The organism is Shewanella sp. NKUCC01_JLK (assembly GCF_019345615.1).
In the GTDB taxonomy this organism is placed as follows: Bacteria; Pseudomonadota; Gammaproteobacteria; order Enterobacterales; family Shewanellaceae; genus Shewanella; species Shewanella oncorhynchi.
Genome location: NZ_JAHKRD010000018.1, coordinates 57,672 through 115,342, shown reverse-complemented (window position 1 = coordinate 115,342; position 57,671 = coordinate 57,672). Strand labels below are relative to the sequence as shown.

Genomic DNA, 57,671 nt, shown 5'->3' with positions numbered 1-57,671 from the left:
TAAGAAAGCATAACCCTTACCGTCTCTACGGTGGAATTGATAAATATTACCGGCAGCAAAACTGCCCACTAAAGCACGCACTCGGTTTGGATTGCTCATACTAAAGCACTTGTGTTGCTGCAACTGACGCAAACACTCAATCACATCATCTGCATCACGGGTCGCTTGCAACATAAACCATTTATCCATCACTAATGGCGTATCCTGCCAACGTAGCTCAAATGTCGTCATCAGTTCATCACGACAAGGTAAATTCCCAACATTGGCAGCAGTCAACGCACCAAGAGAATCCGTCATATTACTGGCGTTATCGAACTGAGAAATCACTAACCCCTCGGCCTCATCCGACACCCGAGCTAACCAAGTTAAACACTGATTTTTAAGGGCTCTTGCCTGCGTACTCTCTACTGCGACTAAAGAACGATATAGCGCAATCAATTCATCTTCACTATGTGAAGCGAGCTCTATTAGTACAAATTCACGTGCTAAAGCTAACGCATCTAGATCAACATTCTCTGTTTGCTCAATCAAAGCCGAAGCCGTAGGTATCGCTAATATTTCGGCGATCAATGCCGGATCAAGCTCAGTGTCTAACAACACACCTTTAAAACTATCGCGCACACGGGGATCGAGAGCCATAGCTTGTTGCTGTTGTAAACTCGCCACATTTTGCCAAATAGCTTGGCTCACTAAGGTCACAGAAGCTTCCCAACGCGCCACTTCGCTGCTAGCAAAACGCATCAAGTGAACGAGTTGATCCACATTGAATCGATATTGTAATTTGACGGGAGCGGAAAAGTTTTGCAGTAACGAAGCGACGGGTTTATGAGTGAGTCCATCAAAGCTAAACACTTGTTCAGTTTGAGTAAAATCGAGAATCTCATTCACTAAAGAATGGCCCTTCGCATCTAAGAGCTCTAAGCTAAACGGAATATGCAGCGGTGATGCACAGTTCACTAGACTTTGTTTAAGGGTCAATTGATAAACGCCCGTTTGCGCATCAAAACTGTCCATCGCAGTCACAATCGGCGTACCGGCTTGGCTATACCATAAACGGAATTGGGTTAAATCCACTCCGCTGGCATCTTCCATTGCCGCCACAAAATCATCACAGGTGACAGCTTGGCCGTCGTGGCGTTTAAAATACAGTTTCATTCCCGCCTGAAACTTTTCTTCGCCGAGCAAAGTGTGCATCATGCGGATGACTTCAGCGCCCTTGTTATACACAGTCACAGTGTAGAAATTATTCATCTCAATGACAGATTCTGGACGAATAGGATGGGACATAGGGCCAGAATCTTCTGCAAATTGCTGATTTTTTATCACTTTAATTGCGTGAATTCGATTCACAGCACGAGAGCCTAAATCTGAGCTAAATTCTTGATCGCGAAAAACCGTTAAGCCTTCTTTTAAACTTAATTGGAACCAATCGCGGCACGTTACGCGGTTTCCTGTCCAATTATGAAAATACTCATGGCCTACAACCGATTCAATGCCGTGATAATCCTCGTCGGTGGCCGTTAAGGTATCTGCAAGCACATATTTAGTGTTAAAGATATTTAAGCCTTTGTTTTCCATCGCACCCATATTGAAAAAGTCGACGGCCACTATCATGTAAATATCTAAATCATACTCAAGATCAAAACGGCTCTCATCCCATGCCATGGATTTCTTAAGTGATGCCATCGCATGGTGTGCTTTATGTAAATTACCTTTATCAACGAACACTTGCAGGATCACTTTACGGCGACTGCGAGTAATGAACTCATCTTGCAATAGATCAAAATCGCCAGCGACTAAGGCAAATAAATACGCTGGTTTTGGAAATGGATCTTGCCAGCAAACATAATGGCGTCCACCATCTAACTCACCTTGATCAATCAAATTACCGTTACTTAGTAAAAACGGGAATGCGGCGCTATCGGCTTCGATACGAACTGTGTATTTAGCTAATACATCAGGGCGATCAAGGAAATAAGTGATACGTCGAAAGCCCTCTGCCTCGCATTGCGTGCAGTAGGCACCATCGGACATATAGAGCCCTTCAAGGCTCGAATTAGCTTCAGGATCGAGCTTAGTGATAATGTTCAGCTCAAACTCATCAAGCTCAGTTTCTAGAACTAATTGACCTGCACTAACATGGTAAGGCACAGCATCACCATTGACTGTCAGTGAAACAATGGTCAAATCTTCGCCATCCAACACTAAGGCTTGTGCATGTTTTGAACTGCGTTTTATACGACTGATCGCCTGCACTTGGGTTTCATTGCCAGCCAAATTAAACGCTAAATCGATAGTCTCTATCGTAAAAAGTGGCGCTTGATAATCTTTTAAGTATTTTGCTTGAGCTTGTGTCATTTCGATCCCTTTAACGCTGATCTAAATAAGAAAAAACGCGCCATAAGCGCGTTTTGATATCGGATAAATCGACTCGACTAGCGCCTATTTAGCACTAGTTTTAGCCATTTTTTGCACATCAGCCATATCTAAGGTGATATAAGCGGTTTCGTCTAAAAATGCATCTGGCAATTCAGCGTCGTCTTTAATGTCTTCCATTGATTTAACCGGTGCTAAACCATTGGCGACTCGACGCTCGTTTGTTCTGTCGAGGACTTTTTTCTCATCGGCTTCACGGGAAGCAATACGCTCACTTTCAACCAGAGACACAGTTTTCTCTTTGTGATGCTTTTTAAAGTCGGCAATATCTTGATTGATATAGGCAAACTCTACGCTGTTTTTTATACGGTTAAGGTGCTTAGATTCAAGGCTAGTCACTAACTCAGGCGTAACATCATTAAGCGTACCATATTGCGCCATAGGCACTTTATCCCAAGGTAAAGCATTTTTCTCTTCAGCTTCACCGTACTCGCCCGGCTCCAACGCACTTGGGTAAGCAATGTTGGGGGTCACACCTTTAATCTGTGTACTACCACCATTAATACGGTAGAACTTTTGAATCGTATACTGCACATGGCCAATTGGCTTCTCATACATGTCGTAGATACGGCCTAGGCTCTTATGCTGCTGTACTGTGCCTTTCCCAAAACTCGACTCACCGACAATCAGTGCACGGTCATAATCTTGCAATGCGGCAGCAAAAATTTCAGAGGCTGAAGCACTGTAACGGTCAACCATCACAGTCAATGGTCCTGCATAACTGGTTTTACCGTCGTTATCACGATGCGCAGACACTCGTCCATCGGCATCACGAATTTGCACTACAGGGCCCATATCGATAAAGAGTCCCGTCAGCAGCACGGCTTCCGTTAATGCCCCCCCACCGTTACCTCTAAGGTCGATGACTATGCCTTCGACTTTGGCGTCGTTTAACTTCACGAGCTCTTTTTCAACGTCCTGCGACAAATTCATATAGAAACCAGGAATTTGGATCACACCGACTTTGCGATTTGCGTACTCGCCGTCTTTAGGTTCAATCACCTTAGAGGTTGCAGCTCTGTCTTCAAGACGAATTTTGTCGCGAACTAAGGTAACGTCGAATGGCTTCGCATTCGAACCGCCTTTCTTCGGTAAAATTTGCAGTACAACTTTACTGCCCTTAGGCCCTTTGATCAGGTCGACCACGTCGTCTAAACGCCAGCCGATCACATCAACAATTTCACCGCCTTCTTGACCGACGCCGACAATCTTGTCTTCCGGCGACAGTTTTTCACTGCCCGCAGCAGGGCCGCCAGTAATTAAACTTTTAATGACAGTGTAATCGTCTTCAAGTTGCAGTTGAGCACCAATGCCTTCAAGGCTCAAGTTCATTTCCATTTGGAAACGTTCAGCATTGCGTGGTGAAAGGTAACTTGTATGTGGCTCAATGCTACGCGAGAAGGCATTCATCACGCCTTGGAACACGTCTTCACTGTTAGTTTGAATCAACCGTTTAATGGCGTTGTTGTAACGCTTTTGGAGGATATCAACAATCTCAGGCCATTGCTTACCTGTGAGTTTAAGATTTAGTGCATCGTATTTAACACGTTGACGCCATAACTCATTAATTTCTGTCTGGTCTTTTGGCCATGCAGCCTCATCGCGGTCGTACTCATAGGCATCACCGGGCGCAGAAAAATCCATCTCTTTATCTAATAGAGATAAAGCATAGACAAAGCCTTCATAGCGGCGCTTTTGGACGATATCAAACATTTTATAGGCAGGCTCAAGTTCACCAGAACTAAGCATGTCATCGAATTGGGTTGCATAAGGTTTAAAACTATCGACATCCGCTTGGGTTAACACATTGCGGCGATAGTCCAACTGCTGCAGATAACGATCGAAAATTTGCGCAGAAAAGGCGTCATCGAGATTGAATCTATGATAGTGCGAACGAGTGTATAAGTCCGTTACCCTTTTGCTCGCAACCTTATGTTGCGCTTCCTGCTTGAGAGTGGGTAACTCGCTGATTTGAATCGTGGGTGGTACGGCCCAAGCCGAGAATCCGACAAAAACAGTGGCGATCGAGGTAGCCAAAGTGAGTTTTCGCATCAACAAGTTACTCCGTTTTAATAAATGATTACAGCAGGATATGTTCTGCTCTAACTTTAATCGTTAGGCCACTATCAAGCTGAACATGAATATCTTCCTTGTTAATGTCAGTAATCACACCGGCTACGGGTGTCATACCTAATTTAACATTGACGCGTTGTTTTTTCGTTAAATCAGTCAATTGTGCTTGAACATAATTGACGACTGGCGCTGCAGCTTTTGGTCCAGGCTTAGCAGGACGCTCAGTTTTAGGACGCTGAGGAACGGCCACCTTTTTAGGTGCTTTCTTCGCCGCAGGCTTAGGTGCAAGTGCTGCACGTTTCGCTTTGGCCTTATCCTGACTCTCTTTCAACATGGCTTGAGCATGATCAATGTGCTCTTGCTCTAACTCGCCGCAAGGTTCGCCATCCAGGTTTACGCGTTGTGCGCCCGCTTTAACGCACTTTAAATAGCGCCAGCTGCTGGTGTAACGTCTCAAGGCAACTCTGAGCTGAGTTTTACTGACTTTAGAATCATCAGCCAACCTTTCAGCCAAATCTTGAAACAATCCGATTTTTAATGGCTTAGTTTCACCTTCAGCAATAAAGCACAAAGGAAATGTTTCATACAAATACGCCAAAATTGCATTGGTGTCGGTCAACTTTTCTGTTGATTCCATCATTACTTCCACAGTCAAAAAGGGACATCGATTCGAGGTGATATATATCAGCTTCTTACATGTCGTTTATCTTCGTTAAACTCAATATTGAGTCAACGTACAAATTAGCATCCTAGCCGCGTTTACTAAAGTTAAAAAATATACCTTAACAAATTTTGACAGCTCAAAACACTAAGCTTATTCATTGCATGCCAATCAAACCAGCTTAATGCGTGCAGGCGCATATTATAAGGCGCACGCCACCGATTGCGACTATGAATTATGCGTTATTGTACGCAAATTAATCAAATAGGCAGTTTTCAAAACTTTTAACCAGTAATTCCAGCCCCTTTTGGTCTTCTTCATCGAAACGATCGAAGATAGGACTGTCAATATCGAGCACGGCAACCACGTTACCTTGCGCACGAACTGGCACAACGATTTCAGAATTACTGGCAGAATCACAGGCAATATGACCATCAAATTGATGGACATCGGCCACTCGCTGAGTTTGATTAGTGAATGCTGCAGTACCACACACACCTTTTCCTAACGGAATGCGTGTACAAGCCACTTTACCTTGAAACGGGCCTAATACTAGTTGTTCGCCACGCATGACGTAGAATCCCACCCAGTTCAGCTCAGTTAAATTATCATTGAGCAAGGCTGAAAAATTCGCCATCGCCGCAACAAGGTCGTCTTCCCCTTCCAACAAGGCCAAGGCTTGACGGTTAAGTGACTCATAAAATTTCGATTTCATTACATTTCCTAACAATTTTATTCTGCTGCTTCGGTCTTTTTAGCCGCTTTTTTCGCTGCAGGCGGATTCGTTGGCGTACTATTAACCTGAACGGCGCCTTTAAGCAAGTTCGTCAGCTCATCTTTATTGTTAGCAAAATAGAATGCGAGCTTTTCGCCCACACTTTCATCTATACCCAAATCAGCTTTTTGAATGAAGGGGATAAGGTTATCGGCGATATCGAGCATCTTATCGTAGGCATCAGCCTCCTTCTTAGATGTGAATGTCATCTTTTCAACCCCTTCTCTGACCACGACAAACTGTGTTATTACTGCCATGACTGCCCTCGCACTGTTTTTATATACAGTAACTAGAGTGACATAGATTGAACTTGTGATGCAAGTGTTCTGATTAATCTGATATTATTAGCGTACTTTCGTTGCCAAGATTATAAAAGCGCTAGACGTGGCTGAACAGCTAACTAGCACGACACTTTGCACCGATCTCGCTGTTATTACTCCTATTAGGCTAATATATATTTTTATATGCATGAAAACGCAGCAGAAAATTCAGTAACCCTATGCCGCTCCTGCGATTTAGCAGTCCGCAAACGTGCCTTGCCTAGCGGCGTTAGAGCAATCTGTCCTCGTTGCAGTACTGCACTTTATGACACGCCATACTGCTCTGTGAATGGTATGTTAGCCCTATGTATTTCGGCATTAGTGTTTTATTTCCCTGCTAATTTTTTACCCGTACTCGAGATCCACTTTTTCGGCAGTATTCGTACTACCACGGTTTTCCAAGGGGCATTTGCAGTATTTGACCAAGGCTATTGGGTTGTAGGTGTCGCCGTACTTGCCGCAGCTGTGATAGGTCCAGGCTTATTACTGTTATCGATATTGACACAGATTTTAATTGTGAAATGGGGATTGAGTAGCCTTTTTTGGCGTAACTCATTGAAGCAGTTATTAAAATTTCATGGTATCTTATCGCAGCTCACTATGCTGGAAATTTATGTGATCAGCTTCTTAGTTTCATCATTTCAGCTATCTGATTTTTCGGACATTTATTTTGGTATGGGCACATTTTGCTTCACTATGCTGTTTCTCGTGACCTTGTTTCTACAAAGAGAATACGACTTAGAACATATGTGGACGTTATTGGAAGATCATAGCTGATATGAAACAACAAGGTAAAGATATCGGCCTATGTCTCTGTAAAGTGTGTCGCCAACTCAACAGCAGTGAACTCACGCACTGTCAGCGCTGTGAAACTGAGTTGCACGTCAGAGACTATTCCAGCCTGCAAAAAAGTTGGGCTTTGTTGATTACCGCTGCCATCTTACTGGTGCCAGCCAACATTTACCCTATCACTATGCTGACCAACCAAGGCCAAGTGCGGCACGACACGATTTTTTCGGGCATTTTACATTTAGTGCATTCAGATATGCTGCCTATTGCCATCATAGTGTTTACCGCCAGTATTTTAGTACCATGGATTAAAATCATCGGCTTATCCATTTATCTGTGTGCGATCAGCTTTGACATTCCGATTTCAAAAAAGAAATTGATGGTGGGTTTTCACATCATCGAATGGATTGGCCGCTGGTCAATGCTCGATTTATTTGTCATCTCAATCACAGTGGCATTAGTGAACATGGGACAATTACTCGACGCGAAACCTGCGCCTGCGGCTACCGCATTTGCCTTGGTTATTCTGTTAACTCAGTTAGCCGCAAAAGTTTTAGACACTCGTTTACTCTGGGATCGATTGGAACCTCAAGATGACACAAATTGAATCGCCGAAAGTTGTAAAGAAAAAACTCTTTTCGCCCATTTGGCTGCTTCCTATTGTCGCGTTGGCATTAGGTGCTTGGCTGGGCATTAAGAGCATTAAAGAATCGGGGGTTGAAATTCAAATTCACTTTCCGAGCGCCACTGGGATTGATGTGGGTAAAACCTTAGTCAAATACCAAGGTTTGACTGTCGGTAAAGTGAAAGACATTGGCATAGATGAAGATCTCAAAGGCGTGAACGTCAAGGTCATGATGGACTACCGCGCTAAGCCATTCTTGAATAAAGAAACCCTCTTCTGGCTTGTCACACCTAAAGCAAGTATTACAGGTGTTGAAGGCTTAGATGCGCTGTTTTCGGGTAACTATATTGCCATCCAACCAGGGAAAGGTAATGCCTCGACCTTTTTTGAAGCAGAACGCCAACCGCCGCCGATGCAAATCGGCTCAGAAGGTGTGATGGTCGAATTGACCTCCGATAAACTCGGTTCGCTCGATGTTGGCTCGCCAATATTTTTCCGCCAAATCCCTGTGGGTAGCGTGGTCAGCTATCGTTTAGATGGCAATCAAAGAGTCATTATCAGCGCTTTCATTCAAGAGCAATACGCGCGATTAGTGAAGAAAAATTCTCACTTTTGGAATGTTTCTGGCGTCAAAATTGATGCTTCACTAACTGGAGTTAAAGTCAGTTCAGAGAGTTTGGCGTCCATTCTGGCTGGCGGCGTGAGTTTCAGCTCTGACGATAAAGCAGACATAGCTAAAAACGGTGACGTTTTTTCGCTTTATGATTCAGAAACCACCGCCCTTGGCGGCATAGAAATAAACCTAACCATGGCTGATGCTAACGGTGTCGACAAAGGTACCCGCATCGTTTATCGCGGCATGAGCATTGGCAGTATTTTAAGTAAACAACTCACGTCCAATGGTGTTACAGCCGTGGCTAAGTTTGAACCTCAATACGGTTCACTGTTAACTAACGACGGGGTGTTTTGGCTTGAAGGTGCTGATATTTCCCTCTCAGGCATTAAGAATCCAGAACGCTTACTGACAGGTAGCGTGATCAACTTCCTGCCAGGCATAAACACCAAAAGCGCGGTACCAAGCAGCTTTGCCTTACAATCAAAGGCACCTGATTTACTGCAATCGAAGAAGCGTTTCTTGACCTTAACCTCAGCCGAAAACATGGGCATTTCAGCGGGCGCTCAAGTTCGCTTCAAGCAAATACCCATCGGTTCAGTGCTTGCGGTTAAGTTAACCAAAGATTTATCGGCAGTGGAATACCAACTAGAGCTACAACCTGAGTTTGCCAGTCTAATACGCAGCGACAGCTATTTTGTGCCTGAGTCAGCATTAACGGTAAACGCATCGTTAGACGGTGTCTCAGTCAAAGCAAGGGATTTTACAACGCTCACTCAAGGTGCCGTTAGCTTGATCCAAGGTCACAGCGACACACCTTTAGCTGCTAACAGCGCTCTGACCCTCTTTAGCTCTGTGGATGCCGCGACAGCTTTTTATGATCGTCAGCAGCAAGTGCATTTAACGTTAATCAGTCAAGATGGCGCCGATGTCAGCCAAGGCTCACCGATTTACTATAAAAAAATGCAAATTGGCACAGTTGACTCAGTGAACTGGCAAAGCAAAACCGAAGACTTCACTATCAAGCTCGCTATCGACAAACAGTTTCAACCCTTGCTGAAAAAGCCAAAAGTATTCTGGCGTAACAGCGCCGTGGATATCAGTGCCAGTCTTGCCGGTATTGATGTCGCCGTTGCCCCGCTACAAGGAGCATTAAAGGGCAGCATCAGTCTGGGACTGCTTGATAGCAATGACAAAGTGAGCAATACAATCCCGTTAAAACTCTATGAGAGCAAGCAGTTGGCATTAACTCAGGCGCAGGCAATTCGCCTCACATTACCCGCCTCCAGCAAGCTTACGGCCAAGGCAGCGATTCGTTATCAAGGTCATCAAGTGGGTGAAGTGTCGCAGGTGAAGCTCAATGCGGATCTCAATACACTCACAGCTAGCGCATATCTCTACGGGGAATATGCCGAACATTTCAGCCGCAGTGACTGTGAATATCATTTAGTGGATGCACAAATTTCTCTGGCGGGGATCAAAGCGCCAGAAACGCTGATCACAGGTCCTTACATAGGAGTCTTACCGGGTAAGGGCAGTCAAAAAGCGACCCAGTTTGTTGCCAACCTCGCTGCCAGCAGCTATGCCAATGTTGCCGAAGATGCGCTGAAATTCATTCTAGAAGATACTAGCCTAGGCTCAATGAAAGTCGGCACACCTATCTTCTTCAGAGGGATTAAAGTCGGTCAAATCGACGGTTATAGCCTATCGACACAGGGGAATAGTGTATTGATGCAGGCCCATATCGAGGCACAGTACAGTCACTTAGTGAATCAAAGCAGTCAGTTCTGGGATGCCTCAGGGATTAAAGTCGATGTAGGCCTCTTCTCTGGTGCCCAAATCGAAGCGGGCTCGCTGGAAACCTTACTCGCTGGCGGCATCAATGTGGCGACTAAGGACACGACTCAAGAGGGTAATCATTTAGCGACTGGCACAGTATTAAGATTACAACACAAAGCCGAAAACGAATGGCAGCAATGGGCACCAGCCCAGTAATTTTTTTCATCAAAATACTTACACCAACGCACTAATATTAAAGCTCTTATAAATAAATCAGGCGCATAATGCGCCTGATTTATTTTTAGCTTCTCTCGCAATGTTATTGGGACATTCTAGATCGCTCAATACTCTAGCCCCCTTATCCATAAAACCAATAACAAACAGCAATCGCGGCGCTGATCCCAGCAAAGTCCGCAGTTAAACCGCAAGCCAAGGCGTGGCGTCCATGGCGAATACCCACAGAACCAAAATACACAGCGAGAACATAGAAAGTGGTTTCAGTGCTACCCTGAAAAATCGCCGCTAATCGACCCGCAAAGGAATCTACTCCGTGGTGATCCATTGTCTCAAGCATCATGGCTCTGGCGCCTGAGCCACTAAAAGGTTTCATCAGCGCGGTCGGCATAGCATCGACAAAACGCGTATCAAAACCTAATATCCGCACACCAGTGGCAATCAAGTGCAACAGATAATCCAAGGCGCCGGATGCACGCAGTAAACCAATCGCTAATAGCATGGCGAGCAAATAAGGGATCAATTGGATGGATTGGGCAAAACCCGCCTTCGCCCCATCAATAAACTCATCATAAACCGCCACCTTGCGAATGCCCGCAACAATCACGAAGGTAAATACCAATAACAGCAAAATACCATTGCCCATTGCCGTCGACACAGTGCCAATGGCCTCAGCACTTAAGGTCATCAGATAAAAACCACTCGCCACTAATCCTGAGAGCATCAAGGCGCCATAACCGAGCACCACTGAGTTTAATAATGAAATTCGCTGCACTAACGCCACAACCAGCAAGCCCGCCAATGTCGATGCCGAAGTAGCCAGTAAAATCGGCAAGAAAATATCCGCAGGCGCAGCGGCACCTTGCTGGGCACGGTAAAGGAATACCGTCACAGGCACTAAGGTCACAGAGGAAGTATTGAGTACTAAAAATAAGATTTGCGCATTCGTCGCCACGGTTTTTAGCGGATTTAAACTCTGCAAATCATGCATCGCCTTTAAACCAAGTGGTGTGGCAGCATTATCTAACCCAAAGATATTCGCTGTTAAATTCATCGTGATACTGCCAAAGGCCGGATGCCCCTTGGGCACTTCAGGCATCAAACGGCGCAGTAATGGCTCAAACACAAAGGCAATAGCGCCGACAACGCCAGCCTTTTCTCCTACCTGCATCAATCCCATCCACAGAGAAAGCACGCCAATCAGCCCAAGGGAAATTTCAGCGGCAAGCTTAGCGCTAGCAAATAATGCGACGACCGAAGCCGATAGGACTTCTATGTGCCCATTGAACAGTTGCACCGCTATTGCCAGCAATGCCGTGATAAAAAAAGCCAACCACACACGATTCAGCACGCTAATCCCCTTATTTTTATTTGTTTTTATTCTATTAGCTCATGGCTACTGAGTGCTAGCTTTATGGCGACTCATTCTGATATCGCTGAAATCGTCAAAGTATAAACATTAAATCACAATAGCAGCCTTGGCTGCTCGGGAGAAAATCTCAGACCCAATAAGGGATTATGATATACTCGCGCCAGTTGATACACAGTCTATTTTCCTATGGTTCAATGAAATCAATGGTCCAATTAAATCAAAATTTTATCGATACAATCACCCAAGAGCTCCCCGCCCATTTATCCATGGACGAGTTTATTGCCGCCTGCGACAGGCCGCTTAGACGTTCAATTCGGGTCAATACCTTAAAAATCAGCAGTGACGACTTTAAGACCTTGATGCAACCTAAGGGCTGGACGTTCGATCCTATTCCTTGGTGTGAAGACGGATTTTGGATCAGTTACGAAGAAGAACAACTCGGCAATGCCTTAGAGCACATTCAGGGCCTATTCTACATTCAAGAAGCCAGCTCTATGTTGCCGCCGACCGCACTTTTTACACCGAATGCACATTGGCAGTGCGTACTCGATCTCGCCTCCGCACCCGGTTCAAAAACCACTCAAATGGCCGCATTGATGCGAAACCAAGGCTTATTGGTGGCTAATGAGTATTCGGCGAGCCGCGTGAAAGTATTGCACGCCAATGTGCTGCGCATGGGCGCGAGCCACTGCGCCCTCACTCATTTCGATGGCCGTGTATTTGGCGAATACCTGTACGAAAGTTTTGATGCCGTGCTTATCGATGCGCCCTGTGGCGGTGAAGGCACAGTGCGTAAAGACACCGATGCTCTAAAACACTGGAGCCTAGACGATGTGCTGGCGATTAGCGAAACCCAAAAAGCCTTAATCGAATCGGCGTTTCTCGCCCTGAAACCCGGTGGCAGTTTGGTCTACTCAACCTGCACCTTAAACCGCCTCGAAAACCAAGGCGTGTGCGAGTATTTAAAGCAAGTCTACGGCGATGCGGTGCAGTTTGAATCCTTAAGCGATTTATTTGATGGTGCAGATCGAGCTACAACGCCCGAAGGCTTCTTACATGTCTGGCCACAGATTTACGACAGTGAAGGTTTCTTTGTCGCTAAATTGACAAAAACCGCCTCAGTGCCGCGTTTACAACCAGAGCCTACACTACAGAAAAATTTTCCCTTCACGCCCGCATCAGCGAAACAAGCCCAAGGGATCAAAGACTATTTTCAGCAGGATTTAGGCATCAGCTTACCGGACGAACTCATCATGGTTCGCGATGATGAATTCTGGCTATTTCCGCATGAATTCAACGCTTTTATCGGCCGTATGCGCTTTCAGCGTATTGGTATTAAACTCGCCGATAACAGTAAACACGGCTTTAAAGTCCGCCATGAAGCGATTATTGCATTAGCAGGAAAACAACTCAGCCCAACCGCAAAAACGGTCGATGTGAGCGATGTTGAAGCGAAAGAGTATTTGATGGGGCGAGATATTGCCCTAAACACCGCAGTGAAAGCTCAAGGTGAAGTGATCGTCTGTTATGGCGGTGCACCATTAGGCATGGCGAAACATTTAGGCAATAAGTTAAAAAACAACCTACCCAGAGACTTAGTGAAAGATAAAGTGTTACTACTACCAGAACAGGCGAAATCGTTATAATTTCGCTGTTTTTTAGCGATAAATAACCTAAAAAAGGGGGAAAGTGAGCGCGACTATAAGACAAAAGCTCGACTACACTCAGTCTATTGTAAAGCGCACTGCATGGCGCTTTCACCTGTAGCGCACGGCTCTTCAATGAGCCATTCCCCTAGGCCCAAGCAGCTTTAATCGTTTTGGGCCTTTTTTTATGCCTGTACGCTAACAATCACACAATCGCATAAAGTGATTCAAAGCACTTGCAGCTAACGGCCAACTAAACGCGCTGCATCTTTGAATAAATTAAAGAAGTTATTGCTGGTGTATTCAGCAAGATCTTCGTAACGCTCACCTCTAAGCTCTGCCACAAACTCAGCCACATCACGCACATAGGCAGGCTGATTTTCTTGTCCACGGTGTGGGATCGGCGCCAAATAAGGCGAGTCCGTTTCAACTAGCAGACGATCCTGAGGCACTTTGCGAATAACGGTTCGCAGATCACCCGCATTTTTAAAAGTGACTATGCCAGAAACCGAAATATAAAAGCCGAGATCAATCGCCGCTTTCGCCATCTCCCAGTTCTCGGTAAAGCAATGCAGCACGCCGCCAACGTTATCCGCGTTACCCTGCTTAAGCATAGTGATCGTGTCTTCACGTGCATCACGGGTATGGACAATTAGAGGTTTATTCACTTCTACCGCAAGGGCAATCTGCTGCTCAAAACATTGTTGTTGCAGCAGTTTAGTTTCGTCGGCATAAAAATAATCTAACCCCGTTTCACCAATCGCGACCACTTTAGGATCGGTGGCAAAGCGACGAATTTGCTCAACATCGAGGCCTTCTTTAACGTCTAATGGATGCACACCCGATGACAAAAATACCTGTTCGAAGGCTGCAACTTTATCTCGCATCGATTCAAATCCCTGCTGGCGTACATTCACGCACAACATATAGTCCACGCCACGAGCTTTAGCATTAGCAAGAATCTGTTCTAAGGTTTGTTGATCAGGCGCCGCTTTGAGGCGATCGAGATGGCAGTGTGAATCAATAAGCACAAGGATTTCCAAGCAGAGTAACAAAGGACGACAAGGATACCCAGCCAAGAGATCGAGGTCAAATTCAACAGAAGTAAATAGCCAGTTTAGGCAGTGAACAAACGTTTAAACCAGATCAATAATGCAGGCTAAGCTACATAGTGCAGGTTAGATCGCCGGAGGCGAGTTCGCGGGACAGTAACTTTTCGATATGGTGTTTATGGCTATCTGGCTCAGAAATAATTTTAATGCCAATCCCCACAGGGCGGCCACCCGACGCTCCTAAGGGATTAATCCACACCACAACACCACGAAATTCATTAGTGAGGGTTGCGCCGGGTAAACGATACGCAATCGTCAGCGGTTGGCCAAGATAATGACTTTCACTGGTCGCAATAAATAATCCTGCCGGCTTAATAAAAGGCATATAGGCACGATATAACTGATGTAAAGTATCAAAATTAACGACGAGATCTACCATGGCATATTACTTATTTGTTATCTCTCTATATTCTAAGACATAACTTTGACACAGGGCCAGATAATTGACGCTCGGCATTGTGCTTAAGCTATGACACATTCCCATGATCTTAGCCGCCAAATTCCCGAGCTGCGCATGAACAAACGCATCTTGATGGCTATTTTTCAGTAAAACCTGTCGTATAAGTAGGTACAAAACCTTAAGAACATCAATTATTTGTTGTTCACTTATTATTAACAAACTAGCACACAGATGACCAGACGACAAACTTTGTGCCCAATCTTTGCGAAATTGTAGCAAGGATTGATACCGACTCTGTTGGCTACCCTCAGACTGCAAACTCTCAGCCAACTTTAACGGCCCCCCCACCACACTCAAACACCAAGTCACATCCTCTTGAATACCACATCGCTGGGCAAGCCAGTTTTTGATGACCTCTCGACTCGGAACGACAAAGGGAATGCGTTGACAACGACTGCTAACCGTCGCCATCAAACGTGCAGGCGTATCCGACTGCAAAATCAGTAAGGTGTCTTTACCTGGCTCCTCAAGGGTTTTAAGGAGTGCGTTCGCGGCTGCGGAGTTAAGACGCTCGCTGTGGTGGATAATCGCTACACGCCTGCCACTTTGCTGTGCGGTGGCTGTCAGACGCGTACACAGCTCACGAATTTGATCGACTTTAATTTGATTGCCATCGGCGGCGATATGATAAAAATCAGGATGATTGCCCGCATCATAGAGCTGACAAGACTTACAAAAACCGCACGCTCCCACAGGCGTTGGCTGCAAACACATAGCCGCGCGCGCCATAAACACACTCAGCAACTCACCACCATAGGCTGAATCAATGCCCACGAGTTGTGCGTGAGGTATTTTTTGACGCGCTAATTGCGCTAAAAATGCCTGTCTTGGCCCTTCGAGCCAAGGTAATTGCTCAGCCGTAAATCCGGACTCGGCTACCATACCATCGCCTGAAGCACGGCTAAGATATCTTTGTGCACTTCAGCCATAGTTTGGCTCGCGTCTATAACCACGATACTGTCATCTTCGCTGGCAAGTTTGAGATATGTAGCGCGTGCTCGCTCAAAGAAATCAATCGCTTGTTGCTCAATTCTATCAAGCTCACCACGTTTAGCTGCACGGGTAAGCCCAAGCTTAGGATCTAAATCTAAGTACAAAGTAAGATCGGGTTTAAATCCCTTTAGTGTTGCAGTGCTCACCGCTTCCACTAACGGCATTAAACCTCTGCCACCACCTTGATAAGCTAATGACGATAGATTATGTCTATCACCCAATACCCATTGCCCTTGCGCAAGCGCGGGCTTTATGACATTAGCAACCAACTGAGCTCTGGCAGCATAAATGAGTAAACACTCGGCCTCATCACACAGGGGATCGTTCGCATCGGCAATCTTAACTAAATCACGGATACGTTCAGCCAATGGTGTACCGCCCGGTTCGCGGGTGCAAATCGGTGCTTTACCCGTATGTTTTTCAATAAAGTCGCGAATAAGGTTAATCGCACTCGACTTACCTGCGCCTTCTAAACCTTCAATAACGATAAATTTTGCAAAAACTGACATTGGATTTTCTTTCTCTGCATTTTTACTTTGGGGATTTTTCTGGCGTCGCTGGTTTTATCTTACGCTGATAGACGTCTACGGCGTGATTGTGTTCTTCAAGCGTGGTTGAAAACACATGGGTGCCATCGTTGCGCGATACAAAATAAAGGTAACTCACACTGGCGGGCTTAGACACGGCCATCAATGAGGCTTTACTCGGTGCAGCTATCGGCGTCGGCGGCAATCCAAAGATGCGATAAGTATTAAAAGGCGTCTCTTCGACTAAATCTTTGCGGGTGATATTACCCTTATAGCGATCACCCATGCCGTAAATAACGGTCGGATCGGTTTGCAGACGCATACCTAGGTTAAGACGATTAACAAATACACCGGCGATTTGCTCACGCTCATGGGCTTGGCCGGTTTCCTTTTCAACTATCGATGCCAAAATCAGCATTTCATAGGGCGATTTTAACGGCAAATTTGGCGCCCGTTCTGCCCACGCTTTGGCAAGCTCCTGCTCCATCATTTTATAGCTTTGAGTCAGCATGACTTTAGCATCCGCCTCGGCGGTATAATGATAAGTGTCGGGGAAGAATTTTCCTTCAGGCAAACCAGAATCATCGCCTTGTGCCATCAATACCGCAGCAAAAGCTTCTGGTGACATTTGTAAATGCGGAGCACTGGTAAGCTGTTGTTCCCATTCCACAATAGTTTTACCTTCAACTAAGGTCAAACTGAAGGTTTTTACTTTCCCAGCGATCAAATCATTGAGTAAATCAGTAATCGTTTGTGAAGGTGATATTTCATAAAGTCCCGTGCGAATTTTGGCAAGCTCAGGACGAAACTTAAGTAGCCACTTGAGTTTCCACGTATCTTGAATAACGCCGTCATCGGCAAGTTGCTGCGCCAGTTGATTTACACTGGTGCCGCGTTCAACCTTCAACTCTTTAGGCTCGCTGAGACTCAGCGGCGTTTGACTGTATTCGACAACCGTTTGATAGCCCCAAAAGGCACCCAAACAGACTAAGGTTAGCAAGGTCAACAGGGTTGAACTGGCGATAATAATGATTTTTTTCATAGAGTGAGTGAAAGTGTCTGTCTAAGTTGCGCGGTAATCGGAGCACGGGTGAACTTGAGCGAGTCTATCGCCAGTACATCCACAATCCCTAAAACGCTGTTAGTGATAAACGCTGAGTCAAATTCGATTAAACGCTCGGCGCCAACGGGCAAACATTCGATATTCATGTTCTGTTCAAGCAAGGCCAACATTATCTGTTCGCGCATCACACCCGCCACGCCACACAGGGCTAATGAAGGCGTGATAATGCGATTATCTTTGATAAAAAACACATTCGCCATCGAAGATTCAATCACATTCTCCTCGATATCTTTGACTAACCAGTCATCAAATCCCTGCGGTAAAGAGTGTGATTTAATCAAAACTTGTTCGAGTCGATTTAAATGCTTCATCCCTGCCAACAGAGGCTGCAAACCCAATCGTACCGACGAAGTTTTAAGGCTAATACCCTGTTGCTGCCACTGAGCATAATGACCGGGGATAGTATGAACTGAGACGATTTCGGTAGGATTAACATTTTCTGGCGGTGTATAGCCACGACCACCAACACCACGGGAAACGATTAACTTAATGCAATGATGCGGATATTCAATGGCTAAGATATTCAGTTGCTGTTGCAATGCTTCACTCATTTGCCATTGAAATCCAAGCCTTGCGGCGCTTGCGGTTAAACGGGCTTGATGGGCTTCAAAAAAAATAATCCCCTCAGCGTCCGTTCGCATCGTTGCAAACAGACCATCACCGTAGGCAAGCCCTCGATCGGAAGGGTCGACACTTGCCTGCGATGCGCCATTCACCCAGAACACGCGTGTTAGTCCTGACTGATACGGCTAGCCACCGCTTCTTGCTGATCTTTGTACTTGGCACTTTTACGGGTGTTATAAGGACGTGCAACCGCATGATTTAAGCGTTCAAAGTTAAGCGCACCTATAGTCATGCGTGGGCGCAAGGCTAAAGGTAACTTGCCGCTGTTATAAAACTCGAGCACAATTTTACCTTGCCAACCCGGATCGATACGGTGCGCCGTTACGTGTACCATCAGGCCTAAACGCGCTAGAGACGAACGGCCATCAAGCCAACCGACGATATCAGCAGGTAAAGTTACGCTCTCGTAAGTCACAGCCAAAGCCAATTCTCCAGGATGCAAGAAAAATGCTTCGCCATCGGGGATTTCGATAATCTCACTCATCACCCGATCAAGCGCCGCTTGCATCTCAGCACTTGGACCACTCAAGTCGATAAAAGGCGCGGTATGATCTTTAAAGACGCGAAACTGTCCACCTAAGCGCACATCAACACTGACGCCTGAAATAGCTTCTATGCCTGGGCGAGGTTCTATTACGATAGTGCCGTTATCAAGGGCCTGTTCAATTTCGATATCGGTTAAGCGCATCTTGCCTATTACTCCTTGAGTTTTTATGTCGTTATTTTGCCAGTAAATGTTGGATACGAGTCTTTAAAATATCAGTCGCAATACGATTTTTGCCGCCACGGGGAACGATAATATCAGCGTATTGTTTCGAGGGTTCGATAAACTGTAAGAACATAGGACGCACGGTTTTCTTGTACTGTGAAATCACAGATTCCATCGTACGGCCGCGCTCGGCCACATCACGAGTTAAGCGACGTAGGAAACAAATGTCCAGCGGCGTGTCCATAAACACACTCGCGTCCATCAGAGCACGTAACTTAGGATCGGTCAGCAATAAGATACCTTCTAAAATGATCACCTTTTTCGGTGTCATCTTTAAGGTTTCTGCAGTGCGTGTATGTTCTGTATAGCTATAACAAGGGATATCAACAGCTTCGCCAGACTTGAGCAACTGTAAATGCGTGCACAGCAGTTGATGGTCCAGCGCTTTTGGATGATCGTAATTCGTTAATACCCGTTCATCCATGGATAAATGACTCTGATCGCGATAGTACGCGTCTTCATTAATTACCCCAATTTGATCTGTGCCTAAATCGCGGCGCAATTCGTCAAAAATCGTTTTGGCAATTAAACTTTTGCCCGATGCTGACGCGCCAGCAATTGCAATAATGACACACTGCTGAGAATTCATACCCTTAAACCTTACTCGTCATCTGAAACACTAATAGAAACTGTTTTCTGGCTTTGTTTTAAAGCCAATTCTGCGCCCACTTTACGGGCAATTTCCCGATAAAGAGCTGCGACTTCACTGTCGGGATCGGCAACGACGGTCGGCGCACCATTATCCATGGCTTCACGGATATTAATGTGCAGCGGCAAAGCGCCTAACAGTGGAACTTGATAGCGTTCAGCGATTTTACTGCCGCCGTGTGTTCCAAATGGATGTTCTTTATGACCACACTCAGGACATAAATGGAAACTCATGTTCTCGACTATACCCAGCACAGGAATGTTCACTTTCTGGAACATATTGATGCCCTTCTTGGCATCAGCCAGCGCGATATCCTGCGGTGTAGTTACGATAACAGCGCCGCTCACAGGGACTTTTTGCGATAACGTGAGCTGAATATCCCCTGTGCCTGGTGGCATATCAACGACTAAATAATCCAGTTCTGGCCATTGGGTTTCATTCAGTAACTGGGCCAACGCGCCCGCAGCCATTGGGCCACGCCACACGGCAGCTTCATCACCACTGAGCATAAAACCAATCGACTGCGCGGCAATACCATGGGCACTGGCGGCTGTCATATGTTTGCCATCGGGGGAAAGCGGTCTGAAATTAGGAATACCTAACATCATAGGCACTGACGGGCCGTAAATATCCGCATCGAGAATACCCACCTGCGCACCTTCAGCCGCTAATGCCAAGGCTAAGTTCACCGCTGTGGTTGACTTACCCACGCCGCCCTTACCTGAGGCTACGGCAATCACTTGCTTCACATTGGCAATCGGCGCAATAGAAGATAACGCTGAGTAGGCTTTAGGTTGAAAATCGATTTCACACTCGACTTCATCAATAGCATCGAGCACCGCTAACTTATTCGTCAGCGCCATGACAGTGTCGCGATACTGAGTCATACAAGGGTATGGATAGACTAAGCCAAGCTGCAAACGCTTACCTTCCAATGCCAGCTTATTTACGCATCCTGCGCTCACTAACCCTTTCGCGAGATACGGGTCAACAAATGAATCGAGAATAGCCAGAACTGGCCCGAGAAGATCGTCATTTAAACGATAATCAGTTTGAGTTGAAGACAAAAGAATTACCCCCACCAATAAATTTGCCCAAGTGTACCAGATAATGCAGAAAACATTAGCGCAGATTTAGCTCAATTGGCTCAGGTTTTGATGAAAATCATCCTGTAATCGGTTAGTATCTCTACCAATATTTTTGGCCCACCACGATATTTGAGACAAGATGGCAACTTCACAACGTAAAATTCTCGTGACCAGCGCACTTCCCTATGCAAACGGACCGATACATTTAGGTCACATGCTGGAATACATACAGACAGATATCTGGTCGCGTTATCAAAAGCTTCGTGGACATGAGTGCCACTATATTTGTGCCGATGACGCCCATGGCACGCCAATCATGCTTAAAGCACAGCAATTAGGCATAGCGCCAGAAGACATGATTGCCCAAGTGAACAAAGAACATCAGCAGGATTTTGCCGATTTCAATATCGCCTTCGATAACTATCACAGCACCCACAGCGATGAAAACCGCGTACTGGCGAGTGATATTTATCTCAAGCTACGTGCGAATGGCTATATCAAGAGCAAGAGTATTTCTCAGCTGTTCGATCCTGAGAAATCCATGTTCCTGCCAGACCGCTTCGTAAAAGGCACTTGTCCTAAGTGTAAGTCACCGGATCAATACGGCGATAACTGTGATGCCTGCGGCGCGACTTACAGCCCAACTGAGCTCATCAATCCAAAATCAGCGGTATCGGGTGCGACACCAGTGATGAAAGACACTGAGCACTTTTTCTTCGACCTGCCCGCCTTCGAAGGCATGCTAAAAGAGTGGACTCGCTCTGGTGCCCTGCAAGTCGAAATGGCCAATAAACTCAACGAATGGTTCGAGCAAGGATTGCAGCAATGGGATATCACCCGTGATGCACCGTATTTTGGTTTCGAAATTCCCGATGCGCCAGGTAAGTATTTCTACGTTTGGCTAGATGCGCCTATTGGTTATATGGGTTCGTTCAAAAACCTCTGTGACAAACGCCCTGAGCTGAGCTTTGAGGAATTCTGGGGCAAAGATTCAACCGCCGAGGTTTATCACTTCATCGGTAAAGACATAGTCTACTTCCACAGTCTGTTTTGGCCTGCCATGTTACACGGCTCTGGTTACCGCCAGCCAAACAGCGTCTATGCCCACGGCTATGTGACGGTCAACGGCGCTAAGATGTCAAAATCCAAAGGCACTTTCATCAAGGCGCGAACTTATTTAGATCATTTAGATCCTGAATATTTACGTTACTACTACGCCGCCAAACTCAGCAGCCGTATCGACGATTTAGATTTAAATCTCGAAGATTTCGCCCAGCGCGTGAATTCAGACTTAGTCGGTAAGCTAGTGAACTTAGCCTCGCGCACCGCAGGTTTTATCACTAAACGTTTCGATGGCAAGCTAGCGAAAATTAACGACACCACACTGACTGAGGCGTTTCTAGCCAAGCAAGAGGTGATTGCCGAATTTTACGAAGGCCGCGAATACGGCAAAGCAATGCGCGAAATCATGGCACTGGCGGATATTGCTAACGGTTTTGTAGCCGATGCTGCACCTTGGCAAATGGTGAAACATGACGATCAACAGGAAGCGGCCCATCAAGTGTGTTCAAATGCCTTGAATCTGTTCCGTATTCTCGTGACGTATCTCAAACCTGTATTGCCACGTTTAGCCCAAGATGTGGAAGCCTTCTTCCAACTACCGCTCACTTGGAATGCATTGAACCAAGATTTAGCGGGTCATGAAATCGCGCCATTCAAAGCCATGATGCAACGTGTTGAGCTGGATAAAGTCAATGCTATGGTTGCCGACTCTAAGGATAACCTGCAAGTCACGGCCGATGCACCAAAGACGGCTGCGCCTGAAAAAACAGCTAAAGTTTCATCGGTTAGTAGTGAGCCACTGATTGACGATCCTATCAGTGAGACCATCAACTTTGATGATTTTGCGAAAATCGACCTGCGTATCGCTCGTATCGTGAAAGCCGAGCATGTTGCTGACGCCGACAAGTTACTGAAGTTACAACTCGACATCGGTGGCGAAACACGCCAAGTGTTTGCAGGGATCAAATCGGCCTATTCGCCAGAAGACCTTGAAGGCAAACTAACTGTGATGGTGGCTAACTTAGCGCCACGTAAGATGCGTTTTGGCATGTCAGAAGGCATGGTTTTGGCCGCTGGCCCTGGTGGCAGCGACCTGTGGATTTTAGAACCCCATGAAGGCGCACAGCCTGGCATGCGGGTTAAGTAATCTGCGCTAGATAACGCTCGAAAAATCAATAAGGCCGCATTTTATGTGGCCTTATTTGTTGGTATCGATTGTTTGAGCCGATTCGTTGCTTCGAGTGTCACTTTGTCTTTTAAAAGACTGAGTTTACGCCACTAAGTTTAGCCGACAGGTTTAATCGAATGCTTTAAGTGACAGGTTTCAGAAAACGAGTTAATGCTCGTATTTCTATCGACAAGGCATTCGCTGCAGTGTGATATTCATATCTGTGACAGGTCTAAAATCGACGCGGTGTTCAGTGAGTCATTCGAGGAGTAGTTATGGGAAATATCGTTGAGCAGTTGCTGTTTTCTGCCTCGATTACGGGTCCAATCTGTTTGATGTTAGCGCTCGGTATGATCCTAAAACGCACCCAAATCATCAATGAAAACTTTATTGATGTCGCCTCAAAATTAGTCTTTAACGTGACGCTGCCAGCCTTGCTGTTCCTTAGCATCATTAGCTCAAATCACGATCTCGCCTCCAGTGCGCCCTTAATTGGCTATGGTTTAGCAGCCAATTTCCTGTTTTTTATACTCTCCACCTATGCAACTGGGCGGCTATTTCCCAAGCACAAAGACCAAGGAGTGATCATTCAAGGGGGTTTTAGGGCTAATACCGCCATTATCGGCTTAGCTTATGTTTCCAACGCCTATGGGAGTTCTGGTGTTGCCTTAGCCGCGGTCTATGTTGCCTCGATGACGCTGCTGTATAACATTCAAGCGGTTATTTGCCTAAGCCCTAAAGGCGAAGAATCCAGCCAACGTGCATTTGGCGTGATCATCAAGACCATCACCAAAAACCCGTTGATCATTGCCATTATGGCAGGCATCTTTTTCTATTTGCTTGCTATTCCAGTACCGAAAATGGTGCTCGATGCGGGACAATACTTTGCCAATATGACCCTCCCATTAGCGCTACTGTGTACCGGTGGTTCGCTCGATGTTGGTTCACTCAAACATGAAAAGCATACAACTTGGTTCTCGAGCGCATTGAAACTGATCTTTGCCCCGCTTTTTATCACTATTGGGGCCTTGCTGTTGGGTTATCGAGGAATTGAGTTAGCAATGGTCTTTTTAATGAGTTCTGCGCCCACCGCAGCCGCAAGCTATGTGATGGCGCGCGCCATGGGTGGCAATGCGCCCCTTGCGGCCAATATTATTGCGCTAACCACAGTCTGCTCGCTGATCACGTGCACCTTAGGCATCTTTGTATTGTCTACTTTGGAGCTGATCTAGCAGCAGCTACGAGCTGATTACACAAACGCTAGAGAAAGGGATTTAAGTGACTATAAGTAATAATAAACCACAATAAAAAAGGCGAGCCATGCTCGCCTTTCGTTTAGGAATAAAACAGTTAGATGGTCATCATAAGCCGCTTTATGAATGGATTAGACCGGATTGGTGATATCCACAAAATGGTGCACGAGATCAAACTCGCGGGCGAGGTGACGGCCTAAGGCTTGAATGCCAAAACGTTCTGTCGCATGGTGCCCCGCCGCAAAATAATGTATGCCCTGCTCTACCGCACTATGGAACGTTCGCTCGGACACTTCGCCACTGATAAACGCATCCACACCTAAATTCGCCGCAACATCGATATAATCCTGTGCGCCACCAGTACACCAAGCTAAATGTTGGATCTTTGCATCGCCATCACCAATATGCAGTGGGGCTCTGCCTAACGCATTCTCAAGGGTGTGAGAAAATTCGCTAGCACTGACTGCAAGATCAAGTTTTCCACGCCACAGTAGCCCCTGAGCCACCTCTTCGATGGCTTCTGCGTCAATGATCCCAAGCTGCCTCCCCAAAGTCGCGTTATTACCGAGCATTGGGTGGGCATCTAAGGGTAAATGATATCCAAACAAGCTAATATCATGCTTGAGCAGCGCCTTAATTCGGCGTTGTTTCATGCCTGTGATCACTTCAGGCTCATTCTTCCAAAAAAAGCCGTGATGAACCAATATCGCATCGGCGTTTAATCGAATCGCTTCATCGATCAAGGCCTGACACGCTGTCACGCCCGTGACTAAGGTGCGGATCTCATCCTTGCCTTCTACCTGCAGCCCATTGGGTGCGTAATCCTTAAAGGCCGACACATGTAAAAAATCGGCTAAATATTGGCTTAGTTCTGTCCGTGTCATTGCATTACCGTCCGTTACTCTAGATGACCATTTACTGAAGATGAGCACTTATTCAAGATGAGACAATCGCTTACATCGCGATATCAACACGCACGCCACCTTGCAGGTACACCACTCGAACTCTGTCACCCGCGTTAAACGTCATGCCAGCATCGTAATCTTGGATCACCATGACCTGAGTACCATCTTCTTGATTGATCATCAGTTCCACCAGCTTAAACGATTGCACGCTAGTACCGCTGCCATAACGGTTACCGATACCCCCACCAATCAAGGCACCTAAAATCGTCGCCACATCTCGACCCGAACCGCCACCAAACTGATTACCAATCACCCCACCCGCTAAGGCGCCGCCGAAGGTTTTCCAACCTTGATTACGGTCTTCAATTAACTGGGTTTCGGTGATATTACGTACCGAAGTGATATCGCCATAGAGTACTTTCTCAACTGGCACGGCTTGATTGCGATCATAGCCAGCATTAGCGGGACTAATGATAAAAGCAAAAATAAACATAAAGCTTGCTAGAGTAGGTTTCCACATATCTGAATTTCCGCTAACTTAATAATAAGGTCTATAACTAAATCATACTCAATTGTGAAGTCACTGTCTTTCCTGAATCACGAATTTGACGCTTTTCCTTCGCCCGAGCTCGCCTTAACCGATCCTAATGGTTTATTGGCTATCGGCGGCGACTTACGTCCTGAACGTTTACTCTCTGCTTACTACAACGGTATTTTTCCTTGGTTTAATTCTGACGATCCCATCCTGTGGTGGTCGCCGGATCCCCGCGCCGTGTTTATTCCAGGTGAAATTCACATCAGCACCAGCCTGCGTAAATACTTAAAAAAACAACCTTGGCGGATCACAATCAATCACGCTTTCACCGATGTGATGGCGGGATGTGCGCAGCCAAGAGAAAAACAGAGCGGCACTTGGATCACCCAAGAAATTCAAATGGCCTATCGCGAATTGCATCAAACAGGTCATGCCCACTCCATTGAAGTGTGGGAAGGTGAACGTTTAATCGGTGGGCTTTACGGCTTAGCGATCGGCCAAGTATTTTGCGGCGAATCCATGTTTCACCGTAAAACCAATGCGTCCAAGGCCGCCGTTGCAGCACTGCAACAACATTTACTCAAGATGGGATTCAAACTCATCGACGCACAAGTGATGAATCCCCACCTAGAAAGTTTGGGAGCTAAAGCTATTAAACGCATTGATTTTATAACGTTACTGAGCGAACTGAGAAACAATCCCGTGGACCCAAATACTTGGGCCACTAAAGAGGTCATCCTTGAACTCGAGTAAAGCGTCGATCGCTATCGGTATCAGTCAAATATTTCCCTGCAGCTACCTTGATGGCCAGCAGGAGCAGCTACTCGTCATCCAAGAAGATACGCTCGATCCCATTTTATTTGAGCGTTTGCTCGCGGTGGGTTTTCGCCGCAGTGGTAGCTCTATCTACAAACCTCGCTGCCCTAGATGCAGTGCATGCCAACCAATCCGTGTGCCAACGCATGAATTTGTCCCATCGAAACGCCAAAAACGCACTTTAGCAAAAAACCAAGATCTGACTTGGCGTATAACATCGGAGCAAACCGCCGAGCAATATACGCTATATGAACATTACATTCGTGGGCGACATTTTGACGGCCCCATGTTTCCCCCGAGTGAAGATCAATATAATCACTTTCTTTTTTGCCATTGGTTACCGCCAACGTTTATCGAAGTCTATGATGGAAATAAATTATTGGCAGTTGCGGTCACTGATAGTTTGCCCAATAGTCTTTCGGCAATTTACAGCTATTTTGACCCCGACGAAGAACATCGCTCCCTCGGTGCACTGTTAATTTTAATTCAGTGTCGACTGGCGAAACTCATGAATAAAGAATTTGTTTATCTCGGATATCAAATAGATGAAAACCGTAAGATGTCTTACAAGCGTTTGTATCGCCCTTATCAAATTCTGACACCGACGGGCTGGGAGTATTCCCAAGTTTGCTAAGTACTTCCCCTTTACAGCGGGGGGAATTTGGGGCATGATACGCCCGTTTTTTATATTCGAAGGCTAATGGGATAATTAATTAATGGCGAAAGAAGACAACATTGAAATGCAAGGCACTATCCTTGAAACCTTGCCAAACACAATGTTTCGTGTAGAGCTTGAAAATGGTCATGTGGTGATAGCCCACATTTCAGGCAAAATGCGTAAAAACTACATCCGGATCCTCACTGGCGATAAAGTTACCGTCCAGCTGACTCCTTATGATCTGACCAAAGGTCGCATTGTCTTCCGCGCACGCTGATATAGCCTCTTAGATTTAAAAACCCGGCAAGGCCGGGTTTTTTTGTTTGCGAAAGATGAAAAAAATGGCTGCAATTGCAGCCATTTTTATGTCTAAAACTAATGGATAATCAAGCATTAAGCTTTTGTTGTCGCTTTTTCGTGACGTTCGGTACGAATGACAATCTCGCCCTCCTTCACATCCACATGCGCCACTCCGCCTGACTCTAAGACACCAAATAATATCTCGTCAGCCAATGGACGTTTGATCAATTCGGTCACGACCCGAGCCATTGGACGTGCGCCCATGTTCTTATCGTAGCCTTTCTCGGCCAACAAGGTTCTGGCTTCGTCGCTGACTTCCAAAGTAACGTGTTTTGCATCCAACTGAGCCTGCAATTCCACCAAGAATTTATCGACCACTTTGGCGATAATCGTCATATCCAAATGATTGAACCAAATGATGGAATCGAGACGATTTCGAAATTCTGGCGAAAATACTCGATTAATTTCAGATAATGCATCTTGGGTGTGATCTTGCTGGGTAAAGCCAATAGACTTACGAATAGTCTCCTGTACACCCGCGTTAGTGGTCATCACCAAAGTCACATGTCTGAAGTCAGCCTTACGACCATTATTATCGGTCAAAGTACCGTGATCCATCACCTGCAACAGCAGGTTATAGACATCACGGTGGGCCTTCTCAATTTCATCCAATAGCACGACACAGTGCGGATTTTTAATCACTGCATCCGTGAGCAAGCCACCTTGGTCATAACCCACATAACCAGGAGGCGCACCAATCAGGCGTGACACTGTATGGCTTTCCATGTACTCAGACATGTCAAAGCGCACCAGTTTCATCCCCAAGCAGTTGGCCAGTTGGTTAGTGACTTCGGTTTTACCCACACCGGTGGGACCGGCGAATAAGAAGCTCCCCACAGGTTTTCGGTCAGCACCTAAGCCACTGCGCGATAAGCGAATGGCCGAACTCAGACTCTCAATGGCCTTATCTTGGCCAAAGACCACCATCTTAAGGTTGCGCTCAAGGTTACGCAGTAAGTCCTTATCAGTAGCGGATACCGACTTCTCAGGGATACGTGCCATTTTCGCCACAATCGACTCAATCTCGGCCTGGCCTATGGTCTTTTTACGTTTACTCATAGGCAGCATCACCATACGCGCACCCGCTTCATCAATCACATCGATGGCTTTATCGGGTAAATGCCTGTCGTTGATGTGCTTGGCCGACAATACTGCAGCGCTGCTGATCGCGGCCTGAGTATAACGAACCCCATGATATTCTTCGTATTTAGACTTAAGCCCCATCAAAATCTTAGTGGTTTCTTCCACTGAAGGCTCATTGATATCCACCTTTTGGAAACGACGTGCAAGTGCGCGATCTTTCTCAAAAATACTTTGATATTCTTGGAAAGTAGTCGAGCCCATGCAACGCAAATTGCCGCTAGATAGCAAAGGTTTCAGCAGATTAGAGGCATCCATTACGCCGCCAGAGGCCGCGCCCGCACCGATAATGGTGTGGATCTCATCGATGAATAGGATGGCATGCTTATCCGCCGCCAGTTCTTTTAACAGGTTCTTAAAGCGTTTTTCAAAGTCACCGCGATACTTAGTTCCCGCCAGCAGTGAACCTAAATCTAAGGAATACACTGTCGCTTCAAGCATTACATCGGGTACTTGTTTATTGACAATGCGATACGCTAACCCTTCAGCAATCGCTGTTTTACCTACACCCGCCTCACCCACTAACAGTGGATTATTTTTACGGCGACGGCACAGGGTTTGAATCGCGCGCTCAATTTCTTGGTCGCGACCAATCAAAGGGTCGATGATCCCTTGCTTTGCAAGTTGATTTAAGTTGGACGCAAATTGCGACAACATACTACGCTCTTCGCTGCCTTCGCCCTGCTCTTCGACACGTTCTTGATCTTGATGTGACTCAGCATCATCATTTTTGGCGAAACCATGGGAAATAAAATTCACTACATCGAGGCGACTAATGTCGCAGCGGCGCAGTAAATACACGGCTTGGGATTCTTGCTCACTGAAAATGGCAACTAACACGTTAGCGCCGTTCACTTCATTGCGACCCGATGACTGCACATGGAATACTGCCCGTTGCAGCACTCGCTGGAACCCAAGCGTCGGCTGAGTTTCTTTGTCATCATCAATATCGGCAATGATTGGGGTTGTTTGTTGGATAAAGCTTGCCACTTCATCTCTGAGTTTATCTAGATTCGCTCCACAGGCGATTAACGCTTCTTGAGCCGCAGGATTGTCGATCAGAGCTAATAACAGATGTTCCACTGTCATATACTCGTGACGCGCGTCTCTGGCTTGCTGAAACGCCAGATTTAAGGTGACTTCCAGATCTTTGTTCAGCATAAGCACCCCCAAAATTAACAACAGACTACAGAGTAAAGCGGTTTTATGCTTTCTCTAACGAACACAGTAACGGATGTTGGTTTTGTCTTGCAAATTGATTTACTTGTATCACCTTAGTTTCTGCAATCCCAAACGGGAAAATACCGCAAATCCCTTTTCCTTGGTGATGGATCGTCAACATGATATCGGTCGCTTCCTGCTCGTTCTTGCGAAAGAAAACCTGCAAAACTTCAATCACAAAATCCATTGGGGTGTAATCATCATTATTGAGTACCACCTTATACATCGAAGGCGGCATTAACTCTGATTCGACACGTTCTTCAACGTGTTCAATATTTCCTATCTTTGCCATTTTTTAATACTAGCCTCTCGTGTTGGCCTCTTCCAATTGTTCCGTTCAAATTAATCAGTTGTTACCCCTTTGTTAATTTTAGCTTGACTTCCGCATTTACTCCTTACATTCTGTTGTGCAGACGGTGAACGAATACCCGTCTATACAGGTTTTACTATCTTACTGGTAAGTAGACAACAGAAGGAAGTGGAAGTATGGCAAGCGGAACTGTTAAATGGTTCAACAACGCCAAAGGATTCGGGTTTATTTGCCCTGATCAAGGTGGTGAGGACGTTTTTGCACACTATTCTACCATTGAAATGGAAGGCTATCGAACTCTAAAAGCAGGCCAACCCGTTCAATTTGAAGTAGAAGCCGGTCCAAAAGGGATGCACGCTTCAGCCATTTCACCAACAAAATAACGTTTGGTGAGGCCAATGATCTAAAAGGCAGGGACTTGTCCCTGCCTTTTTATTGCTGCGTGTTTCATCAATTCTCACCACTTAATGCTGCATCGCTCATCATCATTTCGCATGAATTTAATTCAAGTTCAATCGCCACACATCATCCATTGCATCCCAGAAAAAAGTTTTTATCATCGGTCTCGACAGCAAATTTAGGGTATAAAAAAGGATCTGCAATGCAGACCCTTTTTTAAAATCAGTCTAATGACTTACAACTTTACATCAACTTAGATGGCCAACACTGACGCGCACGCCATCTAAAAGTGATAACGAGCGGGATTAAGCAATCAACAGCTTGTTCAACGTCTCGCTTGGGCGCATGGCTTTTTCAGCCTTAGCCGCATCTAAACGGTAGTAACCACCTAAATCGACTGGTGCACCTTGTGCCATCGCTAATTCAGCCACAATCACTTGCTCATTCGCCGCGAGCGCATGCGCTAACGGAATAAAGTGTGCTTGTAACTGCTCATCGCTGGTTTGCGCTGCTAAGGCTTGTGCCCAGTACATGGCTAAGTAGAAATGGCTACCACGGTTATCCAGCTCACCGACTCTTCTTGATGGCGATTTATTGCTATCTAAGAATTGGCCAATGGCTTGATCTAAAGTATCGGCTAATACTTGGGCTTTTGGATTGCCCACTGTTTGGCTTAAATGCTCAAGAGACGCCGCCAGAGCCAAGAATTCACCGAGCGAATCCCAACGTAAGTGACCTTCTTTCTCAAGCTGTTGCACGTGCTTAGGCGCACTACCACCCGCACCTGTTTCAAATAGACCGCCGCCGTTCATTAATGGAACGATTGACAGCATTTTAGCACTGGTGCCTAGCTCAAGGATAGGGAACAAGTCAGTCAGGTAGTCACGTAGAACGTTACCCGTAACTGAAATGGTATCTTTGCCTTCTTTGATGCGAGCCAAAGACAAACGCGTCGCGTCTTCTGGAGACATAATGCTGATATCTAAGCCATCAGTGTCATGTTCTGGCAGGTACTGCTGCACTTTTGCAATGATTTGCGCATCGTGGGCACGTTTGCTATCTAACCAGAATACCGCAGGGGTATTGCTTAAACGGGCACGGCGCACGGCCAGTTTTACCCAATCACGGATAGGTGCGTCTTTAACTTGGCACATTCTCCAGATATCGCCCGCTTCCACGTTATGGCTCATCAATACCTTACCGCTGGCATCGACAACGTTAACCACACCGTCAGCAGGAATTTCAAAGGTCTTATCGTGGCTGCCGTACTCTTCGGCTTTTTGCGCCATCAAGCCCACGTTTGGCACGCTGCCCATGGTTTTAGGATCAAAAGCGCCGTGCTCTTTACAAAAAGCAATCGTTTCTTGGTAAATACCGGCATAGCAACGATCAGGGATCATGGCTTTAGTGTCATGCAGTTGACCGTCTGGTCCCCACATTTGGCCAGATGAACGAATCGCAGCAGGCATAGACGCATCGATAATGATGTCGCTTGGCACGTGTAAGTTGGTGATACCTTTGTCAGAATCAACCATAGCCAATGCGGGACGCGCAGCGTAAACGGCGGCGATATCGGCTTCGACTTCGGCGCGGCTATCAGCAGGTAATGTCGCTATTTTGGCATAAACATCACCAAAACCGTTGTTAACATCAACGCCTAATTCAGCGAAAAGCGCCGCATGTTTGTCAAATACTGGCTTGAAGAAGACCTTCACAGCGTGACCAAACATAATAGGATCAGACACTTTCATCATAGTGGCTTTCAGATGCAGCGATAATAGCACATCTTCAGCTTTGGCGTTTTCGATTTCACGCTCATAGAAGCTCACTAAGGCTTTTTTACTCAACACCGCAGCATCGATAATTTCGCCAGCCAGCAACTTAAGACCCGATTTGAGCACCACTTCTTGACCATCTTTTTGGGTAAGCACGATATTCACGCTGCCCGCATCAGATAAAGTGACAGACTGCTCGCTGCCGTAGAAATCGCCGTCAGTCATGTGAGCAACATGTGACTTGGAATCTTTGGCCCATTTCCCCATGGAATGCGGGTTTTTCTTGGCGAAGTTTTTCACCGATAATGGGGCACGGCGATCTGAGTTACCTTCACGCAGTACTGGGTTTACCGCACTGCCTTTGATCTTGTCGTAACGGGTTTTAATTGACTTTTCAGCGTCAGTTTTTGGCTCATCCGGATAATTAGGGATGTCGTAACCTTTTTGCTGCAGTTCAAGGATACAGGCTTTTAATTGTGGGATCGAAGCACTGATATTCGGTAACTTGATGATGTTCGCTTCTGGCTGATTCGCTAACTCGCCAAGCTCTGTCAGATGGTCGCCAATCTTTTGTGCTTCGGTCAGTTGCTCAGGGAAACTGGCAATAATACGGCCCGATAACGAGATATCACGGGTTTCAACCGCAACGCCCGCGGCGTCGGTAAACGTTCTGATAATAGGTAAGAGTGAGAGGGTGGCCAGTGCTGGCGCTTCGTCTGTTTCAGTGTAAATAATTGTTGATGAGTTATCTTTCATGTTACATCCTACATTATTGTAAAATTTAATATTTTTTATAATAATTTTATAGCATGGCGAACAAATCTGAGCACAGGGAAAATATCAATCAAGGCAATCGACCACGCCCTCATCTTTCAAATTCTCAATGCCCTTCTGTCTTTGCGCGCAAGCTAAAATTTGTTACAACGACTCATTAAAACCTAATAAACATTTAGGCACAGATCACATTTTCTGGCCGACATCATAGAGCATTCGCAATAATATTCAAATTCCACTAACGGCGAATGCCAAGTACACTATGACCACATTAACGACTCAATCAAGTCAGGTAAGCGTGTCTCAACCTCCTGTTAGCAAAAGTATGAACAAAAACAAGTTTCAACCTAAAGGTGCCAATGCCAGCGCAAGTTCCCCAGCCAAGAGCCCGATTAAACCCGCTAAGCCCGCCAGCAGAGGCCCTGCCAACCGCGCTACCGCCGTAGATAGCAAAGTGGCGCCAGCACGAAATGCCAATGGCAGTTTAAAGAAAGAACCCTTTAAAAATCCTAATCGACGCGCAATTGCGGCGGCAAAACCGGTGCTGAGTCAAACGCTCGCACCAATTATCGTGCTGTTTAATAAGCCTTTTGATGTACTTTGCCAGTTTACCGATGAACAAGGTCGTAAAACCCTAAAAGACTACATTCCCATTGCTGACGTGTATGCCGCAGGCCGCTTAGACAGAGACAGTGAGGGCTTGTTGTTGCTGACTAATGACGGTCAATTACAGGCAAGGCTGACAGAGCCAAAAAAGAAAACCTTTAAAACCTATTGGGTGCAAGTAGAAGGCGTTCCGACGGAAGATGTACTGACAAAACTGCGCCAAGGTGTTGAATTAAATGATGGTATGACGCTGCCTGCTAAAGTCAAAATCATGGATTCACCCGACATTTGGCCACGTAATCCACCGGTGAGAGAGCGCAAAAATATCCCAACAACTTGGCTAGAAATCCAAATTCATGAAGGCCGCAACCGCCAAGTCAGACGCATGACAGCGCATATCGGTTTTCCGACCTTAAGATTAATCCGTTATAAAATAGGCCAATGGAGTCTAGATAATTTGCCATCGGGTGAGCACAAATGCATCCGTCTCGGTGATGAAGTCTAAATTTCAGCCTAATTTTTGCGTTCCAATCCACTCAAAGGAGGCTCCATGAGTCAAAGATATAAACCCCATGTGACCGTCGCTTGTATTGTTCATGCAACTTCACAGGACAAATATCTGATGGTAGAAGAGTGGATTGAAGGCGAGCAACGCTTTAATCAACCCGCGGGTCACTTAGAAGCGAATGAAAGCTTGATCCAAGCCTGTGAGCGCGAAGTGTTTGAAGAAACGGGGTTATCACTCAAAGCCCAAGGACTCGTCGGTATTTATCAACTCAGCGCCAGTGAAGACTTAGCCTTTGTGCGCTTTACTTTTTTCGTGCAGTTAGATGATATGCCCTCACCTGCGCCGCAGGATAAAGCGATCCATAGTGCGCATTGGTTAAGTCTTGCGCAGATAGAAGCCAAGTCCTCTTTACTGCGCAGTCCCTTAGTACTCGATTGCTTAAAAGACTATCTCAATCAGGCACAAAATGGCCAAACTTATCCCCTTAGCCTACTCAATAGTGACCGCCTCACGATAGCCCAAGCGAGCAAGGCGTGATAGAATACCGCCCCGCATAAACGGCTGGCTAAGCTTAATGCGTGTGCTACTGCAGAGGCCTTGTACAGCAAATAAATAGTTGGCCGTAAATGCGAGGTTTACTGACAGTTTGCGGACTCATTTTATTTGATAGCGCCGGCAAAGTTTGATTTAGCAATCAGCAGCACAGCACCTAGATGTAAAGTTAGCTTGGATTTAAAGTGAGCTTGGATTTTTTAGTTAGCCCATATTTTTAGTTAGGTTCGGTATTTTTGTTACGCGCTCAATGTCGCGGCTTAAATTCATCCACCTAGCCAACACACATACTCAATGGTTTTTAGGATTTATGACATCAATCGAACCCACTCATACAGGAAAAAAAGTCATTGTCGGCATGTCCGGCGGTGTAGATTCATCTGTTTCAGCCTATTTGCTTATGCAGCAAGGCTATCAGGTTGAAGGCCTTTTCATGAAGAACTGGGAAGAAGATGACAACAACGAGTACTGCGCGGCCGCAGAAGATTTAAAAGATGCCCAAGCCGTGTGCGACAAGCTTGGGATCAAGCTACATACAGTCAACTTTGCTGCCGAATATTGGGACAATGTATTTGAGTATTTCCTCGCCGAATACAAAGCCGGCCGCACGCCAAATCCCGATATCATGTGCAACAAAGAAATCAAATTTAAGGCGTTTTTAGAATTTGCCGATGAAATCCTCGATGCCGATTACATCGCCATGGGTCACTATGTTCGCCGTCGCGACAATAGCGACGGCAGCACACAAATGCTCCGTGGCGTTGATGGCAATAAAGACCAAAGTTATTTCCTCTACACCCTTAGCCATGAGCAAGTAGCCCGAAGCCTGTTCCCTGTCGGTGAGCTCGAAAAACATCAAGTTCGTGAAATTGCGAAAGAAATGGGCTTAATCACCCATGACAAAAAAGACAGTACTGGCATCTGCTTTATCGGTGAGCGCAAGTTCACTGAATTTCTAGGGACTTATTTACCGGCGCAGCCTGGCAATATTGAAACCCCAGAAGGTGAAGTCATAGGCACGCACCAAGGACTCATGTACCACACCTTAGGCCAACGTAAAGGCTTAGGCATTGGCGGCATGAAAAACAGCAATGACGATCCTTGGTATGTGGTCGATAAAGATCTTGAGCGTAACGTATTGATCGTGGGTCAAGGCGGACACCATCCCCGTTTGATGTCGACCGGCATGACAGTTAACCAACTGCATTGGGTAGATAGAACTGGGCCTGTCGATGGTTGTCATATCGCAGTGAAAACCCGTTATCGCCAACAAGATGTGCCTTGTACATTAACCTACACAGATGAACACACCTTGCGCGTGGTCTTCGATGAACCTGTTGCGGCGGTGACGCCTGGACAGTCTGCGGTATTTTATGATGGTGAGGTCTGCCTAGGTGGCGGCATCATAGATCAATTAATCCGAGGGTAAAGCGTGAACGAGCAACTCATTAATCGGACGATGGCGTTTGCAGGCATACTGCAAGCCATTGCCCAAGTTCAACATTTAGCGCGCCATGGCGAATTGGATAATGCCGAGCTCGCAGCGAGCTTAAACACCATTCTCGTCACCAATCCTGACAATACGGCCGATGTCTACCAAGATAAAATCGTATTGCAAAAAGGCTATAAGCTGATCCTGAACCAGCTCGGTGACAGCAGCCAAAAAGATGTTGAAATCACCCGCTATTTAGTGGGCGTGCTTGCCCTTGAGCGTAAACTCGTGCGCTCTAACAGTGGCTTAGGCATGTTGGCTGAACGTATTAATCAAGTGAATCGCCAGCTACATCATTTTGCCATCACAGATGAGCAAGTTGTTGCCAATCTTGCCAGCATTTACAGTGACATCATCAGTAATTTAGGGCCAAAAATCCAAATATCGGGTAATCCTGTGTGTTTGCAGCGCCCTATTGTACAACATAAAATTCGTGCTCTGCTGCTTGCCGCTATACGCAGCGCAGTACTGTGGCGTCAGTTGGGCGGTAAACGTCGACACTTAGTCTTCGCCCGCAAAGCCATAGTCGATACAGCCAAGAAAAGTCTTACCCTATAATAAAATTAGCGTTCATCAAGGAGCTACACATGGATCTTTCCGCACTAACTGCTATCTCTCCGGTAGACGGTCGTTATGGTAGTAAAACCGCGTCATTGAGAGGGATTTTCAGCGAGTTCGGTCTTACCAAGTACCGTGTTCAGGTTGAAATCAATTGGCTAAAACTGTTAGCCGACTGTCCAGACATTAGCGAAGTGCCAACATTGAGCGCGTCAGCTATCGCCGTGCTCGATGGCATTAAAGACAATTTCAACGAACAAGATGCGCTGCGTGTTAAGGCTATCGAAAGCACCACTAACCACGATGTAAAAGCGGTTGAATACTTCATTAAAGAAAAAATCGCGGACAATGGCGAATTAGCCGCTGTAGGTGAGTTTGTTCACTTTGCTTGTACTTCTGAAGATATCAACAACTTAAGCCACGGTTTAATGCTGACTGAAGCCCGCGAGCATGTATTACTGCCTTACTGCAACGAGTTGCTGACGGCAATTAAAAAGCTGGCGATTGAATATCGATCTGTGCCATTAATGTCACGTACCCATGGCCAACCTGCGTCACCTTCGACGCTCGGTAAAGAGATGGCGAACGTCGCAGTGCGCCTTGAACGTCAAATCAAACAAATCGCCAATGTTGAAATCATGGGTAAACTGAATGGTGCCGTAGGTAACTACAATGCTCACCTGTCAGCCTATCCTGAAGTTAATTGGCATGAGCTGTCTGAGCGTTTTGTGACTAGCCTTGGCTTGCACTGGAATGCCTACACGACGCAAATCGAGCCACACGATTACATTGCCGAATTGTTTGATGCGGTTGCCCGTTTCAACACTGTGCTGATTGACTTTGACCGTGATATTTGGGGTTACATCGCCCTAGGTCACTTCAAACAACGCACTATCGCCGGTGAAATCGGTTCATCGACTATGCCGCACAAAGTTAACCCCATCGATTTTGAAAACTCTGAAGGTAACTTAGGTATCGCTAACGCACTGATGCAACATTTAGCGTCTAAACTACCGTTATCAAGATGGCAACGTGACTTAACTGACTCGACTGTACTGCGTAACTTAGGTGTGGGTATTGCCCATGCGTTGATCGCGTATCAAGCGACCTTAAAAGGCATCAGCAAGTTAGAAGTTAACGAAGCGCATCTGCGTGATGAGTTAGATCACAACTGGGAAGTGTTAGCAGAACCCGTACAAACGGTAATGCGTCGTTATGGTATTGAAAAGCCATACGAAAAATTAAAAGAACTGACGCGCGGTAAACGTATCGACGCGCAGCAACTGTCAGTGTTTATTGACGGACTTGAATTACCAGACTCAGTGAAAGCTGAACTGAAGAAAATGACGCCCGCCAATTACATTGGTCGCGCCGAAACGTTTGTCGACGAACTGAAGTAAGTTATTAATTAAAATTGGCGATTAACTAATATTAAGCTATTGACTGAAATTAGTTATTAACTGAAGTTGGCGACGGACAATACTCTTTCTTAAACAGAAATAAGGATTAAGGCGACCCACATCACCGCGATGTGGTCGCCTTTTTTAACACTATGTATACACTCAATCTCGATATCGCCCAGTTTCTTAGTGAATACTGGCAAAAGAAACCCCTGTTGATCAAAAAAGCATTTCCGCAATTTGAAGATCCTATCAGCGCCGATGAATTAGCAGGCCTTGCCTGTGAAGAAGAAATCTCTTCACGCATCGTCGTCACCAAAGACAATGATTGGGAAGTGGTGCAAGGTCCGTTTGAAGATTACGACAGCTATGGCGAAACCCATTGGCAATTATTAGTGCAAGCCGTCAACCATTGGTACCCAGATTCGCAACCATTAGTTGAAGCGCTGCGTTTTTTACCTGACTGGCGCTTCGATGACTTGATGGCATCATTTGCAACCCCAAGTGGCGGTGTCGGCCCACACGTCGATAACTACGATGTGTTTATCATTCAAGGCGAAGGTGAGCGTCGCTGGACTGTGGGTGACAATACCCCGCAACAACGCCGTGGTGGCAATCCCAACTCGCCGCTGGTTGAAGACTTTACGCCCATTATCGATGTAGTGTTAGAAAAAGGCGACATGCTTTATATTCCACCCGGTTACCCGCATTGCGGCGAAACCCTAACTGTGGCAATGAGTTACTCGATTGGTTTCCGCGCTCCTAGCCAGCAAGAATTAGTCAGTGAAGTCGCCGATTATTTGCTCGACAATAACTTAGGTCAGCAGCGTTTCACCTCGCAAACTGAACCGAGTTCAGCCGGTATCGTCAGCCAAGACCATCAAGTGGGCATAATGTCACTCTTGAGCCAGCTGAGCCAAGATCCTAATAGCTACCAAATCGTGTTGGGCAAGTTGCTTAGTCAAAACCGTTTCGAGCTTGATTTGTGTGAAGGCGAAGAAGCTTACAGCATGGAAGATTTGCAAGATGCCTTCGCCCAAGGTGCTGGAGTGAGCCGTATAGGTGGTTTGAAAGTATTGCGCCTTGAAAATGACGCCACGCCGCGATTATTCATCAATGGTGATGTACACGAACTGCCCCAAACACCGGCAGATGTGATCGCACAGTTGAGCGATAACGTCAGCTTAAACGCCGATGAAGCGACTGAAATATGTCAGCATGAAGAAGTCCAAGCCTTACTGTTGAAACTCATCAATCAAGGTTTCTACTACTTGAGCGACAGCGAAGAATAAGCCCTATCGACTTTGTTCGATGACCTTGTTCTTAACATAGGAGATCAACATAAAAGTCAGTATAAAAAAGGCACTCAATTGAGTGCCTTATTGTTATTTCAATTATCAGTATCAATCGACACAAGTGACTGTATTAACTCAATACTATCTAAATACAATCCTCAACTCATTTGAGTTTAAGCATTCCACAGTTTATCGTCGTTGTGCATACGATATAAACTCTCGGCACGCGATACTAATAGTTGAGCAAATTTAGCCTGAGTGGCATCACGGGTTGCACCCGAACGCACTAAGTTTTCCGCCTGCATTTGCCACATCATAGAGAAATGACGCACGGCATCACGGGCCGTCGCCGCCACTTTGACATCGACAAAATCCGACGGTAAATCACCTGACATCACCCAATAGGTTTTGTTGCTTGGACGCTTTGATTCCATCTTCCAAATCGCCATATAAGGCGCAAGATAACGGCTTTCATCGGCGAGGACTTTGCTTGGGATCACGCCTTTTTCAGCGAGAAAACGATTAGCCTTTTGAAATTGAGTTCTGACCCACTCTTGACGCAGCTTTTCTATTTCTTCAGCTGATAAATTTTGTTGAGTTTGGTCGACAGCTTGTTCAGTCATACTTCCGTCCTATCTTATTGTTATAACGCGAGCCTAATTCTTGGGATCAGTGCGCGATTCATTCTATTCGTTACGTTAAATTCAGTACAATCCATTCTTAATCGCAAAGCTTACGTTTACGTAAAGTGGAAAGCTAAATTGCCACATATAATGTATTTATTCAGTCATTATGCATGGTTGAGAGTATCGCTAAATGCTATGGTTCTGCAATAAATATAACAAGCAGTCGATAGAGGCTCACCTCGTCGGCTTTTTCATTGTGTATAGCGGAGAAATTCACGTGGCTGTATTTAATCATGTATCCTTTGACGAACATGAACAGGTTGTATTCTGTCATGATAAAGAAAGTGGCTTAAAGGCCATTGTCGCCATCCATAACACTAACCTTGGTCCTGCCGTGGGTGGATGTAGGATGTGGAACTACCAATCGGATGATGAAGCCCTGACTGACGTATTACGCCTTTCTCGTGGCATGACTTATAAAAATGCCCTAGCAGGTTTAACCATGGGCGGTGGTAAATCCGTGATCATTGCCGATCCGAAAAGACAAGATCGCGAAGCCCTATTCCGCGCCTTTGGCCGTTTGATTAACAGCCTAGGTGGCCGATACTATTCAGCGGAAGATGTTGGCACTACTACGGCTGATATTATGATCGCCCATGAAGAAACCCCTTATATGGCGGGTCTTGAAGGCAAAAGTGGCGATCCATCACCGTTCACAGCCCTTGGCACTTATTTAGGCATCAAAGCTGCGGTTAAACATAGACTTGGTTTAGACAGCCTAAGAGGCCTTAAAATCGCCGTTCAAGGCGTCGGTCACGTTGGCTATTACCTGTGCAAACACTTGCATAACGAAGGCGCTGAACTGATTGTTACCGACATTCATCAAGCCTCGTTAGATAAAGTCGCTACCGACTTTGGTGCCATTATTGTCGCGCCTCAAGAAATCTACGCGCAAGATGTGGATGTGTATGCCCCTTGTGCCCTTGGCGCAACCTTAAACGATGCGACCTTACCGCAACTGAAAGCCAAAATTGTTGCTGGCTGTGCCAACAACCAATTAGCCCAAGTACGCCACGGTGAACAACTGAAAGAAATGGGCATACTTTACGCGCCAGACTATGTGATCAACGCAGGCGGTATTATCAACGTGTCGTTCGAAAAAGATTACGACGCAGCAAAATCGACTGCTAAAGTAGAAGAAATTTACAACACGCTGCTAAAAATATTCAGCCAAGCCGATGCGCAGAACCGTACAACTGGCGCCGTGGCTGATGAAATGGCAAAAGCTATTATCGAAGCCGCTAAGCAGTAATTTTTTACGCGTTTATTATTTTTTATGCCCGTCAAATATTGAAAAAAGCGACCTCTGGTCGCTTTTTTGTTATCTAACATTTAATCTATCACTAAGCTCATGGTTTAGCCGCGCTTTTAATTTCGACACAGAATATTCATTTAATCACGCTGGAAAACGTCATATTTGTCTGCTTGAATTAGTCTATCAGGTCCCAGCACAGGATAGCGCTATGATCCGTTTCAAATATGATCTCAACCAAGATGTGGTAGAACTGCAAGCCAGCAATTGGAGTGGTTTAGAGCGGGTCTTCGTTAATGGCCAGATGGTGTCGCACAAGCTTAACTTTAAGCCTCAAAGCGAACATACCATTCAGCTTAAAGACGGCGCGCCTTGCAAGTTTGAACTACTTATCGATCCCCAAACCGATGAACTCATGTGCCGAATTTATAAGCAACATAGACTCGTCGCTAGCCTAAAACAAGGTAAAGAAAATTTATTAGCTAGCCGGCGTTATTTACAGCACTCAGTGATAGCCGTAAGTCTGCTTTGCGTCTTTGCACTTTACTTGAATTAATCAAACCAGTTTAATCCCGCAAAGTGAGGCATAGTGGGTGGGATTAAACTGGGAAAATAAATTGAGATAACCACATACAGATAGAAGTAAAAACGGCTAAACCACAGTTTTCTGCCATACCCATTAGATTCAAAATTTCAAGCCAAACGGTTGATTTTATTTAATAGTAAAATGAATGTCTGTTGTTCATCTTCACTTAGATTTGACAGGAATTTTTCATTGACCCGCTCAGCTTCGCAGATAAGATCTTGCTCTAATGCTTTGGCTTCATCGGTCAAAAAGATTTGGAAAGCACGCCGATTATCGACTTCTTGATGACGAGTAATAAGACCTTGCACCTGCAACTGATCGAGTAAGCGCGTCATAGTGTAATTTGCCACATCGCAACGCTTAGACAATTCAGTTTGGCTTATGCCCTCTTCTTGCCACAAAGCAAACAGCACAGGCCACAGTTTTATATCGAGTTGATATCGCTTAAGTTGCAGATCAAGCTCATTTTGCAGCTCGATATTTAAGTGGGATACAAGATAGCCTAAGCTTTCATGACGATTCAAACAGCACCTCCTACAGCAAAGGTTTAACGCGTTTTCACTTACTCTGCACGCCATCATAGGAACCCAGAGTTAGTTTTAATACTACCACTTAACCCATAATAAACTAGCTTAGACCACAGCAAATTATGTGATTAACCTACGAGCTCATTCCTCATCTAGATCAGATAAATTGAATTCATTCACAAAATTATAGTAACAGGCCCGACCTAATTTGCCCCATAAACCGCGCTCAAGCGGCAAATAAACACTGTCATCGGTGAGCTTCATCTGTTTTATATCGACTTTGTGGTGCTGTGTTTCAATGCTGGTTCTTACATTGAGCAGCGAATGGGGTTGCGCTCGCTCGAAATCGACAATCAGTAAGGGAGCATCTTCAACCCGCACTCGCACCTTCTCCACTGGGGTAATTAAGAAATACTCATCATCGATGCAATGCAAAATACTGGCGAACAACTTAGCAAACTTTGCTGGTAGCGATGTGCCTAGATAGGTCCAATCACCCAAGGCGTTAATGTCAAACAATGGGGCTTCACTGCACAATGGCACAACCGATGTTAGCCTACTATCGGCGGCGAATTGTTTAAGCGTGTGTTGAATACTGTCAGTCATCTTTTCCATCTTCGGCCTCCACCATTCATAAAAAAACCAGCCTTGCGGCTGGCTTTAGTGTGACATTCAACACTGGGATATACCAGTGAGGATAATGACAAGCTCACTGGCGAAGCTAAGCGATAAACACCACTAGATATTCGCTAGCTCGAGTAAGGCCTCAAGTGGATGTTTTGGCTTGTAACCGGCAAAACGTTTCACCTGGCTACGGCACGAATAGCCAGACACTAACACTTGCGGCTGCTCAATTTTTGCTAACGTTTGCTGCCAAGACATATCAAACAAGGCCTTAGAGCGCTCTAGGTTTTCCGCCTCATGACCATAAGTTCCCGCCATACCACAACAACCTAAATTGACTGCGGTTAACTTAGCGCCAAAATGGGCAAAGATTTTAGTCCACTCATTGGCGGTATTTGGCTTGGCAGTCGATTCGGTACAATGACTAAACCAAGTATATTGCTTACCTTGCGCAGCTTTTGCAGGTAAATCTTTGATGACATTCAGTAGCCATTCGTTGGCTAACTTGACCTCAAAATTACCGCGATTAGCCCCTAAGACTTCACGGTATTCATCGCGATAACACAAGACTAAGGCAGGATCGATACCGACCATGGGCATGCCCAGTTTATGGACTTGGTTCAAAAAGTCTGCACTCGACTGCGCCGTTTTAGCAAACTTATCTAAAAATCCCTTGATATGTGTTGGCTTACCATTGGGTTTGTAGGGCAATAACACCGGCTTTAAGCCGAGTTTTTCAATCAATTGGATAAAGCGCAGCACAAGACCTGAGTCATAGAAACTGTTAAAAGGATCTTGTACCACCAACACAAACTGCGAGCGCTTCTCTTCAGGAATCGCTTGCAACGCAGCTAAGTCGTAACCACGGCTTGCATGACCATCGAGTCTTTGCTTCAAAGTCGGCACAGATAACGCAGGCGCATCCACATAACCAATCGCCTGTTTAATCACCCATTGGCTCAATGGATTTTGTGCAACAAAGTTAGTGAGACGCGGTGCCGCGGCCATCAGTGGCAAGCTATCTTCAATTCCTGCAACGAGATAGTCTTTCGTGGGTCTTAAATAGCGTTGATAGTAAATATTGAAGAACTGCGCCCTAAACTTAGGCACATCCACTTTGACCGGACATTGTCCAGAGCAAGCTTTACAGGCTAAACAGCCCTTGAGCGATTCCATCACTTCGTGGGAGTAATCATAATCACGTTTGGCATTGATGGTATTTTGTATGCGCTGCAATATACCAAAAGGTTTCGCTTTTGCGAGGGCATTAACATCAACCCCTTCAGCCTCAAGCAGTCTTAGCCACTCTCTCATGAGCCCTGCACGCCCCTTAGGTGACTGCACTCTGTCACCCGTCACCTTAAACGATGGGCACATGGGCGAATAGCTACTGTAATTAAAACACAGGCCATTACCGTTACAATTCATCACATCGGGGAACGCATCACGCACATCAACGGGGATTTGTCGATCAAACTTACCGCGCTTAGCACTGTCGACATCGTAATAGAGGGCTCCTGTATCTTTAGGCGCCACCAGCTTGCCGGGATTGAGTCGGTTATCGGGGTCGAACAAACCTTTGATATCTTGCAATACACCGAAAAGTTCATCACCAAAGACAGCTGGACCGTATTCACCGCGCACGCCTTTACCGTGCTCGCCCCACATTAGGCCACCGTATTTAAGCGTCAGTGCCGCGACTTGATCAGAAATGACTCGTAGTAATTTTTCATCTTCAACATCGCACATATCGAGCGCTGGACGAACATGCAACACGCCCGCATCCACATGGCCGAACATACCGTATTGCAGATTATGCCCGTCGAGTAACGCGCGAAACTCCATAATGTAATCGGCGAGTTTTTCCGGTGGTACAGCAGTATCTTCAGCAAAGGCGATGGGCTTACGGCGTCCTTTAGTTGCACCTAATAGACCAACGGCTTTTTTACGCATGCCGTAAATTTTTTCGATACTCGGCTTGTCTTGCGTCACTTGGTAACCCAATACACCGCATTCGCCTCTATTGATCTGCTCAGTTAATACCGCTTCAAGACTCGCAAGCTTTTGCTCAACTTCTACAGTGTCGCCTGCAAATTCGACCATATTGAGGCCATCAATCACTTTACCCGGCACTTCTTGGATAAGATCAGCAACCGAATGCCAGACAATATCCTCTCGGGCTAAATTCAGGACTTTAGAGTCGACGGTTTCAACCACAGTCGCCCGCGCGGCAACTAAGGATGGCGCATGACGCAATGCCGATTGGAACGAATCGTACTTAATGTTCACCATAGCGCGCTCAGTCGGCAGCGGGGTGAGATTAAGTTTGGCTTCGGTTATCACCGCAAGCGTGCCCTCTGAGCCCGTCAGAATTCGTGATAAATCGAATTGCGTCAGGTTGTCGTTCCACACGTGTTTTAAGTCATAGCCAGTGAGGAAACGATTGAGCTTAGGAAATTGGTTTTCTATCTGAGTTCGCTTTTCGCGGCATACCGCCGCCACAGCAGAAATCAGTTTCTGCCCCAGCGGATTATCACTGACATTATCAGGGTTACACAGTAGTCTCGCATCTAGGGGATGCGTATCCAGCACACTGCCATCGATCAACACGCTACGCAGCGCCAGCACGTGATCTGACGTCTTACCATAGACCAGTGAGCCTGCACCCGAGGCATCGGTATTGATCATGCCACCAATAGTGGCGCGGTTTGAAGTGGATAAATCGGGACTAAAAAAGAATCCATGGGGACGCAATGCATCGTTAAGCGCATCTTTAATCACGCCAGCTTCGACTCGAACCCAACCTTGCTCAGCATTCACTTCGAGCACACGGTTCATGTAACGCGACACATCCAAAATCAAACCATGGGTCAGAGATTGTCCGTTAGTGCCTGTACCACCGCCCCGCGCACTGAAGGTCACGCTGCGAAATGCATCCGTGGCAGCCAGCGTCAATGCAATTTGAATATCCTGCTGATTTTTAGGATAAAGCACGGCTTGAGGTAAGAATTGATATACAGAGTTGTCGGTGGCTTGCACTAAACGGGCGCTGTAACGTTTGTCTATATCACCGGAATACTCACTTTGCTCCAGTGCATCAAGGTATGCCAAATACACTGGCTCTAATGTTTGTTGATGTGATAGCAGGGGTAGCATAGATGGCTTCTGTCAATTATCGTTATGGCGCCATTATAAACAAAAAAAAGCCGCTAAAAAGCGGCTTTTTTAACAAGTTTATAAAATTACTATCTAGATCAACCGTGCGCTTCGGCTAAATACAACCAAGTATCAATCACAGTATCAGGGTTTAATGACACTGTATCTATGCCTTGTTCTACCAACCAAGCGGCAAAATCAGCGTGATCTGAAGGACCTTGACCACAAATACCTATGTAAGCGCCCTTCGCTTTAGCCGCTTTAATGGCTAATGAAAGTAGCATTTTAACGGCTTCATCACGCTCATCGAATAAATGGCTAATGATACCTGAATCACGGTCAAGGCCGAGTGTCAGCTGAGTTAAATCGTTTGAGCCGATAGAGAAACCATCGAAATGCTCAAGGAATTGGTCTGCTAACAGGGCGTTTGAAGGCACTTCACACATCATGATGACACGTAAACCGTCTTTACCACGTTCTAAACCTTGCTCTTTGAGCAAGCCGACCACTTGCTCAGCTTCTTTCACTGTGCGAACGAATGGGATCATGACTTCAACGTTTTTCAGACCCATGTCATTACGAACGCGTTTAATCGCTTCACACTCAAGGGCAAAACAGTCACGGAAGGATTCAGAGATATAACGGCTCGCACCGCGGAAGCCCAGCATTGGGTTCTCTTCTTCTGGCTCGTATCGGTCACCACCAACCAAGTTTGCGTATTCGTTAGACTTAAAGTCTGACATACGTACGATCACTTTCTTCGGATAGAAAGCTGAACCGATAGTCGCAATACCTTCAACCAGACGGGCAATGTAGAACTCAACGGGTGATTCGTAACCAGCAATCATTTCGTTGATTTCAGTTTGCAGCGCTGCATCCTGTTGATTGAATTCGAGCAGTGCCTTTGGATGGATGCCGATCATACGGTTGATGATGAATTCTAAACGCGCTAGACCCACACCTTCGTTTGGCAAACGGGCAAAATCAAATGCACGATCAGGGTTACCCACGTTCATCATGATTTTCATTGGCAATGCAGGCAGAGAGTCAACACGGTTTGAAATCACTTCAAACTCTTGTTTACCTTCGTAGATAAAGCCAGTGTCACCTTCGGCGCAAGAAACAGTCACGATTTGACCATTCTTGATACGGTCAGTCACGTCACCACAACCCACCACCGCTGGCACACCTAATTCGCGGGCGATAATCGCCGCATGACAGGTACGACCGCCACGGTTTGTGACGATAGCACTTGCGCGCTTCATGATAGGTTCCCAATCAGGATCTGTCATGTCTGTCACTAACACATCACCAGGTTGGATTTGATCCATATCGGCGATTGACGTTAATACTTTGGCTACGCCAGTACCCACTTTATGGCCAATAGCGCGACCTTCACAGATCACAGCGCCACGGCTCTTTAAGTGATAACGTTCAATCAATTGCACATCTTCACGGCTACGAACCGTTTCTGGACGCGCTTGAACGATATACAATTTGCCATCGTTGCCGTCTTTTGCCCATTCGATGTCCATTGGACGACCGTAATGTTTTTCGATCACCATGGCTTGTTTGGCTAATTCTTCGACTTCAGCGTCATTGATAGAGAATTGACGACGTTTGTCAGCAGTCACGTCTTCAATTTTGACTTGTTTGCCGTGAGCAGCATCATCTGAATACACCATTTGGATGAGCTTACTACCGATATTACGGCGCACAACAGCCTTGTGACCTAAGGCTAAAATAGGTTTATGAACATAAAATTCATCTGGGTTTACCGCGCCTTGAACAACCATTTCACCCAGACCAAAAGATGAAGTGATAAACACCACATCGTTATTGCCAGATTCAGTGTCCATAGTGAACATCACACCTGAAGCCGCTTTATCTGAACGAACCATGCGTTGTACGCCAGCAGACAAAGCTACACCGTGGTGCTCATAACCTTGATGCACACGGTAGGAAATAGCGCGATCGTTAAAGAGTGAAGCGTACACATGCTTGATCGCTGTCAGTACGGATTCAAATCCTTTTACGTTTAAGAAGGTTTCTTGCTGACCCGCAAAAGAGGCATCTGGCATATCTTCAGCTGTTGCAGAAGAACGTACCGCGAATGACGCTTCGCTAGTTTCAGCGGCAAGTTTATCGTAAGCTTCACGAATCGCTTGCTCTAATGCTGGTTGAAATGGAGTGTCGATAACCCACTGTCTGATCTGTGCACCTACTTTAGCCAGCGCATTGACATCATCTACATCCAGTGTGGCTAGAATGTCATAAATCTTCTGGTTAACTCCGCTTTGTTCAAGGAACTCGTTGAACGCATGGGAAGTTGTCGCAAATCCGCCAGGTACTTGAACACCGGCATTGGCCAGATTGCTGATCATCTCGCCTAGAGAAGCATTTTTACCGCCAACCAAGTTGACGTCACCCATGCCTAATTCTTGATACCAGAGTACGTATTGCTGCACAGTTCTATCTCCGCAAGTTTATTTCAGTGGCCCCTTCACACGAGGGCAGCGGCATTTTACACTCCTGTCGAACACGCGTAAATCTATAATTTTATTTGTAATTTTATTACTACAAGAGGTCAGTATGGCACCAAAAGTATTCTATATCTCCGACGGGACAGCGATCACAGCTGAAGTTTTTGGTCATGCGGTTCTCTCGCAATTTCCATTAGAATTTGAGTCACTTACGATTCCATTTGTCGAAACATTGACGAAAGCGGAGCAAGTTAAGCGACAAATTAATGATTGTTTTATTACAACAGGTGAGCGGCCGTTAGTATTCCATTCCATCGTAAAAGCCGAGATCCGCGACATCATCTACTCGAGTGAAGGGGTTGATTATGATTTTTTGAATACTTTTGTGGCCCCACTCGAACAACATTTAGGTGTTTCTGCCTCTCCAGTTGTACATAGAACCCATGGAAAAGCGAATCACGGCTATGAAGCGCGTATTGATGCCATTAATTTCGCCATGGATAACGATGATGGCCAGACCATGAAACATATGGATCAAGCCGATCTGGTTTTACTTGGGGTCTCTCGCTGTGGCAAAACGCCATCGAGCCTGTATTTATCAATGCAGTTCGGCATAAAAGCGGCAAACTACCCTTTCACCGAAGATGATATGGATAACCTTAAGTTACCTGAAGCGCTGAAACGCAATAAGAAAAAACTGTTTGGTTTAACGATTGATCCCGTGCGTTTACATGAAATCCGTCAGAGTCGAATGGAGAATAGCCGCTACTCATCGCTCAAACAGTGCCGCTTAGAAGTCAAAGAAGTGGAAATGCTGTTTAAACGCGAACGCATTCCTTACATAGACACCACTAATCATTCCGTGGAAGAAATTGCCACTAAAATATTAGATGTCACGGGCCTAGAACGGCATATGTTCTAAGCCTAATAAGCCAAAATCAGCAAAAGAAACCGAGTGAATTAAGTCTAAAAGAAACTAACTTAAATCAAATTCATTGCACAGTTGCCGACAATTAACGCAATTGGCACTGTGCAACTCGGTTCGATTCGTTATAATCCGAGGCAATCTGGCGAAAAGCGCCGCACGCAAGCTCGGTATTTTGAATGACCATAAAAACAGACGAACTACGCACTTCCTTATTAGCAAAAGTCATCTCACCTGCGCAACTGGCATCTGAGTTCCCATTAACTCAAGATGCAGCCGATTATCTGGTTCAGCAACGTCGTGAAGTCGAAGCCATCATTATGGGTGAAGACCAACGTCTATTGGTGATCATAGGCCCATGCTCAATCCACGATACTAAAGCGGCATTAGATTATGCTCAACGCTTAGCCGCGTTACACCAAGAATTGAAAGATGACTTGTGTATCTTAATGCGCGTCTATTTTGAAAAACCCCGCACAATTGTCGGTTGGAAAGGATTAATTTCAGATCCCGATCTCGATGGCAGTTTCGAACCAAACAAAGGTTTACGCATTGCCCGCGAGTTGCTGCAACAAATCACTGAATTAAAATTGCCTATCGCCACCGAATTTTTAGATATGGTGAACGGTCAGTACATAGCGGATCTCATTACTTGGGGTGCGATTGGTGCGCGTACTACGGAAAGCCAAGTCCACCGTGAAATGGCTTCAGCACTGTCCTGCCCTGTTGGTTTTAAAAATGGTACTGATGGGAACATTAATATTGCCGTTGATGCAGTGCGTGCCGCACAAGTGCCACATGTTTTCTATTCACCGGATAAAGATGGCGCTATGGCGGTCTATCGCACCCACGGCAACCCGTTTGGCCATATCATCCTACGTGGTGGCAAAAAACCTAATTATCACGCACAAGATATCGAAGAAGCGCGTCAACAGCTTGCATCTGTTGGGGTAACTCAACGTATGGTTATCGATTTCAGCCACGGAAACAGTGAGAAGAACCATCTCAAACAGCTGATGGTCGCCGATGAAATTATGACTCAAATGCGTGCTGGCAGCACTGCCATCGCAGGTATTATGGCTGAAAGCTTCTTACAAGAAGGTAATCAAAAAGTCGTTGAAGGCCAGCCACTCTGTTATGGCCAAAGTATCACAGACGCCTGCTTACATTGGGACGACTCTGAAATCCTGCTACGTAAGCTCGCAGCGGCTTCCCGCGAAAGAAAAGCACTATTAACCAAATAAATCTGAAGTAAAATAAATCGTCCAATAAAAAAACCGATCTCATTTCGGTTTTTTTATTGGAAGCATAACATTATCCTCAGTCATATGCCTACTGCGCCTTAAAGCCTGTAGTTTTCTATCTTTAACCACCATAAATCTTTATAATTCGAGCTTATTTTGCTGCATTACCTTAGGTTGCTGTATGTCGCTTATCCCCATGTCCACAAACACCGAAAATACCTCACGAATCGAAGCCGCTGAAACACCTTTTCCTGACGCGATTCAAACTCGAATTGATTCCTCAGAAGCGCGTGTGATTAAAGCAGTATTTCCCTCAATCACCAACCATCACAATACGTTATTTGGTGGTGAAGCTTTAGCGTGGATGGATGAAACAGCCTTTATTGCGGCAACTCGTTTCTGCCGTAAAACCTTAGTCACAGTGAGTTCCGATAGAATTGATTTTAAAAAGCCTATCCCAGCTGGCACACTAGCAGAACTCATCGCTCGTGTGATCTATGTAGGTAATACGTCATTAAAAGTTGAAGTCAACATCTATGTCGAAGACATGTATCAAGACCATCGAGAGCATGCCATACGTGGTGTGTTCACCTTTGTTGCGGTTGACGAACAACGAAATCCTACAAAAGTGTGGACATATGGGTAGTTTTTAGACGATTTTAAAGTATAGGTTAGCCCGTACTTTCGGGCTTTCAATTGAAACCATACGGTCCATCTTTTTCCCCGTAAAACACCGACCAAAGTCTAACAACCAGAAACATATCAAAATTTTGTCCTTATTCCTGAATAAAGCAATAGGATCCTTGATTACTTTTCTGTTACATTGAGTTCAATCTTCACGCGCACCGAACATAATCATAAAAGCCATGAAGCTAGAAAACTTAAATATTATTATCGCAGACGATCATCCATTGTTCAGAAATGCACTACGTCAAGCGCTGACCAGCGCTTTCGAGCATGCACAGTGGTTTGAAGCCGACAGTGCTGACGCACTGCAATCTGTATTGGATGTTCGAAGCGTCGATTACGATCTTGTACTGTTAGATCTGCAGATGCCCGGGTCCCACGGCTATTCCACGCTTATCCACCTACGCTCACATTATCCTGAGTTACCCGTTGTGGTGATTTCAGCCCACGAGGATATCAATACCATTAGCCGTGCGATTCATTATGGCAGCAGTGGTTTTATCCCTAAATCAGCTTCAATGGAAACCCTAAAAGAGGCGCTAAGTGCGGTGTTATTCGGTGATATTTGGTTGCCTAAAGGCACTGAGATTATTGCTATCAATGACGATGCCATTGATAAAATGGCCAGCAAGTTATCCGATCTCACGCCGCAACAATATAAAGTGTTGCAGATGTTTGCCGAAGGGTTATTAAATAAACAAATAGCCTACGATCTTGGCGTGTCTGAGGCGACCATCAAGGCGCACGCGACTGCCATATTTAGAAAACTTGGCGTTCGCAACCGCACTCAAGCAGTTATTGCCCTTGCGCAACTCGAGATGGATAAAGTCGATTTATCTTAATCGCTAAACCCATAAAAATGCCACTTTTATTAGCGGCATTTTTATGTTTGTAAATCATCCAAGTTAACGCATTGGCAGATTTTTATCGGCAAACATTTCATCTATGAGCTGTTGATCCCGTAATGCTACGGCTTTCTCCACCACATCACGGGTTAAATGCGGCGCAAAGTGCTGAATAAAATCATACATATAACTGCGCAAGAAACTGCCCTTCCTAAAACCAATTTTAGTCGTACTGTGGGCAAACAAATGGCCAGCATCAATAGCGACTAAATCTTTATCAACATTTGGATCAATGGCCATAGACGCGATGACGCCCACGCCTAATCCTAAACGAACATAGGTTTTAAGCACGTCGGCACTGGTCGCACTAAAGACGACACGCGGCTCTAAATTGGCCCGATTGAACGCTTTCTCAATTTCAGAAGCACGGTCAAAACCAAAGACATAGGTCACTAAGGGGAAACGCGCTAAATCTTCGATACTAATCAAGCTGCCTTGATTGCGGGTCGCAAGAGGATGGTCTTTGGGCACAACGATAGAGCGGTTCCAGTGGTAACAAGGCAACATTATCAGATCTGAATATAAATGCATTGCTTCGGTCGCAATGGCAAAATCTGCATCACCGCGAGCCGCCTGTTCGCTGATCTGCGACGGTGTCCCTTGGTGCATATGCAAGTTCACTTTAGGATAGCGATCAATAAACTGACGAATTATCGTCGGTAATGCATAGCGTGCCTGAGTATCTGTTGTGGAAATATTTAACTCACCTTGATCTGGCTTAGTATATTCTTCAGACACTTTTTTGATACTTTCAACTTTACCTAAAATATCATTGGCAATGCTGATCACTTGCAAACCCGCAGGTGTGACATGGGTTAAATGCTTACCGCTACGACCAAATATTTGGATCCCCAACTCATCTTCAAGCATACGAACTTGTTTACTGATCCCAGGTTGAGAGGTATACAAGTTTTCAGCTGTCGCCGATACATTGAGGTTATGTTTTACGACCTCAGCAATATACCTGAGTTGTTGCAGTTTCATCTTATTTCCTTGTCTCAAACACGCAAAATGCCATTAACAACTGAGCCCTCAAAGCACTCTCAGCTATAATCAATCGTTATAGTATATAGTAAAAATTAAAGCAAATAGGAATATAGAGCACAAGTCTACAGATTCATACGACAGAAATGATAACCTAGGCTAAGATAACTATGCTAGTTTATTGATTTATTGTAGCATTAGCTCAATTGGATAAATAATGGAACATCTATGTCATTCACCTTGGTTCTGATCCTCATCGGTGCGCTTTTACTGCTTGTTATCGGAATTAACGTATTACAGCAACAAAAAGAACGTGTAGAGGCTGAGCGTCGCATTGAATTTGCCCGTCAAAGAGCAATTATCGATGAAACTGAAACTGTGTTATCAAACACAGGAATGATGCCTTGTAGCACGAATATAGTGTTGGTTTTGTACCGGCGTGTACAAGATGCCTTGCAATCTGCAACAGCGATCAGTAATGGCCAACAACAGTCAGACTACCAACGCCGCTTAGCCGATATCAATAATCAAATAACAAGCTTACAGTCTGGACAACCTCAAACTCCTCCAATTGAGAATTTCAGACTACCCGATAATGACAAGCAAATTTTAGCGCTTGTTCAAACCTTAAAAAAATTAAAGGCGATACTCAGAGCCGAGCATAATAAAGGTAAAGTCGATCCGAGCATTTTTGCTCAAGAAGAAAGCCGCATCGACAGTTTACAGCTCAGAATCAATGTCGATTCTATGCTTTCTCGTGCCCGCGCGGCCAGCTTTATGAAGCAATATGGCTCATCAAAACAAATGGTAACCAAAGCCCTATCAACATTACACGCCATTAAGGCACAAACGCCTAATGATCCCTTCATTGGGCGTAAAGTCGATGAGGCTAAACAATTACTTGATGAAATTATGGGTGCACAGAAACAATCTGAGCCCAGTGCGCCTAGACCTAAAAATGAAGAAGATGATATCGATATGCTGTTTCAACCTAAAAAGAAATGGTGATCAGTCTCTATTTGCTTACCGTTAAGTTGAATTAGCGACACATTTGCCACTCATGCTACCGTGTCATTGTTAGTCAGTTTGTATCTGTACGTGTAAAGTACTCAACATGTTTGAATTATTATCTATAGCAACAAATTAATATCGAAAAAATGCAAACAAAAAGCCAAGTCATATTTGACTTGGCTTTTTGTTGTTCTATTAGCGTTAAGCTAGCTTAATCAGTCACTATGCGCCTTTCTTGGCCTTCTTGGTAGATTCACTCACCCACTTACCATTGACGTAATGCGCAGACCAACCCGTGGCTTTGCCATCGACTTCAGTCGCAACGTATTGCTCTTTCGTCTTACGGCTAAACTTCACCGCAGCCTTATTGCCTTCATCATCAGTGACTGGCGCATCCGCTAAATACTGATACTTAGGCCATAGCAGCTCACGGTATTGAACCAGCTCCTCAACCAGAGGTGCACGGGTTTCACGTGATTTAGGGAAAGTACTGGCCGCTAAGAAGATACCCGCTGCACCATCACGTAATACGAAATGGGCATCCGATTTACTGCATTTCAGTTCGGGTAAATAAATAGGATCTTCTTTTGGCGGCGCCGCCTCACCATTTTTCAACAGTTTACGAGTATTTTTACATTCCTCGTTAGTACAACCGAAATACTTACCAAAACGACCATTTTTCAGTTCCATATCGTGACCACAGCGATCACACTCAATCAGTGGACCTTCATAGCCTTTGATCTTGAATTGGCCTTCTTCGACTTCATAGCCTTCACAGATTGGATTGTTACCGCAGACGTGTAACTTACGCTTCTCATCGATCAGGTAACTGTCCATTGCCGTGCCACAAATACTACAACGGTGCTTCGCACGCAGTGCATCTGTTTCGGCATCTTCACTGTTTTCGCTAATCGCCTCAACGCCAGGCGTGAGGTTCATCGTCGTCTTACAGCGTTCTTTAGGGGGCAATTCATAACCAGAGCAACCAAGGAAAACCCCAGTCGTTCCCGTGCGGATACCCATAGGACGACCACAGGTTGGGCACTTGATATCCGTCATCACCATTTGGTTAAGACGCATGCCACCTTCTTCAGGATCCAGCTCCGCTTTTTCTAATTGCTTAGTAAAGTCAGCATAGAAACCATCGAGTACTTTTTTCCAGTCTAACTCGCCCCGAGCCACATCATCTAATGTTTGCTCCATGCTGGCAGTAAAGTCATAGCTCATCAAATCAGCAAAACTGCTCACCAATCGTTCGCTGACAATTTCACCCATTTTTTCGGCATAGAAACGACGATTCTCAACTTTTACATAACCACGATCTTGAATCGTTGAAATGATGGTTGCGTAAGTTGATGGGCGGCCAATGCCGCGTTTTTCTAATTCTTTTACTAAAGAAGCTTCGCTGTATCGTGCTGGCGGCTTAGTAAAATGTTGTTTAGGCAGCAATTCTTTTAATGCTAATACATCGCCCTGTGCCACGAATGGTAAAGTATTGTCTTCTTCGTTTTTCTTCTTAAGCGCTGTTTGTACGCGAGTCCAACCATCAAAACGTAAGGTACGTCCCGTGGCTTTGAGCTCATAATCACCCGCTTTTACGGTCAACTTAGTGGCATCATATTGTGCAGGTGTCATTTGACATGAGACAAACTGGCGCCAAATAAGCTCATATAAGCGCTGAGCATCACGCTCCATGTCAGATAAGGTCGCTGCTTGCACTTGAACGTTTGATGGGCGAATCGCTTCGTGAGCTTCTTGTGCGCCTTCTTTTGATCCGTATCGAATCGGTTCGGCGGGTAGATACTTATCACCAAATTCTTTGGCAATCATATCGCGCAAGTTTTCAACGGCTTCTTGACTCAAATTGGTCGAGTCGGTACGCATATAAGTGATATGACCAGCTTCGTAAAGTCGCTGCGCCATCATCATGGTCTTCTTTACACCAAAACCTAAACGTGTACTCGCGGCCTGTTGCAGTGTCGACGTAATAAAAGGAGCCGATGGTTTACTTTGAGTCGCTTTATCTTCGCGGGCCAGCACAGTAAAACTTGCCGCAGATAACGCTTGAACCGCAGCCATCGCTTGCTGTTCATTGATAGGATTAAAGGCAGCATCTAGATGCTTAACCACTTCCATCCGCAAAGCTTCTTGAGCGGGCGTATTGAGCTCTGCGTGTACATCCCAAAATTCTTCAGGCACAAAGGCTTTGATTTCGCTTTCGCGTTCGACCACTAAACGCACGGCAACCGACTGCACTCGCCCAGCGGATAAACCACGAGCGACTTTTTTCCACAGCAGAGGCGACACCATAAAACCGACAACTCTGTCTAAGAAGCGGCGCGCTTGTTGGGCATTAACCATGTTAGTGTCGAGTGTCGACGGTTTACTAAAAGCATCTTGAATCGCAGACTTAGTAATTTCGTTGAAAACAACACGTTGATACCGTGAAGGATCACCACCAATCACCTCTTGCAAATGCCAGGCGATAGCTTCTCCCTCACGGTCTAAGTCGGTTGCGAGATAGATTTGGTCAGCAGAATCGGCAAGTGCCTGTAACTCTTTAACGACTTTTTCTTTACCCGGCAAAATTTGGTACTTAGCCGCCCAGCCCTTTTCAGGGTTTACGCCCATACGAGACACTAGCGCTTGCTGATCTTTCACCTTTTTATATTGAGCTTTTTCTTCTGGCGACATCTTCTTAACTTCGGCAGCGGATTTAACCTTTTCATTGCCTTCTGAAGTCGATGATGTCGGCAGATCACGGATGTGACCTACGCTCGATTTAACGATGAATTCTTTGCCAAGATATTTATTAATAGTCTTAGCTTTGGCCGGTGATTCGACAATAACTAGCGATTTACCCATAGTTTAATTTGCGCCAAAAAATCTCAAGAAGGTGGAAATTGGCACCATATATAGAGGGTTGTACTGATAGTTTCAAGTTAATCCCTCTTTTATATGTACCAGCGAGTCACTTTTTAATCAAAGTTGAAAAAATGTAAAAATATAATATGCGTAATTAAAAACTAATATTTCATTATTTGCCAGCAAGCAAGAAATAGTTATGCATTTATCGTGAAAAAGTCGCTTTGAGCACAAAACCGTCCGCTTGTGCACTCGAAAAGCTTCAGTATACTGGGTTCCCT

Annotated in this window: 50 protein-coding genes (1 of these 50 only partly in view); 23 read left to right on the top strand and 27 right to left on the bottom strand. The window is 45.6% G+C overall.

Annotated features, from left to right (window positions below; translation table 11 throughout):
* The 5 genes from pepN to KO537_RS18380 all read right to left on the bottom strand — a co-directional run.
* A protein-coding gene (pepN, locus tag KO537_RS18400) for an aminopeptidase N (protein ID WP_219235244.1) crosses the window boundary here: on the bottom strand, nucleotides 1–2,358 show its 5' portion. 192 nt of this gene lie to the left of the window's left edge; the window shows 2,358 of its 2,550 coding nt (coding positions 1–2,358); it begins with the start codon at nucleotides 2,356–2,358; its stop codon lies off the left edge, out of view.
* Between the two features lie 84 nt (nucleotides 2,359–2,442).
* Complete coding sequence (gene prc, locus KO537_RS18395) at nucleotides 2,443–4,488, bottom strand: carboxy terminal-processing peptidase (protein ID WP_173244557.1); 2,046 nt, start codon at nucleotides 4,486–4,488, stop codon at nucleotides 2,443–2,445.
* 28 nt (nucleotides 4,489–4,516) lie between these two features.
* The gene (proQ, locus tag KO537_RS18390) at nucleotides 4,517–5,146 is read right to left on the bottom strand and encodes an RNA chaperone ProQ (RefSeq protein ID WP_219235250.1); all 630 of its coding nucleotides are present in this window, start codon (nucleotides 5,144–5,146) and stop codon (nucleotides 4,517–4,519) included.
* Between the two features lie 280 nt (nucleotides 5,147–5,426).
* Nucleotides 5,427–5,885 carry a GAF domain-containing protein gene (locus tag KO537_RS18385; RefSeq protein ID WP_028759760.1) on the bottom strand — a complete coding sequence of 153 codons (459 nt, stop codon included), beginning with the start codon at nucleotides 5,883–5,885 and terminating at the stop codon, nucleotides 5,427–5,429.
* A gap of 17 nt (nucleotides 5,886–5,902) precedes the next feature.
* A complete protein-coding gene (locus KO537_RS18380) occupies nucleotides 5,903–6,202 on the bottom strand; it encodes a YebG family protein (RefSeq protein WP_105252655.1) in 300 nt (99 codons plus the stop codon).
* Between the two features lie 207 nt (nucleotides 6,203–6,409).
* Between KO537_RS18380 and KO537_RS18375 the strand changes: the two genes are divergently transcribed.
* Genes KO537_RS18375 through KO537_RS18365 form a run of 3 tightly spaced genes read left to right on the top strand, consistent with a single transcriptional unit; the run spans nucleotide 6,410 to nucleotide 10,287 of the window.
* Nucleotides 6,410–7,042 (top strand): paraquat-inducible protein A, encoded by a 633-nt coding sequence (locus KO537_RS18375; protein WP_219235242.1) that lies wholly within the window; start codon nucleotides 6,410–6,412, stop codon nucleotides 7,040–7,042.
* A 1-nt stretch (nucleotide 7,043) separates the two neighbouring features.
* The gene (locus tag KO537_RS18370; protein ID WP_105252657.1) at nucleotides 7,044–7,661 is read left to right on the top strand and encodes a paraquat-inducible protein A; all 618 of its coding nucleotides are present in this window, start codon (nucleotides 7,044–7,046) and stop codon (nucleotides 7,659–7,661) included.
* Nucleotides 7,648–10,287: an MlaD family protein gene (locus tag KO537_RS18365; protein ID WP_219235240.1), complete on the top strand. Its 2,640-nt coding sequence runs from the start codon at nucleotides 7,648–7,650 to the stop codon at nucleotides 10,285–10,287. Before KO537_RS18370 ends, KO537_RS18365 begins: the two co-directional genes overlap by 14 nt.
* 142 nt (nucleotides 10,288–10,429) lie before the next feature.
* Here the strand turns inward: KO537_RS18365 and KO537_RS18360 are convergent, their stop codons facing one another.
* Nucleotides 10,430–11,656: a spore maturation protein gene (locus tag KO537_RS18360; protein ID WP_173244546.1), complete on the bottom strand. Its 1,227-nt coding sequence runs from the start codon at nucleotides 11,654–11,656 to the stop codon at nucleotides 10,430–10,432.
* A gap of 224 nt (nucleotides 11,657–11,880) precedes the next feature.
* Here KO537_RS18360 and rsmF point away from each other — a divergent pair, with 224 nt between their 5' ends.
* Complete coding sequence (gene rsmF, locus KO537_RS18355; protein WP_217272618.1) at nucleotides 11,881–13,323, top strand: 16S rRNA (cytosine(1407)-C(5))-methyltransferase RsmF; 1,443 nt, start codon at nucleotides 11,881–11,883, stop codon at nucleotides 13,321–13,323.
* A gap of 242 nt (nucleotides 13,324–13,565) precedes the next feature.
* Here rsmF and KO537_RS18350 read toward each other — a convergent pair whose 3' ends face one another.
* The 9 genes from KO537_RS18350 to apbC form a co-directional block, all read right to left on the bottom strand.
* Nucleotides 13,566–14,354 (bottom strand): YchF/TatD family DNA exonuclease, encoded by a 789-nt coding sequence (locus KO537_RS18350; protein ID WP_173244540.1) that lies wholly within the window; start codon nucleotides 14,352–14,354, stop codon nucleotides 13,566–13,568.
* 133 nt (nucleotides 14,355–14,487) lie between these two features.
* Nucleotides 14,488–14,814, bottom strand: coding sequence for a PilZ domain-containing protein (locus KO537_RS18345; protein ID WP_028759752.1), 327 nt, complete (start codon nucleotides 14,812–14,814; stop codon nucleotides 14,488–14,490).
* 6 nt (nucleotides 14,815–14,820) lie between these two features.
* Complete coding sequence (gene holB / locus KO537_RS18340) at nucleotides 14,821–15,777, bottom strand: DNA polymerase III subunit delta' (protein WP_173244537.1); 957 nt, start codon at nucleotides 15,775–15,777, stop codon at nucleotides 14,821–14,823.
* Entirely contained in the window at nucleotides 15,771–16,397 is a 627-nt protein-coding gene (tmk, locus tag KO537_RS18335) for a dTMP kinase (RefSeq protein WP_028759750.1), read from the bottom strand. Before tmk ends, holB begins: the two co-directional genes overlap by 7 nt.
* Before the next feature lie 22 nt (nucleotides 16,398–16,419).
* Nucleotides 16,420–17,457 carry an endolytic transglycosylase MltG gene (gene mltG, locus KO537_RS18330; protein ID WP_173244534.1) on the bottom strand — a complete coding sequence of 346 codons (1,038 nt, stop codon included), beginning with the start codon at nucleotides 17,455–17,457 and terminating at the stop codon, nucleotides 16,420–16,422.
* Nucleotides 17,454–18,263 carry an aminodeoxychorismate lyase gene (pabC, locus tag KO537_RS18325; protein WP_173244531.1) on the bottom strand — a complete coding sequence of 270 codons (810 nt, stop codon included), beginning with the start codon at nucleotides 18,261–18,263 and terminating at the stop codon, nucleotides 17,454–17,456. Before pabC ends, mltG begins: the two co-directional genes overlap by 4 nt.
* Nucleotides 18,264–18,268: 5 nt before the next feature.
* Nucleotides 18,269–18,850 carry a dCTP deaminase gene (gene dcd / locus KO537_RS18320; protein WP_028759747.1) on the bottom strand — a complete coding sequence of 194 codons (582 nt, stop codon included), beginning with the start codon at nucleotides 18,848–18,850 and terminating at the stop codon, nucleotides 18,269–18,271.
* A gap of 31 nt (nucleotides 18,851–18,881) precedes the next feature.
* Nucleotides 18,882–19,520, bottom strand: coding sequence for a uridine kinase (udk, locus tag KO537_RS18315; RefSeq protein ID WP_028759746.1), 639 nt, complete (start codon nucleotides 19,518–19,520; stop codon nucleotides 18,882–18,884).
* An 11-nt stretch (nucleotides 19,521–19,531) separates the two neighbouring features.
* The gene (apbC, locus tag KO537_RS18310; protein WP_006086266.1) at nucleotides 19,532–20,647 is read right to left on the bottom strand and encodes an iron-sulfur cluster carrier protein ApbC; all 1,116 of its coding nucleotides are present in this window, start codon (nucleotides 20,645–20,647) and stop codon (nucleotides 19,532–19,534) included.
* 160 nt (nucleotides 20,648–20,807) lie between these two features.
* Between apbC and metG the strand changes: the two genes are divergently transcribed.
* On the top strand, nucleotides 20,808–22,877 hold the full coding sequence (gene metG / locus KO537_RS18305) for a methionine--tRNA ligase (RefSeq protein WP_219235238.1): 2,070 nt from the start codon (nucleotides 20,808–20,810) through the stop codon (nucleotides 22,875–22,877).
* A gap of 296 nt (nucleotides 22,878–23,173) precedes the next feature.
* Entirely contained in the window at nucleotides 23,174–24,130 is a 957-nt protein-coding gene (locus KO537_RS18300) for an AEC family transporter (RefSeq protein WP_173244524.1), read from the top strand.
* Between the two features lie 152 nt (nucleotides 24,131–24,282).
* On the opposite strand, the gene KO537_RS18295 is transcribed toward KO537_RS18300, so the two are convergent.
* Together KO537_RS18295 and KO537_RS18290 are read right to left on the bottom strand one after the other, a co-directional pair.
* Nucleotides 24,283–25,035: a Nif3-like dinuclear metal center hexameric protein gene (locus tag KO537_RS18295; protein WP_173244521.1), complete on the bottom strand. Its 753-nt coding sequence runs from the start codon at nucleotides 25,033–25,035 to the stop codon at nucleotides 24,283–24,285.
* A gap of 70 nt (nucleotides 25,036–25,105) precedes the next feature.
* On the bottom strand, nucleotides 25,106–25,576 hold the full coding sequence (locus KO537_RS18290; protein WP_028759742.1) for a glycine zipper 2TM domain-containing protein: 471 nt from the start codon (nucleotides 25,574–25,576) through the stop codon (nucleotides 25,106–25,108).
* Nucleotides 25,577–25,630: 54 nt separating this feature from the next.
* On the opposite strand from KO537_RS18290, the gene aat reads away from it, so the two are divergent.
* The 3 genes from aat to infA all read left to right on the top strand — a co-directional run bounded on the left by aat (nucleotide 25,631) and on the right by infA (nucleotide 27,342).
* Nucleotides 25,631–26,344: a leucyl/phenylalanyl-tRNA--protein transferase gene (gene aat / locus KO537_RS18285; RefSeq protein WP_173244518.1), complete on the top strand. Its 714-nt coding sequence runs from the start codon at nucleotides 25,631–25,633 to the stop codon at nucleotides 26,342–26,344.
* Nucleotides 26,331–27,041 carry an arginyltransferase gene (locus KO537_RS18280; protein ID WP_028759740.1) on the top strand — a complete coding sequence of 237 codons (711 nt, stop codon included), beginning with the start codon at nucleotides 26,331–26,333 and terminating at the stop codon, nucleotides 27,039–27,041. The genes aat and KO537_RS18280 overlap by 14 nt, the downstream gene beginning before the upstream one ends.
* Nucleotides 27,042–27,123: 82 nt before the next feature.
* Nucleotides 27,124–27,342 (top strand): translation initiation factor IF-1, encoded by a 219-nt coding sequence (gene infA, locus KO537_RS18275; protein ID WP_006081934.1) that lies wholly within the window; start codon nucleotides 27,124–27,126, stop codon nucleotides 27,340–27,342.
* A gap of 116 nt (nucleotides 27,343–27,458) precedes the next feature.
* On the opposite strand, the gene clpA is transcribed toward infA, so the two are convergent.
* Together clpA and clpS are read right to left on the bottom strand one after the other, a co-directional pair.
* Nucleotides 27,459–29,726: an ATP-dependent Clp protease ATP-binding subunit ClpA gene (gene clpA / locus KO537_RS18270; RefSeq protein WP_173244515.1), complete on the bottom strand. Its 2,268-nt coding sequence runs from the start codon at nucleotides 29,724–29,726 to the stop codon at nucleotides 27,459–27,461.
* A gap of 43 nt (nucleotides 29,727–29,769) precedes the next feature.
* Nucleotides 29,770–30,078 (bottom strand): ATP-dependent Clp protease adapter ClpS, encoded by a 309-nt coding sequence (gene clpS, locus KO537_RS18265; RefSeq protein WP_006081936.1) that lies wholly within the window; start codon nucleotides 30,076–30,078, stop codon nucleotides 29,770–29,772.
* A 194-nt stretch (nucleotides 30,079–30,272) separates the two neighbouring features.
* Between clpS and cspD the strand changes: the two genes are divergently transcribed.
* Nucleotides 30,273–30,479, top strand: a complete 207-nt coding sequence (gene cspD / locus KO537_RS18260; RefSeq protein WP_006081937.1) for a cold shock domain-containing protein CspD — start codon at nucleotides 30,273–30,275, stop codon at nucleotides 30,477–30,479.
* A 321-nt stretch (nucleotides 30,480–30,800) separates the two neighbouring features.
* Here cspD and KO537_RS18255 read toward each other — a convergent pair whose 3' ends face one another.
* Nucleotides 30,801–33,026: an NADP-dependent isocitrate dehydrogenase gene (locus tag KO537_RS18255; RefSeq protein ID WP_173244510.1), complete on the bottom strand. Its 2,226-nt coding sequence runs from the start codon at nucleotides 33,024–33,026 to the stop codon at nucleotides 30,801–30,803.
* A 343-nt stretch (nucleotides 33,027–33,369) separates the two neighbouring features.
* Between KO537_RS18255 and rluE the strand changes: the two genes are divergently transcribed.
* From rluE to KO537_RS18225, 6 genes are all read left to right on the top strand, one after another.
* Nucleotides 33,370–34,155: a 23S rRNA pseudouridine(2457) synthase RluE gene (gene rluE / locus KO537_RS18250; protein ID WP_251071151.1), complete on the top strand. Its 786-nt coding sequence runs from the start codon at nucleotides 33,370–33,372 to the stop codon at nucleotides 34,153–34,155.
* Nucleotides 34,156–34,200: 45 nt separating this feature from the next.
* Entirely contained in the window at nucleotides 34,201–34,695 is a 495-nt protein-coding gene (locus KO537_RS18245; protein ID WP_105252674.1) for an NUDIX hydrolase, read from the top strand.
* A 325-nt stretch (nucleotides 34,696–35,020) separates the two neighbouring features.
* Nucleotides 35,021–36,139 carry a tRNA 2-thiouridine(34) synthase MnmA gene (mnmA, locus tag KO537_RS18240; RefSeq protein WP_173244504.1) on the top strand — a complete coding sequence of 373 codons (1,119 nt, stop codon included), beginning with the start codon at nucleotides 35,021–35,023 and terminating at the stop codon, nucleotides 36,137–36,139.
* A gap of 3 nt (nucleotides 36,140–36,142) precedes the next feature.
* Nucleotides 36,143–36,760, top strand: a complete 618-nt coding sequence (hflD, locus tag KO537_RS18235; protein ID WP_131523325.1) for a high frequency lysogenization protein HflD — start codon at nucleotides 36,143–36,145, stop codon at nucleotides 36,758–36,760.
* Between the two features lie 29 nt (nucleotides 36,761–36,789).
* On the top strand, nucleotides 36,790–38,160 hold the full coding sequence (gene purB / locus KO537_RS18230) for an adenylosuccinate lyase (protein WP_219235236.1): 1,371 nt from the start codon (nucleotides 36,790–36,792) through the stop codon (nucleotides 38,158–38,160).
* A gap of 152 nt (nucleotides 38,161–38,312) precedes the next feature.
* Nucleotides 38,313–39,452: a cupin domain-containing protein gene (locus tag KO537_RS18225; RefSeq protein WP_173244501.1), complete on the top strand. Its 1,140-nt coding sequence runs from the start codon at nucleotides 38,313–38,315 to the stop codon at nucleotides 39,450–39,452.
* A gap of 176 nt (nucleotides 39,453–39,628) precedes the next feature.
* On the opposite strand, the gene KO537_RS18220 is transcribed toward KO537_RS18225, so the two are convergent.
* Nucleotides 39,629–40,078 (bottom strand): DUF4826 family protein, encoded by a 450-nt coding sequence (locus tag KO537_RS18220; protein WP_011789106.1) that lies wholly within the window; start codon nucleotides 40,076–40,078, stop codon nucleotides 39,629–39,631.
* A gap of 280 nt (nucleotides 40,079–40,358) precedes the next feature.
* On the opposite strand from KO537_RS18220, the gene KO537_RS18215 reads away from it, so the two are divergent.
* Nucleotides 40,359–41,393 carry a Glu/Leu/Phe/Val dehydrogenase dimerization domain-containing protein gene (locus KO537_RS18215; protein ID WP_219235233.1) on the top strand — a complete coding sequence of 345 codons (1,035 nt, stop codon included), beginning with the start codon at nucleotides 40,359–40,361 and terminating at the stop codon, nucleotides 41,391–41,393.
* 211 nt (nucleotides 41,394–41,604) lie between these two features.
* Nucleotides 41,605–41,949, top strand: a complete 345-nt coding sequence (locus KO537_RS18210) for a hypothetical protein (protein WP_011789104.1) — start codon at nucleotides 41,605–41,607, stop codon at nucleotides 41,947–41,949.
* Between the two features lie 137 nt (nucleotides 41,950–42,086).
* Here KO537_RS18210 and KO537_RS18205 read toward each other — a convergent pair whose 3' ends face one another.
* From KO537_RS18205 to ppsA, 4 genes are all read right to left on the bottom strand, one after another.
* Nucleotides 42,087–42,503: a MarR family transcriptional regulator gene (locus KO537_RS18205; protein ID WP_219235232.1), complete on the bottom strand. Its 417-nt coding sequence runs from the start codon at nucleotides 42,501–42,503 to the stop codon at nucleotides 42,087–42,089.
* Between the two features lie 144 nt (nucleotides 42,504–42,647).
* Nucleotides 42,648–43,121 carry a DUF1285 domain-containing protein gene (locus tag KO537_RS18200; protein ID WP_219235230.1) on the bottom strand — a complete coding sequence of 158 codons (474 nt, stop codon included), beginning with the start codon at nucleotides 43,119–43,121 and terminating at the stop codon, nucleotides 42,648–42,650.
* Nucleotides 43,122–43,244: 123 nt separating this feature from the next.
* The gene (locus tag KO537_RS18195; RefSeq protein WP_219235228.1) at nucleotides 43,245–46,286 is read right to left on the bottom strand and encodes an FAD-binding and (Fe-S)-binding domain-containing protein; all 3,042 of its coding nucleotides are present in this window, start codon (nucleotides 46,284–46,286) and stop codon (nucleotides 43,245–43,247) included.
* Between the two features lie 98 nt (nucleotides 46,287–46,384).
* A complete protein-coding gene (gene ppsA, locus KO537_RS18190; protein WP_028759726.1) occupies nucleotides 46,385–48,754 on the bottom strand; it encodes a phosphoenolpyruvate synthase in 2,370 nt (789 codons plus the stop codon).
* A 124-nt stretch (nucleotides 48,755–48,878) separates the two neighbouring features.
* Between ppsA and KO537_RS18185 the strand changes: the two genes are divergently transcribed.
* From KO537_RS18185 to KO537_RS18170, 4 genes are all read left to right on the top strand, one after another.
* On the top strand, nucleotides 48,879–49,691 hold the full coding sequence (locus KO537_RS18185) for a pyruvate, water dikinase regulatory protein (RefSeq protein ID WP_028759725.1): 813 nt from the start codon (nucleotides 48,879–48,881) through the stop codon (nucleotides 49,689–49,691).
* Between the two features lie 182 nt (nucleotides 49,692–49,873).
* Nucleotides 49,874–50,938, top strand: a complete 1,065-nt coding sequence (locus tag KO537_RS18180; protein WP_028759724.1) for a 3-deoxy-7-phosphoheptulonate synthase — start codon at nucleotides 49,874–49,876, stop codon at nucleotides 50,936–50,938.
* A 181-nt stretch (nucleotides 50,939–51,119) separates the two neighbouring features.
* Nucleotides 51,120–51,584 (top strand): acyl-CoA thioesterase, encoded by a 465-nt coding sequence (locus KO537_RS18175; protein ID WP_219235227.1) that lies wholly within the window; start codon nucleotides 51,120–51,122, stop codon nucleotides 51,582–51,584.
* 220 nt (nucleotides 51,585–51,804) lie between these two features.
* Entirely contained in the window at nucleotides 51,805–52,467 is a 663-nt protein-coding gene (locus KO537_RS18170; RefSeq protein WP_028759722.1) for a response regulator transcription factor, read from the top strand.
* Nucleotides 52,468–52,530: 63 nt separating this feature from the next.
* Here the strand turns inward: KO537_RS18170 and cysB are convergent, their stop codons facing one another.
* Nucleotides 52,531–53,514 (bottom strand): HTH-type transcriptional regulator CysB, encoded by a 984-nt coding sequence (cysB, locus tag KO537_RS18165; RefSeq protein WP_028759721.1) that lies wholly within the window; start codon nucleotides 53,512–53,514, stop codon nucleotides 52,531–52,533.
* A gap of 228 nt (nucleotides 53,515–53,742) precedes the next feature.
* Between cysB and zomB the strand changes: the two genes are divergently transcribed.
* A complete protein-coding gene (gene zomB / locus KO537_RS18160) occupies nucleotides 53,743–54,522 on the top strand; it encodes a flagellar motor control protein ZomB (protein WP_028759720.1) in 780 nt (259 codons plus the stop codon).
* A 225-nt stretch (nucleotides 54,523–54,747) separates the two neighbouring features.
* Here zomB and topA read toward each other — a convergent pair whose 3' ends face one another.
* Nucleotides 54,748–57,390 (bottom strand): type I DNA topoisomerase, encoded by a 2,643-nt coding sequence (topA, locus tag KO537_RS18155; protein WP_173244486.1) that lies wholly within the window; start codon nucleotides 57,388–57,390, stop codon nucleotides 54,748–54,750.
* Nucleotides 57,391–57,671: the final 281 nt, after the last annotated feature.

Bases quoted from the DNA above. Each gene is read 5' to 3' on its own strand.
- prc (WP_173244557.1), bottom strand. From the start codon at position 4,488: ATGCGAAAACTCACTTTGGCTACCTCGATCGCCACTGTTTTTGTCGGA.
- proQ (WP_219235250.1), bottom strand. From the start codon at position 5,146: ATGGAATCAACAGAAAAGTTGACCGACACCAATGCAATTTTGGCGTAT.
- KO537_RS18385 (WP_028759760.1), bottom strand. From the start codon at position 5,885: ATGAAATCGAAATTTTATGAGTCACTTAACCGTCAAGCCTTGGCCTTG.
- KO537_RS18380 (WP_105252655.1), bottom strand. From the start codon at position 6,202: ATGGCAGTAATAACACAGTTTGTCGTGGTCAGAGAAGGGGTTGAAAAG.
- KO537_RS18375 (WP_219235242.1), top strand. From the start codon at position 6,410: ATGCATGAAAACGCAGCAGAAAATTCAGTAACCCTATGCCGCTCCTGC.
- KO537_RS18370 (WP_105252657.1), top strand. From the start codon at position 7,044: ATGAAACAACAAGGTAAAGATATCGGCCTATGTCTCTGTAAAGTGTGT.
- KO537_RS18365 (WP_219235240.1), top strand. From the start codon at position 7,648: ATGACACAAATTGAATCGCCGAAAGTTGTAAAGAAAAAACTCTTTTCG.
- rsmF (WP_217272618.1), top strand. From the start codon at position 11,881: ATGGTCCAATTAAATCAAAATTTTATCGATACAATCACCCAAGAGCTC.
- KO537_RS18345 (WP_028759752.1), bottom strand. From the start codon at position 14,814: ATGGTAGATCTCGTCGTTAATTTTGATACTTTACATCAGTTATATCGT.
- holB (WP_173244537.1), bottom strand. From the start codon at position 15,777: ATGGTAGCCGAGTCCGGATTTACGGCTGAGCAATTACCTTGGCTCGAA.
- tmk (WP_028759750.1), bottom strand. From the start codon at position 16,397: ATGTCAGTTTTTGCAAAATTTATCGTTATTGAAGGTTTAGAAGGCGCA.
- mltG (WP_173244534.1), bottom strand. From the start codon at position 17,457: ATGAAAAAAATCATTATTATCGCCAGTTCAACCCTGTTGACCTTGCTA.
- dcd (WP_028759747.1), bottom strand. From the start codon at position 18,850: ATGCGCTTAACCGATATCGAAATTGAACAGGCCCTTGATAACGGCACT.
- udk (WP_028759746.1), bottom strand. From the start codon at position 19,520: ATGAATTCTCAGCAGTGTGTCATTATTGCAATTGCTGGCGCGTCAGCA.
- metG (WP_219235238.1), top strand. From the start codon at position 20,808: ATGGCAACTTCACAACGTAAAATTCTCGTGACCAGCGCACTTCCCTAT.
- KO537_RS18300 (WP_173244524.1), top strand. From the start codon at position 23,174: ATGGGAAATATCGTTGAGCAGTTGCTGTTTTCTGCCTCGATTACGGGT.
- KO537_RS18295 (WP_173244521.1), bottom strand. From the start codon at position 25,035: ATGACACGGACAGAACTAAGCCAATATTTAGCCGATTTTTTACATGTG.
- KO537_RS18290 (WP_028759742.1), bottom strand. From the start codon at position 25,576: ATGTGGAAACCTACTCTAGCAAGCTTTATGTTTATTTTTGCTTTTATC.
- infA (WP_006081934.1), top strand. From the start codon at position 27,124: ATGGCGAAAGAAGACAACATTGAAATGCAAGGCACTATCCTTGAAACC.
- clpA (WP_173244515.1), bottom strand. From the start codon at position 29,726: ATGCTGAACAAAGATCTGGAAGTCACCTTAAATCTGGCGTTTCAGCAA.
- clpS (WP_006081936.1), bottom strand. From the start codon at position 30,078: ATGGCAAAGATAGGAAATATTGAACACGTTGAAGAACGTGTCGAATCA.
- cspD (WP_006081937.1), top strand. From the start codon at position 30,273: ATGGCAAGCGGAACTGTTAAATGGTTCAACAACGCCAAAGGATTCGGG.
- KO537_RS18255 (WP_173244510.1), bottom strand. From the start codon at position 33,026: ATGAAAGATAACTCATCAACAATTATTTACACTGAAACAGACGAAGCG.
- rluE (WP_251071151.1), top strand. From the start codon at position 33,370: ATGAACAAAAACAAGTTTCAACCTAAAGGTGCCAATGCCAGCGCAAGT.
- KO537_RS18245 (WP_105252674.1), top strand. From the start codon at position 34,201: ATGAGTCAAAGATATAAACCCCATGTGACCGTCGCTTGTATTGTTCAT.
- mnmA (WP_173244504.1), top strand. From the start codon at position 35,021: ATGACATCAATCGAACCCACTCATACAGGAAAAAAAGTCATTGTCGGC.
- purB (WP_219235236.1), top strand. From the start codon at position 36,790: ATGGATCTTTCCGCACTAACTGCTATCTCTCCGGTAGACGGTCGTTAT.
- KO537_RS18225 (WP_173244501.1), top strand. From the start codon at position 38,313: ATGTATACACTCAATCTCGATATCGCCCAGTTTCTTAGTGAATACTGG.
- KO537_RS18220 (WP_011789106.1), bottom strand. From the start codon at position 40,078: ATGACTGAACAAGCTGTCGACCAAACTCAACAAAATTTATCAGCTGAA.
- KO537_RS18210 (WP_011789104.1), top strand. From the start codon at position 41,605: ATGATCCGTTTCAAATATGATCTCAACCAAGATGTGGTAGAACTGCAA.
- KO537_RS18200 (WP_219235230.1), bottom strand. From the start codon at position 43,121: ATGGAAAAGATGACTGACAGTATTCAACACACGCTTAAACAATTCGCC.
- KO537_RS18195 (WP_219235228.1), bottom strand. From the start codon at position 46,286: ATGCTACCCCTGCTATCACATCAACAAACATTAGAGCCAGTGTATTTG.
- KO537_RS18185 (WP_028759725.1), top strand. From the start codon at position 48,879: ATGGCACCAAAAGTATTCTATATCTCCGACGGGACAGCGATCACAGCT.
- KO537_RS18180 (WP_028759724.1), top strand. From the start codon at position 49,874: ATGACCATAAAAACAGACGAACTACGCACTTCCTTATTAGCAAAAGTC.
- KO537_RS18175 (WP_219235227.1), top strand. From the start codon at position 51,120: ATGTCGCTTATCCCCATGTCCACAAACACCGAAAATACCTCACGAATC.
- KO537_RS18170 (WP_028759722.1), top strand. From the start codon at position 51,805: ATGAAGCTAGAAAACTTAAATATTATTATCGCAGACGATCATCCATTG.
- cysB (WP_028759721.1), bottom strand. From the start codon at position 53,514: ATGAAACTGCAACAACTCAGGTATATTGCTGAGGTCGTAAAACATAAC.
- zomB (WP_028759720.1), top strand. From the start codon at position 53,743: ATGTCATTCACCTTGGTTCTGATCCTCATCGGTGCGCTTTTACTGCTT.
- topA (WP_173244486.1), bottom strand. From the start codon at position 57,390: ATGGGTAAATCGCTAGTTATTGTCGAATCACCGGCCAAAGCTAAGACT.